Below are 46,784 nucleotides of genomic sequence, written 5' to 3' on the forward strand. Positions count from 1 at the left end.
ATCATAGCGCGTTAGTAAATATTTGTCAATGAATTTAATCGAATAAATCATTAATAAAAATCTAACAAGGAATTCCTCCCTTTTAAGCACAAGTAATAGCTTAGCTTCTCTGATGGCGCTTGTCAATAGCTTATCAAATTATTCATAAAAAAAAGCCCTTTCAAAACAAAGGGCTTACCAAAATCAATCTTCTGGTCGCATAGTTGGAAATAACAAAACATCACGAATAGAAGGAGCATCCGTTAGCAACATCACTAACCGATCAATCCCAATTCCAAGTCCGCCAGTAGGAGGCATCCCGTATTCGAGAGCCTTCACATAATCATCATCAATTCCTTGCGCTTCTTCGTTTCCGTCAACTCGTTCTTGCGCCTGAGCTTCAAACCGTTGTCGTTGATCAATTGGATCATTCAATTCAGAAAAGGCATTTGCATACTCATTTCCCAAAATATAAAGTTCAAATCGATCAGTGAATCTTGCATCATCAGCATTTTTCTTAGCTAACGGTGAAATCTCAATTGGATGACCATAAACAAACGTCGGATCTGTAATCGTTGGTTCTACAAATTTTTCAAAAAAGGCATTGATAATGTGCCCGGTTTGCCAGTAATTTTCATAAGAAACCTGATGTTGATCAGCAAGCTGGCGAGCCTGTTCTGTTGATAATTTGGGCCAAAAGTCGACTCCCGTCTTTTCTTTAATCGCATCAACCATGTGAATTCGCTTAAATGGTTGCCCCAAATCTACCGGTTGTCCCTGATATTCAATCTTCAAATCAGGACTAACCACTTTGGCAGCACTGCGAAAAATCCCCTCAGTCTCATCCATCACATCATAAAAATCATAATAGGCCGCATAACTTTCCAGTTCTGTGAACTCCGGATTGTGCTCTTTGTCCATGCCTTCATTACGAAAGACCCGCCCAATTTCATAGACACGCCCCATTCCCCCGACAATCAAACGCTTTAAATGTAACTCTAGCGCAATTCGCAGGTATAAATCAATGTCTAACGCATTATGATGGGTAATAAAGGGGCGAGCCGAGGCACCACCAGCAGAGGAATGTAAAACTGGTGTCTCAACTTCAGTAAAGTCCAAATCATTATCTAGATAACTACGCACCGCTTTAATGATCTGTGCCCGTTGTTGGAAGCGGTCGAAGCTAGTCCGATTAGAAATCAAATCTAGATATCGTTGCCGATACTTTTGCTCTTTATTTTGAAGCCCATGATATTTTTCGGGTAATGGTCGCAATGCTTTAGACAAAAAGGTGACCTTAGTAGGACGAATCGTCAACTGACCCATATCAGTCTTAATCACTTCTCCAGTAAAACCTAAGAAGTCACCAATGTCAGCTCGCTTAAAAATATGATAAGCTTGTTCGCCAACAACATCCTTTCGCACATAAATCTGAATCTTGCCAGAACGATCTAATAAGTCAGCGAAACCAACCTTTCCACTTCCCCGTTTAGCAATCATCCGACCTGCAACTGTTACCTCAATGTGTTTATTCTCTAGCTCGTCTTTGCTGAATTGATCGTATTTTTGATCCAATTCTGCTGCTAAGGCAGTTGGTTTAAATTCATGACCAAAAGGATCGATGCCCTCTGCTAACAAATCATTCATTTTTTCGCGACGAACCCGCATTTGATCATTCATCTGGCGAGCTTGCTTGCGTTGTTGTTTCGGATCTTGTGCCACCGTTTCTCCTCCAAACTAAATTAAGTAACATAATTTTATCATAGAAATTTCTAGTGCTGCGCCGTCAGCAGGTCTTTTTTCTGACGTTGTTCTGTTTTTGCAACAAAATCATCAATAATCTGATCCATTTGGGCTTCGCTATCAGCATTAAAAAGAGCCACTTTAGTTCGCGCCGAGTGTGAAACTCCTTTCAGATAATAGGCCGCATGCCCACGAAATTGATGCGCACCAACCCGATCACCCTTTAATTGTACTAAGCCATGCAAATGATCCTTGGCCATTTGCATGCGTTCGGCAACCGTTGGCACTGGTAATAATTCTCCCGTGGATAGGTAATGTTCAGTTTGCCGTAAAATCCATGGATTTCCTTCAACTGCCCGACCCATCATCACGGCCGTCGCACCAACTTCATCTAACATTTGAGCAGCCATTTGGGGGCTAGTCACATCACCATTTCCCATTAATGGGATCGTCAACGCGTCAGCAACCTCTTTTAAGATTTCCCAATTAGCGTGTCCCGAATACATCTGTTCTCTAGTCCGACCATGCATAGCAATCGCACTAGCTCCAGCTTTTTCAGCAGCCAATGCATTCTGAACGGCATATAAATGATCATCATCCCATCCCGTCCGCATCTTTACTGTTACCGGTTTAGAAACTGCATCTGTAACATAAGAAACCATCTCGTAAACTTTTTGCGGATCTAATAACCACCGAGCCCCTGCATCAGTCTTGACCACTTTATTAACCGGACAACCCATATTGATATCAATAATATCGGCCGCCGTTTTTTGATCAATGAACTTAGCAGCTTCAACTAAAGTTTCTTTGTTCCCGCCAAAAATCTGAATACTCATGGGATGTTCAGCAGCTTCAACATTCATCATTTGGAGGGTTTTTTTGTTATTGTACATCAACGCCCGATCAGAAATCATTTCGCAAACGACAAGTCCCGCACCAAAATTCTTACAAATCAACCGGAAGGCTGAGTTAGTTACTCCCGCCATTGGAGCAACGACAACCGGATTATCAATCTTTAGATCACCGATTTTCCAAGCTCTATTTGTTTTCATAATTTTCCTTTCTCAGCTAAAATCTGTTGTAATTCAGTTGCTGAAAATTGATATCGTGCCCCACAAAAATGACAAACAACCTCAGCACCATGATCTTCCGTGATCAATTGCCGTAATTCAGAACTGCTAAGTCCTGCTAAACTCTGTGCAAACTGAGCTTTTGAACAATCACATGCAAAAGCGACTTGCTCTTGACTCAACACTTTGACTGGTTCATCGGGTAATAACATCGCCGCTAACTTAACTGGATCCGTAGCAGTAGTTAGCATAGTTGCAATCGAAGGAAGCCTTGGCAATCGTTCTTCTAACGCAGCAATTGCTGTGTTATCAGCATCTGGTAATGTTTGAATCAAATAACCACCAGCCGTCTTAACTTGACCATGCTCATCTAACACGACTGAAACTCCAACTGCTGAGTTAATTTGTTCTGATTTGGCCAAATAATATGCAAAATCACTGCCAATCTGTCCAGTGACTAGCGGAACCGTACTTGTATATGGATCTAAATTTCCTTGGGTTTTTAAAACCTCTAAAAATCCATCGGTTCCAACTGCGCTAGCAACGTCAACGTCACCATTAGCCAGGAAGGGTAATTCGACCTGACCGTGTTGAAGATAACCTTTAACCGTCCCGTGCGCATCAGCATCAATCAACATACCACCAACCGGTCCTTGGCCGTTTAACCTGACCGTCAACCCTTCTGTTCCCTTTAAAACGGAACTTGCAAGCAACAGCGTTGCGAGCAATCCCCGTCCTAATACGGTGGTTGTTGTTTTCGTCAAATGATGACTAAGCCGAGCCGTTTCAACTACGGATTGACCATTCAGCAGCAACACGCGAAAATTATGGTCAGTAGTAACTGCCTTGACTAACTCTTGATCCATCACCATATCTAACTCCCTTCAATTCGAAAAGAGCGCAAGCACAATGCTTACGTTCTTTTGAGACTATTGAACTAATCGTCCGGTTGACCCTGATCATCTTTAATGTCATCAGTAATCTCGCGGTTTTCCTCGTTATCGTGAGTTTCAGCATGACGTTGAGCCTGTTTGAACGACTCAGAATCATCTTCATCATGCTGGTCAGTAGCAGGTAATTTTCCCGTCTTGTACAAGCTCAAAATCTGTTTCTCATCTAGAGTTTCATATTTCAATAATGCATCAGCGATTGCTTTATGTTGCTGGCGATGCTCCGAAATAATTTGCAAGGCTTGTTCATGACCTGCAGCCGTATAATCTTTGACTGCTTTATCGATTTCAGCAGCAGTTTTTTCAGAATATTTACGAGCAGCATACGGATCAGCATTAGGATCCTCTAAAGCGACCGTTCCTAACTCATCCGTCATTCCATACTGCGTAACCATTGCGCGGGCAATTTGCGTCGCCTGTTGAAAATCATTGGAAGCTCCCGATGATTGGGAATCAAACACAATTTCTTCAGCACTGCGACCACCCATCATTCCAGCAATTTGTTCCATGGCATCCTTTTTCGACAAGAGTTGCTGATCTTCTTTAGGAAGCATGATAGCGTAACCACCAGCACGACCACGAGGAACAATTGTCACCTTATGAACAACCCGTGCATCATTCAGGACTAATCCCACAATCGTATGCCCGGCTTCATGATTTGCAACTACTTCACGTTCGTGCTGGCTAATAATTCGATTCCGCTTGGCTGGTCCGGCAATTACCCGATCCTCGGCTTCATCTAAATCAGCAGCAGTAATTACCTTACTATCTCGACGTGCCGCCAGAAGCGCTGCTTCATTCAAGAGGTTCGCCAAATCTGCTCCTACAAAACCAGGAGTTTGCTTCGCAATTTCTTTCAAATCAACTGAGGAATCAATTGGCTTATCTTTTGAGTGAACTTTTAAAATTGCTTCTCGACCACGAACATCTGGTTGACCTACCAAAATTTTCCGATCAAATCGACCCGGACGCGTCAAGGCTGGATCAAGGACATCGGATCGGTTGGTTGCAGCAATTACGATTACTCCAGCATTGCCAGAAAAACCATCCATTTCAACCAACAGCTGATTCAAAGTCTGCTCACGTTCATCGTGACCGCCACCCATACCGCCGCCACGTCTTCTACCAACTGCGTCAATTTCGTCGATGAAGATTATGGCTGGAGCGTTTTTCTTTGCTTGAGCAAACAAATCACGAACCCGACTGGCACCAACTCCGACAAACATCTCCACAAAATCAGATCCTGATAAGGAGTAAAAAGGCACATCGGCCTCTCCAGCCACTGCTTTTGCCAATAAAGTTTTTCCAGTTCCTGGAGGTCCTTCTAACAAGACCCCCTTAGGAATCACTGCTCCGAGACTAGTGAATTTTTTAGGATCTTTCAAGAACTCAACCACTTCAACTAATTCTTGTTTTTCCTCATCTTCACCAGCAACATCGCTAAAGCGTACCTTACTTTTAACGGGTTTGGCCTGACTCTTCCCGACCTTCATGACTCCGCCCGGACCACCAGCTCCGCTACCAGCTTGTCGCATCATAATATAAAATAAGTAAATGAAAATAATCAATGGCAAAATTGAAACAATCAGATTTAACCAAAACCCATTTGACTGGGTAGGAGTTGCATTTACTTCAACTTGATGCTGCTTGGACAAACCGTTAATTTCACGAACCGTTGCATCACTTTTGACCAGGTTAGTCGAAAACTGCTTCGTTTTGGTCTGTTTAGTATTCTGTTTAACTAGACCTTTGTTTCCAAACTTAAACGGAAAACCGTTATTATTGTTATTCTTGACTTCTTGTGGCTTTCGATATTCACCGGTGATTTTATAAACACCATTAGCAGATTCAATCCCGTACTTTTTAACTTTGTTTTGCTTTAAGTCGTTAACAAATTGACTAGATTGAATCTTTTGGGTCTGCGCTGGTTTTGTTCCGCTCCCGCCAGTGGCGAAGAGAATGACACCCATCACTAATACAAACATGATGATATAAAACAGACTACTACGAAACAGCCCATTTCGATTGTTTTTCATTTAAGTCCTCCACGCTACATTATTATTTAATATTAAAATTCTATCACTTTTTTAAATGGTAAACGACTGATTACGCTTGATAAATATCTGGTTTTAGAATTCCAACATACGGCAAATTTCGATACTTACCTTGATAATCTAGACCATACCCAACTAAAAATTCATTGGGAACCTGAAAACCAACGTAATCAGCCTTGACTCCATCACTGGGACGAGCTTCAGGTTTATCCATCAGAGTACAAACCTTCATTGAAGCTGCTCCCCGATTTCTTAGGAGCCGTTGCAAATACACCAGTGTTTTCCCAGTATCGACAATGTCATCGACAAACAAAACATCCCGACCAGCAACTGATGTATCTAAATCTTTGAGCAGTTTTACCGTTCCAGAAGATTTAGTTCCCCCATGGTAGCTAGACACATCGATAAAATCAAGATCCATGTATACATCCATACGCTTAATTAAATCGGCAGTGAAAGGAACTGCCCCTTTCAGCACACAAACCACTAACGGACGTTTAGATCGATAAACGTTCGTTAGTTGTGAGCCTAACCGTTTACAGGTTTCCTGAATCTTTGCCTCGCTGTACAACACTCGTTGGATGTCATTATCCATTATTAATCCTTTCATTTCAACCTCAGTAAATAATGATCAGCCATTGTTTGGGGAATTAATACACTACTCTGAACTCCCAAAACTGCTAGCACTACGCCATCACTGGTGACCAGGGTCTGTGAAAGCTGCCGGTTCTCAGTTGCCAATTTATGGTCAATAAAGACCCGCCGAAGTTTTTTATGACCACCGTTAGCCAATCGAAGTTGATCAGTCGGACGGCTACGACGAACCCGTAAGGGCAACTGATCAGCTCGCAAAGCAAACCTAGTTCCCCCGTGTGGTGGGTTTGAACCTGGCTCCTTGGATACTTTAAACCAACGACCTGCTGCTAATGGATACCAGTGGTTTAATCTTACCACAAAAGTTGGGACTTTTTGGGGGCATTCCCCGTAATTATTTCCCTGCCAACTAATCGTTAACTGCTGATAAGTTTTTTGCAAAACATAACCTGATCCTAAGTCTATCTGACCCTGCGGCTTGGCTTGATTGGCAAGCAATTTTGCAATTTCTTGACATTGTCGATCACTGATTTGCACTTTGCTCGTCAATTGCCCTAATAACCAGCGAACCGCTCCTGCAACATTCGTAGTTACTAAGGGAAGTGGTAGCCCAATTGATTGCGAACCATTGGTAATTTTCAATGGAGATAGGGTTTGATCTAGAGACACCACTTCTCGATCATTTTGCTGCTGTAGGTTAGTGGCAAATGCTGCCAAATGTGCAACTGCTTGCTGATTTTCCTTCACAAGGGCTGGCAATACTTGGTGACGAATCCGATTTCGCAAAAAAGCATTGGTCGCATTACTTTCGTCTTTTGACCAGGTTAATGCCCTTCTTTCGGCATATGTTTCAATTTCAGTTCTTGAAACCGTTAATAGCGGTCTTAATAACCGTCCTGGTGGAAAACAGCGAACCTGACGCATGCCACTAACGGCTGCCAGATTGCCAGTTCTAATCAACTTCATTAGAACGGTTTCCGCCTGATCATTTTGCTGGTGGGCGGTTAGGAGCCAGTGCGCACCGGTTGTCCTCATGATTTCGGCAAAAAAACGGTAACGAAACTGTCGGGCTTGCTCCTCAATACCATGATCAAGCTCTCCATGCTTCCAGTTAGTCATAAAAAAGGGGAGCTTGCGAACCTCACAATATCTTTGTAATGCAGCTGCTTCATGGGTACTGTTTGCGCGTAAGCAGTGGTTAACGTGCGCTATGATTAAAGCTGGTCGGTCCGTTCCTAGTCTTTGTAACAAATCTAACAGTACCATTGAGTCGATGCCTCCAGATACTGCTACAACCACATTTTCTCCTGGCCGCCACCATTGGTGTTGCGCTACCAATTTATCTATTTTTTGTTGTAAATCCACGCACTGCTGCGCCCCCTTTAAACAAAAAACCAGGAAACCACCCTGGTTTTACTTGCGACGACCACCGCGACCACCGCGTTTTCCTTCGGTATTCTTTTTAATATCTGACAAGCGATGCTCACTTTCCTTTAAAAAATTAGAAAGTAGATCATCAAATTCGCCCGTCGTTTGGTGATTAGCACGAGTGCCACGTGGTTTTGGAGTAGTTGCTGGTTGCCCCATTGAATGACGTTTTGAATCAGCTTGACCTGATTTTCGTGCTGAATCTTGCGAGTTGGCCTTGCGAATTGAAAGCGCAATCTTGCCATCAGAACCAATTTTAGTGACCTTCACCGCGACCTCATCGCCCACCGCTAACACGTCATGAATATCTTTGACATACTCAGACGAAACTTCACTAATGTGAACTAGTCCAGTCTGGCGATTACCAAGGTCAACAAACGCTCCAAATCCAGTAATTCCAGTAACTTTTCCTGTAACAATCTCTCCAACTGCAAGCCCCAAAAACTTAATCCTCCTCTGTTCATAATTACTTAATCCGTATTATAGCATAGTAAAAAGACGTGAAAAAACTTGTTTAAGTTTTTTCACGTCCGGTAATAACCTGTGCTTATTTATGGTTCATTAGCCGAAAATTCGTTTCACCTGGTTTAGTATAACCATACTTCGTCTGCGCTTGACTTTTAATGTAATCGTTATTTTTCAACAATTTTTGTCGATGCTGTAACTGAGATTGGCGCTGGTGTTGACGTTCCAATCGAACCTGCTCTTTACTGATATTAGCATTGAGCTGGTGTAGTTGCACTCGGGCACCAAACCATTGCAACGTCAAAAATACTAGGATAACCGCAATTAGTGCGCTGATTATCAACGCTCGACGCGCTCGTCGTGGAGATAGTAACCGTGTTTGGTGTTTGGTTCCAATTGCTGCATGCAACTGAGCTACATTAGTTCGCTTTTCCACGATAATCCTCCTCCACAACTACCTAGCAACTTTACCAGTCATGTTACAACAACAAATTGTATTTTACAAGAGTTCCTCTGATTCTTTTTGATAGTCACGTTCGTAAGTTTCTGAAACTACCTCATACATTTGCTCAGCATCACTTTTTTTAGTGGTTTGCACTACGGCTGTAACCCTTACAACTAGCGTCTTATTCCCAAATTTGATGGTAAGCTGATCCCCCGTTTTAACTAAACTAGCAGATTTTGCTACTTTCCCATCAATAAGTACGCGCCCTTGATCTGTAATTTTTTTTGCAACCGGTCGTCGTTTAATAATTCTAGCCATCTTTAAAAATTTATCAATTCGCATGCAAATTCTCCTTTGCTGATTCCTGCTGGCGCTGCTTATCACGACTAACTTCTAGCGCCTGTAGGAAATGATCTAGCTCTAGGAGCCACTCGGCTGACGCCATCGTTGGCTGGATCACTAATTCAATTTGATATTTATCGTGGTTCTGCTTGATGATTGATCGAAACTTTGTCGCAGCAATTGCATGTAAAATTTCTTTACTACTATATTGCGTGGTTCCTGCCGGACTAAGCACCACTTCTAAGTGATCAGCGCGCTTTTTAATCTGCTCAACTTGGGCATAATCAGCGCGCATTTTGAGTTTGTCGACCATTAGTAGATTTGCCACCGGCTGAGGATATTCACCAAATCGATCAACCAAATCATCACGTAATTCGTTAAATTGGGAGTCATTTTCAATTTGGCGTAATCGCTTATACATTTCAATCTTTTGTTGCTGATCGCTAATGTAACTGCTGGGCAAGTAAGCTTCGATACCTAAATCTAGTTCCGCATCCGTCTTGGCCAATGGCGCAGGTTTCCCCTGCTTTGAAGCCACTGCGTCTGATAACATCTTAGTATACATATCATAGCCAACCGAAGCAATAAACCCATGCTGAGCTCGACCTAAAACATTCCCAGCTCCACGAATTGACAAATCACGCATGGCCACTTTAAAACCTGAACCTAATTCTGTAAAATCCTTGATCGCTTCTAATCGATTTTCTCCAGCCTCGGTCAACACCTTATCTGGCTGATACATAAAATACGCTTGCCCAATTCGATTGCTCCGACCAATCCGTCCTCGCAGTTGATATAGTTGTGATAGACCCATTCGATCAGCATTTTCAACAAATAACGTATTCACATTCGGCATATCAACCCCTGTTTCAATGATTGTCGTTGTCACTAAGATGTCATAAGCCCCGTTAATGAAATCAAACAAAATCTGTTCCAGTTGATTTTCCGTCAGCTTTCCATGGATTAAACCAATCCGAGCATCTGGTAATAACCGCTGTAACTTCATTACCGTTTGATCAATATCTTTGACTCGATTATGCAGATAAAAAATCTGTCCATTTCTTTGCATTTCTCGACGACTAGCATCCACAATTGTGGCATCATTTTGTTCCAAAACGAAGGTTTGAATTGGATACCGATTTGCCGGAGGCGTTTCAATGACCGATAGATCTCGAACTCCCATCATTGACATGTTGAGGGTTCGTGGAATCGGAGTAGCAGTTAAGGTCAAAACATCCACATTTTTTTTAAGTTCTTTAATTTTTTCCTTGTGCTTGACCCCAAATCGCTGTTCTTCATCAACAATTAAAAGTCCAAGGTCATGATAGTGAAGATCCTTTGAGAGTAATCGGTGCGTTCCAATAATAATGTCAATATGACCATCGTTCAATTTTTGGAGAATGGTCCGCGTTTCTTTGGCACTATTAAACCGAGACAAACCACCGATTGTGACCGGAAAATCAGAAAAACGATTTTGGAAGGTCTCATAATGTTGCTGCGCTAAGACGGTAGTTGGAACTAACATTGCAACCTGCTTCCCAGCACAGACTGCCTTGAAAGCTGCCCGCATGGCTACTTCCGTCTTACCATAGCCTACGTCTCCGACCAACAGTCGATCCATCGGATGAGGTTGCTCCATATCATGCTTGATTTCTTGTACACTTCGAACTTGGTCTGGGGTAGGTGAGTAGGCAAAGGCCGCCTCAAACTCCCTTTGATAATCATCATCAGCCGGAAAAGCAAAGCCAGCCGTTTGCTCACGTTTAGCGTATAAATCGACCAATTCATCGGCCATATCATCAACTTTTTGGGAAACCTGACTTTTAGTCTTAGCCCATTCATTTCCGCCCAGTTTGTTTAACCGAGGTGCTTTTTCTTCTGACCCAACGTACTTTTGAATCAAATTTAGCTGGGTTACTGGAATGTAAATATGGGCGTTGTTTTTAAATGAAAGCGCGAGATAATCTTGGTGTTTACCGTCGACTTCCATGGTCTGGAGTCCCTCATAACGTCCAATTCCGTGGTTTACGTGTACAACATAGTCGCCTGGTTTCAGATCCGTATAATTTTTTATCCGTTCGGCATTCGTAAAAGTCGGCTGTCTAGTTCGAATCGGTCGAGGCCGTTCACTAACTCTTTGAAACATTTCAGCTTCAGTTATGACCACTAAATTACCAGCGGCAAATTCAAACCCAGCTGTCAACTTGCCAGACGTTAATTGGACTACCCCTGGTTGAATGTTTGTGGCTGTCGTCGCTGCCACCTTAATTTTAAAGTCAGCTAATGTTTGCGCTACCTGACGCCGACGCTCTTCATTTGCGACCATGATAATCACGGTTCGCCCCTGATTACGATAATGTTCTAACTCCGTCTTAAGCCGGGGCAACTGACCAAAGAAACGCTGCATGGGTCGAATCTGCAAATCCGTTACCGCTGTCAGGGTCATTCGCCCTAATCCCCTTTGAAATAGTGATAACAAAAGTTGGGGGTGTTGATCAGTTTCTAATAGTTTTTGTAACGTCCCTACCTTTGATTGACCAGCAAGCATGTCTGACATTGCCTGATCCTGCTGTCCTTGTCGCTCTGTTTCGCGAATCCGAACATAATCGTCCAACGCTACGATTCCCTTTGGAGCCAGATAATTTAGAAGCGATGCGGGTCGTTTCCAAAAGAAGTTACGATAGTTCGACCATTGCTGATTATTAGTTTCTGCCACTGGCAGTTTCAGCAATTGCTGCAGTTCGCGTCGTTGTGGTGAATCCGTCATTTTTGGTACAGCTGCTCGCAAAGCTTGCTTACCAGCTTCAAGGTCCGTCGCTGTGAGTAAAAAGTCGGTGACCGGTAAAACCGTTCCCTGGGTTAAGTTTTGCTGGCTTCGCTGGGTTCCCGGTTCAAAACTTCGTAGCGAATCAAGCTCATCGTCAAAAAAGTCAAGCCGCACCGGTAGCTTGGCCGTCAGAGGATAGATATCGACAATTGAACCACGTACCGCAAATTGACCAGGAGTATCAACCAGTTTTGTTCGACGATATCCCATTTGAACAAGTTGTTGCTGTAATTTTCCCAGCTCAAATTGTTGCCCAGGTGCTAGCTGTAACTGCGACTTTTGAAAACGCGTCGGTTGTGCAAGGGCATGTTTCAAACCTGCCAGTGACGCTACTACCACCACCGGTTTACCAAGCTGCAGGGCATGCAATGCTTCTACGCGGGCAGCCTGATAAATTCCGGAATCAGTTGCCAGTTGTGCCCCTAACCCCTCGGCTGCTGGAAAAGAAAACAATTGGTCTTTCGGGAGCATTGTTTGAAATTCCTGACATGCCTGTTCAGCATGTTCTTCTGTATCAGTTAAAAAAACCAGCGGTTGTTGTTGCTTGGCAACTAGCGCTGTCAAAAACAACTTTTGCGCTACCCCGCTAGTGCCGGTAACTAGCTGACGCTGATGGGGCTGTAACATCTTCAGGACATTTTGTACCTGATTAGTTTGTAAAAAGGGTTTTGTTAATTTCACTAAAAACTCCTTCACGTGCTTAATTGAATTTATTTTCTAACTGGGCAAAATCTTTCCCCGCCACCCAATCATCAAGTGCTTGCGTGGCATGGGTTAACGACTCGGCTAGTGGTCCTTGTTGTTCTAAACTAAAGCTCCCCAACACATAAGAAACAACGCTTTGCCGCTGCGGATGGTCCGTTCCAATCTTAATCCGATTAAACTGATTCGTCCCTAAATGTGCAATTAAACTTTTAATCCCGTTATGTCCGCCCGAGGATCCATGATTTCTCAGCCGAATCCGACCAACATGCAAATCCATATCGTCATAAACCACCACTAAATCATCCAGACTCAACTTATAATAGTCTAATAGCGGACGCACCGCCTGTCCAGATTCGTTCATATAAGTTAACGGCTCGACCAATAATACCTTCTCACCTTCCAACAAACCACTTCCAAACTGAGCATTTTGGTTGTGTTGATTCAATTCAATTTGATGTGCTTTAGCAAAATCTTCAAGCGCCATAAAGCCTGTATTATGGCGGGTCGATTGGTATTTTTCTCCTGGATTTCCTAACCCAACAATCATTTTCATCGCACTCACTCCTTTGATTCCCTAAATCATCTCGATTGTAACACAGCCCATCCACTGCACTCCCAGCGCCAAACAAAAAGGAGCTACCCATGAGCTCCTTCACCATAAATTTAACTAACGGATGTCCGCACGGAGTCCCAAACTAAGCGTGAGGGCCGTATCAACATCTTCCATAATCTTATCGTGCAGGTGGGTTACCCGATCGCGCAACCGTTGCTTATCAATCGTTCGAACCTGCTCTAACAAAATCACCGAATCTTTTTCAATATTTGTATTTTTAGCAGCAACTGCAACATGGGTTGGCATCCGTGGCTTTGCTATCTTAGCAGTAATTGCAGCAACAATGACCGTCGGACTATAGTGGTTTCCAATGTTGTTTTGCACCACCAAAACCGGTCGTAATCCGCCTTGTTCTGAGCCTACCACTGGAGATAGATCAGCATAAAAGATGTCGCCTCGCTTAATTTGCAACTCTCTCATTGAGCCTGACCTTTCGTTTTTATACGTTTTAAACTTGGTTTTTAATTAAAGCCATTTATCGATTACACAATTTTAGCACATTAGCAATTCCTATACTCATTTGCAATTTCCTGATTAATGAGCGCCATTTTACAATAGCCATACGCTAGTTGATTGTTCAAAGGATTCTGATTGTAAAATAAGGGTACCATCACCACTGGTTGCAAATCACCATCCAAATGCCAGGATGGATTAGATAAGCCCGGCTGATATTTGATGATCGCTATCATAATGATCGCTTCCTAAAATAAAACTAACCGATTCACGCCTGATAAAATCTTGGGAGTCGTGCGGAATATCCGCAAGCAACTTCATAATTAATGGTATGACAATAATTAGCCACGTCGTCAAGGGTAATTGTTAAATTAGCTTCCGTTCCCACCAGCGTTACTGGGGTTCCAATCGGCATTTTTTGTGGCAGTCGAATCATCAACTGATCCATGCACACTCGACCAACAATCTGACAAAATTGACCCGCCACAATCACATGAAATCCCTGCAAACGCCGGTCAACCCCATCAGCATACCCAACCGGAAGTGTTCCAATCCACTCTGTTTTCGGAGTTGTATACGTTGCCCCATATCCAATTGAAGTGCCTGGCTGAACCTGCTTCACAAATACAAGCTCGCTGGTAAAACTAAGCGCCGGCTGTAACTGAAAGGGAGCTTTACGCAACGTTCCTGCCGGATTCAATCCATACCCAGCAATCCCGAACCGAACTAAATTTGCCTCCACTGTTTGGTGCCATAAACTAGTGGCAGAGTTAGCAACTGATACATAGCGCGGTCGCTTTGGCAGTGCGCTCATAAGCGTGGCAAAACGTTGCTGTTGTTGTTCAAAGTAGCCCGCGTCACTTTCATCTGCCGTGGCAAAGTGAGTATAAACCCCTTGAAAATCTAACTTGGTCTGCGCTGCTTGCCAACACATGGAAAACTGTTTGACGGTTTCTTTGGTTTGCAGGCCAATTCGTCCCATCCCGGTATCGAGTGCTAAAAAAAATCGGAGTTGGTTAGTTAGCTGTTTGTCTGACAGCTGTCGAATTGCTTGTTTTAGCCATTCTATGCTACTAACTGTCACAGTAATATTGTATTTCAGAATCAATGGTAAACACGAAATGCTAGTTATTCCCAAGACTAAAATCGGTTCTGTAACAAAACCCGCCCGACGTAGTTCGAGCGCCTCATCTAGGATAGCTACGCAGAAACCAGTTGCTCCGGCAGCACGCGCTACTTTAGCAACCTGAACGGCGCCGTGACCATAACCATTGGCCTTAACCACCATAAACATTTCTGTACCAGCAGATAATCGCTGCTGTTCCGTATGAATATTATGATATAGTGCCGTCTCATCAATGATGATCTCCGCCGGCCGATGCTCACCAATTACCATGCTCTCAGCTCCTTTTTAACGCATTAATTATAACATAGCATTTAATTGAGCTGGCTAGAAACAAAAAGGAGCTTTCGCCCCTTTTAGTGCTTATTCTTAATCACAAATTTATTATTACGGGTGTGCTGGTCACGATCATGACCACGACTATGTCCACCATGCTGACGATCGCGATTGCCACGATAGCCACCACTATGTGAACGACCGCTCTTACCACGGTAACCACCGCCACGACCACCACGGTTTTTCAAAGGTCGCTCAGGTGTAATGTGAACTTTGACCTGGTCACGTGACATTTCATTTAACAAAGCTGCTACTAAATCAAGGCTATCATACTTAGTTAACAACTCCTGTGCTACCTCACTAAAACGGGATGTTTCTGTCCGCTGAACTAATTTGGCAACATCGGTCTGAGCATCTTTTAATTGACCCGCTAGGGCTTCATCACTAGTTGGTGGCTTTAAAGGCAACATCCGTACCTTAGTTAATTTCTCAATCCCACGCAAGTAATTCATTTCCATTGGAGTCACGAAAGTTACTGATACCCCGTGACGCCCTGCCCGACCCGTTCGTCCAATTCGGTGAACATAACTTTCTGGATCTTGAGGAATATCAAAGTTATAGACATGCGTCACTCCAGAAACATCAATTCCCCGCGCAGCAACATCTGTAGCCACAAGATAGTTGATCCGTTCGCGTTTGAAGTCGTTCATAATCTGAGTTCGCCGATTTTGAGTCAAATCACCATGCAGCCCGGCAGCTTGGTAGCCGCGAGCTACCATTCCCTTAGCAACTTCATCCACTCGACGTTTCGTCCGACAAAAGATAATTGTGACGTCTGGTTGTTCAACATCAAATAGTCGCGTCATCGTATCAAATTTTTCGTTGTCGCGTACCTTAACGTAATACTGATCAACTAAATCCGTCGTTAATTCCTTGGCTTTCACTTTAACTTGTTTAGGATCAGTCATGAATTTTAAGCCAACCCGTCTAATTGGGGCAGGCATCGTGGCTGAAAATAACATCGTTTGCCGCTCAGTTGGAGTCTCTTTAATGATTTTTTCGATATCCTCTAAAAAGCCCATGTTCAGCATTTCGTCGGCTTCATCTAAAACCAAAAACTTCACGTGATCTAACTTGAGCGTCCGTCGCTGGATGTGATCCAATAGACGCCCAGGAGTCCCAACAATGACTTGTGGATGTTTTTTCAAGTCATAGATCTGGCGCCGTATATCGGAACCACCATAGACTACTTGAGCCCGAGCTCCTTCAGAACGACCTAGTTTTTGCAATTCATTTTGTGTTTGAATGGCTAATTCCCGGGTGGGAGAAATAATCAATGCTTGAACATTGGGGTCATCAACATCAATTCCTTGCAAAATCGGCAATGCAAAGGCCGCCGTTTTACCGGTTCCTGTTTGTGCCTGCCCAATCACATCTTCGCCTTGAAGCGTCAGTGGAATTGTCTGGGCTTGAATGGCGGTAGGTTCTTCATAACCATTTTTAGCAACCGCCGCTAACAGACTATCTGATAGTCCTAAATCTTGAAAATTCAAATGTGTTCCTCCTAAATGAAACATCCCGATCAGCGAAATCCTAACTAGAAAAAATCCGTTTTCTATTCATCCGTTAGGATCCGCGTTCGATTGTTATTCTATTGATAATACTGGCAAACATAACCATCTAACATTACACCAAAAACAAGAATTTATCAAATCATCTCGCCGATTTTTCTCCCAGTAGCCCTTGCAAAACAATTTCTAAATGCATCCCGTGACTTCCCTTTAACAATACTTCATCTTTACTAGTCAGATGCTGGCGGAGTTCTTGTAATAATTGTGGTTGCTGATTCCCATCATAATAAAACAAGTTATTTCCAAGTTGGTATTTGTCAGCAAGTGCCGTCTTCAAAGCCTGCATCTCAGTTCCTAACAAGAAGACCGAATTGAATTGGTTAGGGTCAAGCACCTCGGCTAATTTCGCATGCAACTGTGGAGCAGCATCACCAAGTTCCAACATGTCCCCTAACACCACAATCCGTTTCCCCTGTGGTTGGCTAGCCGCAAAGGCTTGTAATACCGCTCGAACAGCGGTTGGGTTAGAGTTATAAACATCACTGAGGATTTTTTCTCCTTGATCCCCAAGCAGCCATTCGGTACGATTTTTTGTAAAAATAGCCGCTTCCAGTCCTTGTTGCATGGCTGGGGCCGGAATTGCCAGTGCATCGCCAACAGCCAGCGCTGCCAACGCATTGTTAACGTTGTAGCGCCCTGGAAGTTGCACTGTAAAGGGTAGCTTGGGCCAAGCATTGGTCGTAAATACTGTTTTTTGATCATCAGTTTGGCTCTCGGTCACGTACAAATCGTTTACATCGCTTTCTCCAAAAGTTTTTTGTGGGAAAGGCAATGCGCTTGCCCGTTTTTGCAACAAGGGCTCATCCCCCTTGTAAATCAACCAACTATCCGGTCGTAACCCGCTAGTGATCTCCATTTTTGCATCGGCAATTCGTGCCCTAGTTTTAAAAAATTCGATGTGAGCTTCGCCGATCATCGTGATTACCGCAATATCAGGAGTAGTTAACTGGCTCAACATGGTCAGTTGCCCCGGTCGATCCATTCCCATTTCCACAACCAAAACCTCTGTGCTGGAATCCATCGATAAGACGGTAATTGGTACTCCAATTTCGTTATTGTAATTTCCCTGCGTTTTAGTGACATTAAAACGCGTTTTACAAATGCTGGCAATCAAATCCTTAGTAGTGGTTTTGCCATTACTACCAGTTACGGCAATTACCTTTGGATTTATTTTAGTTAAATAATATCGGGCCAACGTTTGTAAGGCTGCTAATGGATTTGGCACAATGATTACTGGAAAATCAGCGGGAGCGGTGTCGCGGTGATCCTCAGACCACAAAGCTGCTACGGCTCCTTTTTCGATCGCATTAGCTAAATACTGATGTCCATCATGGGTCCCAGTTAGCGGCACAAAAAGCGCTCCCGTCGTTAATTTACGGCTATCAAAGTCGACGCTAGTAACCAGTTCTGACGCTGCTACTGGAACGGTAAGCTCGCCACTAACCGCTTGAGCAACTTCTTCGATTTTCATTTTCATTTAGTTTGACTCCTCTTTTGACAAAACAAAGCCGGGTTATAACTTCCAACCCGGTTATTTATCAATTTTAAAATTGTTAAGATCGACTTCTTGTGAATGTTGTAACTGCAATGACCATTTATTAGTTAGGGTATTATACGTTAAGGTTCCCAGTTGATCAGTCTGTGACCGCAACTGCCCCTCCGTGTTCCAAAGCACCTTTTCCTGATTCGCTTTTGGCGCTAAAATAGGGATTTTAAACTGGCGTTGACTTTCCCGCGCTAGTTCAAAGGCCAAAATCAGCCCCGTAAAACTGGTCTCAATTAATTGCTGCAACAAGTCACTCTCAAGGTCTTTCACAAACAATGGTCGAGCAAAAATGCGCTTGCTGTTTCGCTGGTTTCGCAAATGACGCTTGATACTTAACTCTAAAACATGAGTAAAGGCGGTAAATCTTTGAAAATAAATTTTTTTAAAACCGTTCCGGCCGCCTAAATAAACAAACTGATTACCGAGTTTATGTGAAAAAGGGCTCCGCTGATGATTAGGCCAGCCAATATGAGCCAAATACAGTAAATCAGCAATTTCATCGTCTCGCAGTGAGTCTAGGTGGTCTTTGGTTTGATAATCAATCCACTTATTAGGGTTGCCGTTCGGACCAATCAAATATTCACGAATCTGGCTTTGACCGACAATTGTTGGAAACTGTGAATGCGGATTATAGCTATTGGAAGACGCAAAATCATCATTTATTAGAATGATATTCTGGGGAAGTTGCTGAATTCCATTTACAAAATCACCAGAGGAAATCCCCCACGAAATTGTAAAGTGATCCCAGACACTAACCTTTAAATAGATTAAATTAGTTAACATCTTGAGTACTCTTTTCGTCATCTATCGTTTTTTATTATACTACCGAATCACCATCTCAGCAGCAACATTTTAGCGTAGTAATTCTTAAAATAGCTAATTGATGCGAAAAAGCCGTAAACTTGCTATGATAATCATATTAACTTTTATGAAACGGACTGATTAAATTGAGAAAAATCAATGTAATCTTTATTTGTCTTGGAAATATTTGTCGTTCCCCCTTGGCAGCTGCGTTGTTTGAACAACTAACCATTAACCGCGGGGTACAACAATTTTATCAAATTAGCTCAGCTGCTACCAGTGCCACGGAAACCGGCAATCCCCCTCATCTCAAAGCACAAGCTTGTGCTCGAAAACACAACTTGAACATTGCAACTCACCGTGCTCACCGCGTAACTGATCAAGAACTGCAACAGGCCGACTACCTAATTACCATGGACCAACAAAATCTAGCCGACTTACAACTTCGACTGGGTTCTAAACACGTTCAAAAACTGCACCTTTGTTTAGAGGTTCTAAATCATGAACATCCAGCTAGCATTGCCGATCCTTGGTATACCAACAACTTTACTTTAACTTATCAACAATTACAGCAGTCGTTGCCCCGCTGGCTAACCAGCATGGAACAGCAACGAACCCAGGAGGCTAATAATGGAACAATCTAATGAACCAACCGATCCAAGCGAGACCGTCCCGAGTAAAATTTGGCATCGAAACCTCGTTGCCCTTTGGATTGGTCTCTTTTTAACCAGCATGGGGTTTAGCGGGATGATGCCATTTTTATCGCTCTACATCAATACCATGGGTGACTTTAGTCGTAGTCAAGTTAGCCTGTACAGTGGTCTCGCTTTTTCTGCTTCGTTTATTGTAGCAGCCGTTGTTTCTCCCCTGTGGGGTAGCCTGGCAGATCGTTACGGTCGGCGGGTCATGCTGTTGCGAGCTTCCTTAGGCATGTCAATTTGTGTCTTTTTAATGGGAACCGTTAACAATGTCTGGATGCTAATTGGGCTACGTTTCATTCAAGGGGCCTTTTCAGGCTACATGCCAAATTCTAACGCTCTCTTAGCCATCCAAGTTCCCAAAAGCCAGAGCGGTAAGGCTCTAGGCATCTTATCAACTGGCGGAGTTTCCGGTTCACTCTTCGGTCCCTTAGTCGGAGGAGTGCTCGCTTCAATTTTTAGTTACCGGATCACCTTTTTCATTACTGGTGCATTAATGCTAGGTGTATTTTTTGTAACCCTCTTTTTTGTGCAAGAAAAATTCAAACCAGTGACCAAAGAAGCTAATCTCAACACGGCCGCCGTCATTCAGGAACTCCCCCATCCTCAGTTGATTTTTGGAATGTTCATTACTACCATGATTATTCAAGCCTCAAACATGTCAATCTCGCCAATTCTCTCCCTCTACGTTAAAGAAATTATGCAAAATTCACCCACGGTCACTTTTTTTAGTGGGGTTGTCGCAGCCGTTCCAGGAATTGCAACATTAATTGCTGCGCCCAAGTTTGGATCATTGGGAGATCGCATTGGTAGCCAAAAAGTCATGATTTTTGGCTTTTTACTAGCCATAGTACTATTCATCCCCATGGCATTCGTTACCAATGTTTGGGAATTAATTGCCCTTAGATTTTTACTTGGAGTTTCAAATGCTTGTATGCTACCAGCAGTTCAGGCCATCTTAGCTAAAAGCACCCCTGCAGCCGTTACCGGTCGAATTTTCAGCTGGAACCAATCATTTCAGGCAATTGGAAACTTTACCGGACCACTAATTGGTTCCTTAGTCTCTTCAATCTTTGATTACTCCGGGGTCTTTCTTTCGACAGCGGGATTAGTCTTGATTAATCTTTGCCTCGTCGTCCATCAAGCACGCAAACAATTTTAAACCAAAATAAAAGGATTAGTCAGCAATCATGACTAATCCTTTTATTTTGATAGCAACTTAGTTGGTAAGCCCATAACGCTTGTTGAAGCGATCAACCGCTCCGTCAGCCTGAGCTGATTTTTGTTTCCCAGTATAGAAGGGGTGCGAATCCGAAGAGATTTCAACCCGAATCAAGGGATAAGTGTTACCATCTTCCATCGTAATCGTGTCTTTCGAAGTAGCTGTCGAACCTGTAATAAATTTAAAGCCCGTACTAGAATCCTGAAAGACTACCTGATGAAAATCTGGATGAATGCCTTTTTTCATGATATCGCTCCTTTGCCCTGAACCTCATCAGCCCAGAGATTGATTATAATTACTCAACTTTTGTAGTTTACCATTAAAGATTTCGTGATGCAACTTTCAGCATTAGTCTAAATCATTAATCATTTGCACTCGAGCATGTAAATTAGTCAGCTTTTGGGCAAGATTGTCATATCCACGTAGAATATTATCGGTGTTAGTAATGGTAGTCTCGCCATCGGCCATTAATCCGGCAATTACCAGCGAGGCGCCCGCCCGAATCTCACCAGCTGAGACGGTAGCCCCATGTAAAGCAGCGGTCGGATTAATTTTAATCTGATTTTCTGGAGTAATACTAATCTGAGCACCCATTTTTTGCAACTCTGAAACATGTTTTTTCCGTTGCGGATAGATGGTGTCTTCAATCAAACTAGGCTCCTGAGCTCGCAAAAGTAACGGTGTAATTGGTTGTTGCCAGTCCGTCGCAAAATTAGGAAAGGGCGCAGTTTTAATGTGAACGCCATGTAACTGACGGTGTGGATGAACCATGATACTGTCTGATCCAATCTCCAAAGCCACGTTCATTTCGTTCAGTTTATCAGTAAAAGCCTGCAAATGTTGCGGGATTACATTATTAATCTGAACCCCATCACCAATGGCCGCAGCTAATGCTAAGTAAGTCCCGGCTTCAATCCGATCCGGAATCACCATATGGGTTTGGTGGGCAGCCAACTGAGCGACTCCTTCAATCCGAATCTCATTCGTACCCGCTCCACTGATGCGAGCTCCCAATTCGTTTAGAAATGACACAATATCAACAATTTCGGGTTCTCGCGCAACGTTACGAATGATCGTCGTGCCTGTGGCTCTCGTGGCAGCTAAAATCGCATTGATAGTAGCCCCCACTGAAATTTTTTCAAACTCAATTTCCGTTCCAAGCAAGCCATGGTCAGTTGCATCAATTACAATCTGATCACCATGTTCTCGGACTGTCGCTCCAAGAGCCGTAAAGGCACGGATGTGCTGATCAATCGGTCTTGGACCAATGTTATCACCGCCGGGGAAATTAATCTCAACGCGGTGAAATCTACCTAACAAAGCCCCCATAAAGTAATAAGAAGCGCGTAATTTTTTAATGGCACGGCTGGGTAACCGACCGCTTTTAATTTTAGTTGGATCAAGCTTTAATACTCCATCAGCAAAAGCTGACGGTACATTCATGGCTTTGAGAATTAGCATCAAATTATGAACATCTAAAATATCAGGTACCATGTCGAATTTGACTGGCGTATCAGAAAGAATCGCGGCGGGAATCAGTGCTACGATGCTATTTTTGGCACCGCCAATGGTAACGTCGCCATGAAGTCGTCGACCTCCCTGTATTTTCATCGTACTCATGTATAATAATCCTCACTGTTTTCACTATAGGTCACGCTCTCAATCATAAGTAAAAAATGGCGGTATTACAATAGCATTCCTAAGATTTTCGAAAAAAGTTAAGGATATCACACACTTATTTTTTTTGTTCGTGATACTGAGTAGCGGCGGCCACAAATGCTTTAAATAATCCTTCTGGTCGATCCGGTCGGGAAAGAAATTCTGGATGATATTGTGCTGCTACAAAAAAGCGGTGTTGCGGAACTTCAACAATTTCAACTAAATGGTTGTCAGGTGAGGTCCCAGCAATAACCAAGCCTGCGGCCTCTAAATCCTGCCGAAATTGGTTATTAAATTCGTAGCGGTGTCGATGACGTTCAGAAATCTGAACTTGGTTGTCATAAGCAGCAGCGGCCTGCGTGTGCGGAGTTAATTTTGTGGGGTAAGCGCCCAAGCGTTGGGTGCCCCCTAAACCATCCACATCGTTTTGATCTGCCATCAGATCAATCACATTGTGCTGGGTCTCGCTATCAAACTCGGTTGAGTTCGCATCAGCAAATCCGGCAACATGTCGAGCATATTCAATCGTGGCAACTTGCATCCCTAAACAAACTCCTAAGAACGGCAGGTCATGTTCTCTGGCAAATTGAATTGCCGTTATCATTCCCTCGATCCCGCGATTTCCAAAGCCACCAGGCACAATCACCCCATCAAAGCCTGCCAACTGATCAGCTACGTTCGCTGCCGTGATGGTTTCCGCATCGAGATTCACAATTTTTACATCGGCATCAGCCGCATAGCCAGCGTGCCGGAGCGACTCATCAACCGAAATATAAGCATCTTTCAGTTTGACATATTTTCCTACCAACGCAATTCGCACGGTTTTGTGCAAATTGCGAATGTGTTGTTCCATTTTTTTCCAAGCAACCATATCGGCCTCAGGAGCCTTAACGTTAAAATGTTCCAAAATCTGATCATCCATATCTTGCGCCTGAAAACTGAGTGGTAACTGATACAAATTTGGAGCATCAATTGATTCAATAATGCTTTTTTCTGGGACATCACAAAACATGGCAATTTTTTGTTTCATCGTTTCCGTAATTGGTTTCTCTGCTCTTAAAACCAGCATGTCCGGCTGAATCCCCACACTCCGAAGTTCATTGACACTATGCTGGGTCGGCTTGCTCTTCATTTCATCTGCTGCCCGCAAATATGGTACCAACGTCGTGTGTACGTAATAAGTGTTCTTAAAACCAGCTTCTTTACGCATCTCGCGAATTGCTTCTAGAAATGGAAGAGATTCAATATCTCCTACTGTACCGCCAATTTCTGTAATGACAATGTCTGCCTGAGTCGTTTTAGCTGCACGCATAATCTTTTCTTTGATCATACCGGTAATGTGTGGAATCACTTGGACAGTGGCTCCTAAATAGTCCCCATGGCGTTCTCTTTCTAAAACTTCTTGATAGATTTTTCCCGTCGTCACGTTGGAATACTTGTTGAGATCATTGTCAATGAACCGTTCATAGTGGCCTAAATCTAAGTCAGTTTCGGTCCCATCATCAGTTACAAATACCTCACCGTGTTGATAGGGATTCATTGTTCCCGGATCGACATTAATATAGGGATCAAATTTTTGAACCGTCACAGACAACCCCCGGTTTTTAAGTAACCGTCCGAGCGAAGCCGATACAATCCCCTTTCCCAACGAAGAAACCACCCCGCCAGTGACAAAAATATACTTGGTCATAATCAATTCCCCCCTGTGATCTAACAACAACAATTAAAAAGGCTCCCCTAATGGTAGGGGAGCCTTGTTTCGAATGCCTTTATGATCCCATAAAGTGCCCAAGAAGGATTTTAATCGAAAAGCAGAATGGCGTCAAGTCTAAAGATCATCGTCGTCATCATCGGCTTCATCATGATCTTCTGCTGCCGCATGCTCATCCAAATCATCATGAAAATCATCATCTTCTGAATCGTCATGGTGATAATCAATCCCTGCATGATCCTCGGGAGCATCGTCCTGATCATCGTAATCAATCACATCGTCATCTTCTGGGTCGTCATTGTCATAATCAATTACATCGTCGTCATCAGCGGCATCTGCCAGAAATGCATTGATTTTGTGACGTTTTTTAACTTTTGGTTCGTCGTCGCCTTCACTAGCCGTAGCTTCATCAACTGAATCATAAGGATACCAAGTCCGCAAACCCCAGACATTGTTTCCAAGCGAAATAAAGCTTCCATCAACGTTTAGGTCTGAATAAAACTGAACTAAGCGATCCTTGATTTCGGCATCACTAAAACCAGTGTACTTTTGGATGGCATTAACTAAGTCAGGGAATTGCATGGTCTTCCCCTGGTCCGCAAGGATTGCATGCGCTACCTCAATCATGGATAATTCGTCTTTTTTTGCTTGATCCAAGTTTTCTAGTTCCAAATCACACACGCCTTTCTTAATCACGGTTACATCTCATCATACTAATTTATGAATTAAATTGCAATTTAATCTGGTAGTCACCGACCGGGTCGCCTCCTTGCCGAAGCTGATAGCAAACCTCGAATGCCCCCACGGCCGCCTCTACATCAAAATCCAAGTGTAGTGCTTGCGTTTTCAATTGTAGTTTCACTAGTCCAAACGGGGTCCGGTACTGGTTTTCGGTTTCTGCTTGATCACGAAACAAAAAATTAAGCCGGTTTTCGCCGTTCCGAAGCAAACGAACTTGCTTTTGATTATCAAAGCGAAAGGAAACCGGAACCGTCTGGTGACCCGTCGTCTCTTGAAAGCGCAGATACCAAGTTCCTTGAATCTGACCTAACTGACCTGTTTCAACAAAATGATGGGTCGTGGTATCTCCTTGCTGCGTCACCGTAGTGGTTAATTTTACTTGAACTGGAATTGTTGCGTTTTTTTCTATCACGACAAACACCTCTTCTATCTGGACTAGTGGTAATGACGAATCTAGCTGGTTCAGCTATAATTGAAACAGACTGAATAAAGGAGCTCAGCAGATGGCTTACAGTGCGGAAAAATTAAATCAGGAAAAAGTGATTCGTGATCCAGTTCATAGTCACATCTACATTCAAGATCAGATTATTATGGATCTCATTAACACTAAAGAATTTCAACGACTACGAAGAATTCACCAACTAGGAACTACGTCCTACACTTTCCCTGGAGCCGAGCACACCCGGTTTACCCACTCACTGGGTGTTTATGAAATTGTACGCCGAATCTGCGATCACTTTCAACGAAACTATCCGAGCCAAACTCCGACTGATGGTCTGTGGGATGACAACGAGCGACTGGTGGCCGAGTGTGCTGGTTTACTCCATGATATCGGACACGGAGCTTATTCGCACACATTTGAACACATTTTTCATACTGATCATGAGTTAATTACCCAAAAAATTATTACTTCACCAGAAACTGAGGTTAATCAAAAGCTCCGCCAACTGGGACCAGATTTCCCAGCTAAAGTTGCTAACGTCATCAATAAAACTTATCCCAATCAGCAAGTTATTCAGATGATTTCTAGTCAATGTGATGCCGATCGGATGGATTATCTCCTACGTGACTCTTACTTTACTGGTGCTCAATATGGAAATTTTGATCTAGATCGAATTTTACAAGTCATGCGTCCCTACCGACACGGAATTTGTTTTAAAATGAGTGGGTTGCATGCCGTTGAATACTACATTGTCAGTCGTTACCAAATGTATCTACAAGTATATTTTCACCGGACATCGCGGTCAATGGAAATAATTTTAGCAAACTTATTAAAGCGGGCTTACGAACTAGTTCAAAATCCCCCTGCTGGATTCAAGTTTGAACCGACCCTTCTGTTACCCTTTTTAACTGAGCAATTCGATCCAAACCAGGATCTGAATCCATATTTGCAGCTTGATGACGGCGTGCTAAACACTTATTTTTCAACCTGGCAGGAGCTCCCTGACAAAATTCTAGCCGATCTCGCCAGTCGCTTTCTCAACCGACGTCCGTTTAAATCGGTTCAATTTAAACAAGCAACTAAACCCTTAATTCCAAAACTAGTTAGTTTAATTAATCAAGCCGGGTTTAACCCAAACTATTATGCAGCAACTGACAATAGCTATAACCAACCTTATGATGTGTATCAACCACAAAACCAACAACAAAATGCGCCGATTGAACTCATGCAAAAGGACGGTAGCTTATTAGAACTCTCCCAGACTAGCTTATTAGTTCGAACAATGACCGGGCGTGACTTAGGCGACAGTCGTTTTTTCTTTCCCAAAGAAATGCTACGAACACATTCAGACCTTGAATTGTTTCAACCAGTATATGATAATTTTCAGCAGTACCTTAAAAATGATCAAATCATTCGCCCAAAGGAGTCGAACAATGAACCAAATTAAACTAGTCGCCATTGATGTCGATGGTACCCTACTCAATGAAAATAATGAACTTGCCCCAGAAACCATCGCTGCTGTCAAACAAGCGCGCGCAGCTGGTGCCAAGATCGTCATTTGTTCTGGACGCCCTCTTTCTGGCATCCATCCCTACCTAGATCCGTTAGAGATTAGCGGAGATCAAGAATATGCCATTGCTTTTAATGGCGCCGTGGCAGAGACGGTTTCTGGAAAAATTCTGTTCCAAGACAATGTTAACTATGAAGATTATCTCGAAGTTGAGATGATGGCACGCGAGATGGGAGTTCATTTTCAGATCGAAGCTGTTAATGGAATTTATGTTCTCAATCGAGATATCAGTTTATACAGTAGCTATGAAAGTCAGTTAGTTAGTCTCGCTATGAATTACCGCGCTCCAGAAGAAATTACTAGAGAATATCAAATTTGTAAGTTAATGTTTGTTGATGAACCAGCCAAAATTGATGCTGCCAACCATAATTTACCACTATCCATCAAGGAACGGATGAACGTGGTTAAGAGTACACCCGTTTTCCTAGAGTTTATGAACAAACGAGCTGGTAAGGGTAATGCGTTGGAGCAACTGACCAAGTCACTTGGACTAACTCCCGAAAATGTAATGGCCATCGGTGACCAAGAAAATGATCTTAGCATGATTAAATACGCGGGATTAGGGGTCGCCATGGGAAATGGCATTGATGATGTTAAACAAAATGCCCAGTTCATTACCAAAACCAATCGTGAGAACGGCGTTGCCTTTGCCCTTGATAAGTTTGTCACAAACAGGGATCAGTAACTACCCTTTTTTACACCAACTAAAAACATCCTGATCTGAGTTAAAGCTTTCCTCACATCAGGATGTTTTTTTAGTTATTCTACTTGATTTGATCCGTCTCGTAGTTGAAGCGCGAATTGAACAGCGGACTAACTGGTCGGTTTTGATCAATCCGCATGATCGCATCCCCAATTAACGGAGCAACTGAAATTTGCTTAATTTTAGCAATTTTCTTTTCCGCCGGTAACTGAATCGAATCAGTGACAACCACTTGTTTTAGCGGTGATGCATCAAGCCGATCAATTGCCGGTCCTGATAGCACTGGGTGGGTACAACAAGCGTAGACTTCTGTTGCACCATTTTCGATTAAGGCAGCTGCCCCCTTAGTAATCGTTCCCGCCGTATCAATCATATCATCAATCATGATCGCTCGTTTCTGAGAAACATCGCCAATGATATTCATAATCTTGGCAACGTTTGCTTTGGGACGACGCTTATCAATGATGGCAATTGGTGCTCCCAAAAACTCGGCTAATGCTCGAGCTCTCGTAACCCCACCATGATCAGGAGAAACTACCACGGCATCCTTTGCTAACCCATTTTGAATAAAGTAATCAGCTAGGAGTGGCGCCCCCATCAAATGATCCACTGGTACATCAAAAAATCCTTGGATTTGTGAAGCATGTAAATCTAGTGCTACCACTCGTGTGATTCCATCGGTTTGCAACATGTCAGCAACCAGTTTGGCCGTAATTGGTTCTCTGGAACGTGCTTTTCGGTCTTGGCGAGCATAGCCATAGTAGGGGATCACCACATTAATCGTGGCCGCACTAGCCCGGCGCAGTGCATCCACCATAATCAAAAGCTCCATCAAATTATCATTTACCGGAGCTGAAGTTGATTGAATAATGTAGACATTGTCTCCACGAACACTTTCTTCGATATTAATCTTAATCTCACCGTCACTAAAGTGATCTACAGAAGCTTGCCCCAGTTGAATTCCAATGTGCTTGGCAACCTTGGCGGCTAGCGGCTGGTTAGAATCTAATGAAAAAATCTTTATGTTAGAATTTTGTAACCCAATTCCCATAATATCCCTCGCTGCTAGTAACTAGTTTTTTACTAATTATATGATTAGTTTTTTAATTCAGCAATAGTTTAATCTGTTCCATTAAAAGGTAATTTTTGATAATAGTTCGGTTTATTTTCCTGTCGTTGCCTAGCAATTGCCATTTCATAACGATCAATGTCATCCGTAATCGTGGATCCCGCCGCAATGAAACTGTGATCAGCAATTGTTAATGGCGCAATCAGATTGGCATTGCTCCCAATAAAGCAGTCGTCCCCAACGATGGTTTCATGCTTATGCTTGCCATCGTAATTGGCAAAGATCACTCCACAGCCAATGTTGATCCCGCGCCCTAACTTAGCATTGCCAACATAGCTCAGATGACCCATCTTCGTATCGGCTCCCAATTCAGCTTGTTTAACTTCACAGAAGTTTCCGATGTGCACCCGCGGACCAATTTTAGCTCCTGGTCGCAAATGACTATGCGGACCAATGTCTGAGTGATCACCCATTTCTGCATGATCCAACGTTGATGACGTAACGGTAACCCCATCATGCAAAGTACTAGCGACCAGCTTAGAATGAGCCCCAATCAAACATTCATTTCCAATCTTAGTACCGGCTTGCAACTGAACTCCTGGTTCAATAATGGTATCAGTTCCAATTTTAATTCCTGCATCAATATATGTACTAGCAGGATCAATAATTGTTACTCCATTCTCCATGTGCTGATTATTAATCCGGGTCTGCATTACCTTCGTAGCATCAGCCTGTGCTTTTCTGGTATTTACTCCCATTGATTCAGAAAAATCATCCATTTGATAGGCAGCAACCGCTGCTCCAGATTTTTTCAAAATTTCAATCACATCAGTTAAATAATATTCTCCCTGCGCATTATCATTAGTAACCTGATGCAGGGCGGTAAATAACTGTTGATTATCAAAAACATAAACCCCAGTGTTAATTTCGTGAAGACTCTGTTCGCTTCTAGTTGCATCCTTTTGCTCAACAATTTTATTTAAATTCCCGCTAGAATCGCGAACAATCCGACCATATCCCGTCGGATCGGGCGCTTGCGATGTCAAAACGGTAGCAGCAGCGTGCTGGGCTTCATGAAAGTCAAACAACTTTGCCAGCGTACGGGCACGAAATAATGGTGTATCACCACTCATAACCAAGGTCGTCCCTTGAGCTGTTTGCAATAATGGTTCCGCCCGAAGGACCGCATCCCCCGTTCCCAGTTGCTCAGTTTGAACTACATATTCAGTACGCTGCCCAAGCTCTGCTTCAACTGCGGTGGCCCCATAGCCTACGACGGTCACAATCTGCTGCATATCTAACTGGCTTACTTGCGTCAAAACATGATCCACCATGGTTTTCCCACAGATTTGATGCAAAACCTTGTAGCTTTTCGACTTCATCCGGGTTCCCTTCCCCGCTGCTAAAATAATCGTGTTTCTTTCACCCATCATTTTCTCCTAGTCATTCCTACTAAAAATTTGTTCGTCATAATTACCCTTCATAATCAACATTTCTCCGGCTGCATTAGTTTCCATCTTAACCAGCGAAGTATAATTACCAAAATCTTGATTATTACTATAGGCTCCTTCAGCGAAAAAAGTACTCCCGACTAAATTACAGTTAAATTCGGTGATTAATGAGGTCAAGCCATTAATTGTACCGCCACCATGAATAAAGTCATCGACAATCAAAACATTTCCGTCTTGTTGCAAGCTGCGTTTGGAAATCGTCATGCGCTTGATTTTTTTACTAGACCCAGAAACATAATTAACACTGACAGTCGAACCTTCGGTAATGTTCGTATCATGCCGTGCAATTACTAATGGCGCATTTAAATATGACGAAGCGGCCTGCGCAATCGGAATTCCCCGAGTTGCGACGGTCAAGATGGCATCGACCCGCTGGTTTAAATACTGAGTTGCAATCATTCTACCTAAGTAACGGAGCTTTTCTGGATCCCCTAGAATATCAGACATGTATACATATCCACCAGGAAGAGTTCGTTCACTATTGTTTAAGATTGTCACGATTTCATCCATAAACTGGTCGGCGTCTTCTTTTAAAATATAAGGGATATACTTTGCCCCACCAGCAGCCCCTGGAACCGTTTCTACTAAACCAATCCCCCGCCTTTGAAATGTTCGTTTTAGGATGGTTAAGTCTTCACTGATTGATGATTTTGCCGAGTCATAGCGTTTTGAAAAAAACGTCAGCGGAATCAAGCAGTGCGGTCGGTTCAACAAATAATCTGTCATGTCGACAAGTCGTTCACTACGCTTTACCTTCATCTTTTCACCTCATCATTTTCAATATATTCTGAGTTTAGCATAAATGTTCGGTTTTTGGGTTTTGTTTTAATTAATTTTAGTTAATTTCGTACTTTATTCCAAAAAAAAGGATTCGTTTCAACTTAACGAATCCTAAGCACTACCCGTCATCCGCTAATGTGCTCGATAACGACTATACCCTAATGCTCCAAAATAAATGATTGCCTCGATTGTTGCAATAAAAAAACTAACCGGGAGATTGGTCAGGTAGCCTAAGTAAAGCCCCACCCAAACTCCTAATAATCCAAATCCAATTGCTAAGAAGGCCATCCCACTAACTGAATGCACAAAATACTTGGCACTGGCAGCCGGCAGGGTTAACAAAATAAAAATCAATAACGAGCCAACGACCTGGGCAGCTACTGACACGCTCAAAGCCAACATCACTAAAAATGCAACTGATAACCAGCCTGTCGCTAACTGTTGTCCTTGTGCTCCAAGTGCGTCAAAAGAATCGAATTTTAGGTTCCGATAAATTAATAACATCCCAATCAAGACGATTCCGGCCATAATGATCATCTGATAAACATCGGTAATACTAATCCCAACGACACTTCCAAACAGAATATTAGTAGCATAGCTGGCGGACTTATTTGAAAGTGCTAAAAACAAGACCCCCAGGCCAATAAATAAACCTGAAACAGCACTAATGGAATCTTCACGGCGCGCTGCTTTAGTACTCATTCGTCCGACTAATACCGAACTAATGATGGTAAACAACAGCATTCCGTTTAGCGGGCTAATCCCAACAAACATGCCAAAAGCTGCCCCTGCAAAGCCAATTTCTGACAGCGTATGCGTTAAAAACGGCATGTTACGGGCAACGACAAATACGCCGACAAAGCCACAAACAATCGCAATCATGGTACTGGCAAGATACGCATTTCGCATGAACTCAAAACTAAACATGATGTTCGCCCCCCACGTAATCATTAACCTGTAACTGCTGAATTTCTCCGTATTCATATCCTTGCGGTTGCAATAACAAGTAATGATCCGAGTAAGCCCGAGCTAGTGGCAAATCATGGGTCACAAAAATCACTGTAACCTGCGTAGTTTGGTTTAATTTTCGAACCAATTTAAGGAGGGTTTCCTTGGCTATGGGATCTAAGCTAGCCGTTGATTCATCTAAAATCAGCAGATCTGGTTGCTTTGTCAAAGCTTGCGCTAGATACGCCCGCTGTTTTTCTCCTCCAGAAGCGCGCCCCATCGGCTCATTTTGGAGCTGTTCCAGGTCGGTTTCCTGTAACACTCGCTGTAACTGCTGATGTTCTTGATGACTAAGCCAAGGCCAATGAAACCCACTAAAGTTTAAGGCAACAAAATTTCTGACCGACAATGGGTATTCGTCATCAAGGTTACGAAATTGTGGAACATATCCAATACTAAGATCTTTTCTACTGGGGAAAAACTGAACTTGTCCGTGGGTTGGTTGGAGCTGACCTAAAATAATTCGAATCAAGGTCGTTTTTCCAACCCCGTTCTCGCCAACAATACTTAAAAACTCACCACGATGCAGTTCAAAATCTAGATTATTAAGAACTTCCTTCTCACTAAAATCTTGGCGTAGTTGGTGACAAGCTAACATAATCTCGCTCATAACCGAGTTCCCCCTTTAACTTGCTTTTTCAAAAAAAAAAGGACCATCGTCCTTGCTTCATGGTCGTTTTTCAAATGTAACTTGAATGTCTTCTGTCAAAATCTTGGTATACGTAAATGAGGCGTGTGCCGGTTGTTCACTAGCACTTAAATCCACAATAAAAACAGCTGGGAACGCTTCAACCAGGACACCGACATACTCATTTGTACGTTTTCGCCCTGCTTGTTCGACAACTTTAATGTTGCTGCCCAAGTGACCCTTGATCCAGCTCTTAATGTCTACCAAACCCATTTCCATTTTTATCACCTCACGATTCGCAGTATATCACGAAACGCCTGGTTTGTAAATTATATCGGTCTAGACAGATTTTAAATCAGCTGCCTGCACGGCGTTAGCTAGTTGTACAAACTGGTTTACCGTCAACGCTTGTGGACGAAGCTTCGGATCAATTTTCAACTCAGTTAGGATTACTTGTAATCGTGCTTTAGTAGCTGCTTGTTTACCAAATAACCCGACCAAATTATTCCAGAGCGTTTTTCTTCGATGCGCAAAACAGCTTCGCACAAACCCCGTCAAACGATCCGGTTGGCTGGCCGTTACCTCAATTCCATCTCGAGGAATTAACTTTACAATTGCTGAATCAACCTTTGGTGCGGGTACAAATGATTTATGCGAAACGTGTAACGCCAACTCCGCCTCATATTGGTACTGGATGATTACGCTCAATGCCCCATAATCAGTTGTTTGAGGCTGAGCACAAACCCGCTCAGCGACCTCTAACTGCATCATAAAAACCATTGCCGCAAATGACACCGGACTCTGCATAACACTGGTAAGAATCGGTTTAGTAATGTAATACGGCAAGTTAGCAACGATTTTGATGGGATGATCACCATCGAAATGTTTTGCCAATAGCTCCGGTAGATTCGCTTGTAAAAAATCTTGATGCAAAATGGTGACATTCGAATAAGGCGCCAACGTTTCTGCTAGCACCGGCAAAAGCTCCTCATCCAATTCAAATGCCACCACTTGGTGGGCTCGTTGCGCCAACTGTTCTGTCAGCGCCCCGATGCCAGGACCAATTTCAACCACATCGTCCGTCTTGCTAACCGCCGCAATTTCTGGAATCGCATGCAAAACTGCTAGATCATTTAGAAAATTTTGTCCCAAGCCCTTTTTAGCACTTAAGTGATAGCGATTTAGAATTGCTCGTGTTCTAGTTTGACTACCAATTTCTGGATTATTAGTCATTCTGTTCTTCCTTATCAATTTCTGCCACCGCTGACCAAAAATCAGCCCGTTGAATTCCAAACATCCGTAATCGTCGTTCCAACTGCTTTCCGTTAACATACCCCAACTGCAAAAGTTCGCCCAAACGCAACCGTCGTTGCCGGGCCTGCTGAGTTCCGACCAGCCGAGCCTGAATTAGATCATGCCGACTAATCACCGTTTGATTTTGCTTGCTTTCTGTATAAACGGACGCCAATGCTGATCTAATAGCATCCAAACTCGCATGTTCAACGCCAACCGAACCGTGGCGCTGCGTTGGCAAGGCATCCTGTTTTTGGATAAAAGCCTGCTTCGCTTCTGGAACTTCACGTGCAATGATTCGGCGAATTTTTTCTCCTGAAAAATCAGGATCAGTAAATACAATCACTCCGCGGGTTTGCGCAAGCTGATCAATTAAAGCTAGGGTTTCATCCGAAATCGCCGATCCCCGGGTCTCAATAGTATCAGCATCCACTGCCCGTTGGATTTGCTTGGTATCTGACTTACCCTCCACTACAATAACTTCTTTAATTCGTTTCATGATCGCCTTCCAATCCAAAAACACGGCGGGCATTCGCATAAGTAGCCTGCGCAATCACATCTGGATCAACATCACGAAACCGAGCCACCGCTTCGAGGGTATACAAGGTATTGGCCGGCTCATTTTGTTGCCCACGTAGTGGTTCTGGTGCAAGATAAGGAGCATCCGTTTCGACCAGCAAGCGATTCAACGGCGTCTGCCGGGCTGCTTCGTGGATTTCCTTTGTTTTTTTAAAGCTAACTACGCCACTATAAGAAAGGTACAAACCTAAATCCAAAAATTTTTGCATCCAACCAACATCGCCGTTAAAACTATGCATAATGCCACAAAGGTTCTCTACGTGAGCTTCCCGTAAAATACGATAGGTTGTCTCCACCGCATCACGATTGTGAATTGAGATCGGCAAATGATAGGCCTGTGCCAATTCAATTTGTTCCCGAAAAACTCGTTCTTGTAATTTTTTGCCCGTTGCTTGTTGGTGAAAATCCATGCCAATTTCTCCCAACGCCACCACTTGAGGCATTTGTAATTGTTGCTCTAACTCCGCTACCGTCGCTGAGGAGTACAAAGCGGCATCTTCTGGATGAAATCCTACAATGGCAACTAGTGCTGGGTATTGTTGCGCCAGTTCAATTGCTTGCCGATTCATTACCGGATTAGAGCCTACGATCGCCATGTTAACGACTCCAAGTTGGCGAGCATGCTCAATGGCAGCTGGTACTTGATCAGAAAAAGCTGGATCATTTAAATGCGTATGCGAATCAAACAGCTGCATGGGAATCCCTTCTAACAAAATATCATTATGCTAACTGACTTCCGTTTGGTAAATCACCGTTTAAAGTTACTAGTTCTACTTCACCATTATCTTTTTCAATTGACAATAACATGCCCTGGCTAACTTCTCCACGTAACTTAATTGGTTTTAAATTAGCAACAATTAGGACTTTTTTTCCTACTAGTTTTTCGAAGTCTGGATACCACTTAGCAATTCCAGAAACAATCTGACGCGGAGCTTGATCGCCGGCATCCAAACTAAATTTTAATAATTTATCCGCCTTGGCTACCCGACTAACCTTCTGAATTTCTGCCACCCGCAATTCTAATTTATCGAATTGCTTGATCTCAACTAGTGATTTAGCATCAACGCTCTGTTCAATTCGTTGTTTCATCGCGCTTCGTCCCTTACTTTTTTCAGCGGTAGTCATTTTACCTTTAATCTTATCAATTTCTACCTGCCGCTCTAACCGAGGAAAAATTGGCTTTCCTTTAGTAACAACTGTCGAATTTTCGGGTAAATCAGCTAAGGTTGCCTTTGCCAGTGAAAAATGATCATCGTTTGCTAATCCAAGTTGGGTATAGATTGCAGCGGCGGCCGTTGGCATAGCGGGACTAATTAGGATTGCAATCAGTCGTAAACTAGCAGCCAAATGTGCCATCACCGCTGCCAGTTTTTCTTGATCTGCTGCAGTCTTTGCCAACTTCCAAGGCTCCGTCTGATCAATGTATTTATTGGTCTGTCCCACCAATTTCCACACTTCACCAAGTGCTTCTGATAAATGAGCTTGGTCCATCAAAGTCCGATATTGCTTGGTAACTGCGACGGCGGTTGCCTGTAATTCCTGCTCAGGAGCGGAATCCAAATCGTGATAGCTTGGGACAATTCCATTTTCATATTTATTAATCATTGCGACCGTTCGATTCAACAAATTCCCTAAATCATTCGCCAAATCATAGTTCAACCGATCAACAAAATCTTCGGGGGTAAAGAGTCCATCACTCCCAAAAGGAACAACCTTCAATAAAAAGTAGCGGGTCGCATCTAATCCGTAATTTTCAATTAAATCCTCTGGATAAACAGCATTCCCCTTAGATTTAGACATTTTACCGTCTTTCATGGTAATCCAACCGTGCGCATAGATTTCATGGGGTAAGGGAAGTCCCAAGGCATGCAAAATAATGGGCCAGTAAATACAGTGGAAACGAACAATTTCCTTCCCAATCAATTGTAAATTAGCCGGCCAATATTTCTTCATTAAATGGTCATCATCGCTGTCATAACCTAATGCTGTAATGTAGTTACTAAGGGCATCGATCCAGACATAAATCACGTGTTTAGGATCAGATGTGACAGGAATCCCCCAAGCAAAAGTGGTTCGTGAAACTGCTAAATCCTCTAATCCCGGTTTCAAAAAATTATTAATCATTTCTTTCATCCGCGATTCGGGTTGAATGAAATCCGGGTGTGCTTGGTAGTAATCGAGCAACCATTCCGCATACTTACTCATTTTGAAGAAATAAGAAGACTCATTAACTAACTGTACTTCGTTTCCTGTTGGTGCAAGCCCGCCAACGACTTGCCCTTTCTCATCACGGTAAACCTCACTTAATTGTGATTCGGTGAAGTATTCTTCATCAGAAACCGAATACCAGCCCGTATATTGACCTAGATAAATATCTCCCTGATCAAGTAGCTGTTGAAAAATCTTTTGAACGGCCTTGGTATGCCGTGGTTCAGTCGTTCGAATGAAATCATCATTCGTGATATCAAGCGCTTGCCAGAGATCTTTAATCTGTGTCGCCATTTGATCAACATATTGCTGCGGTTGAATGCCAAGTTTGTCAGCTTTTTGCTCAATTTTTAAGCCGTGTTCATCCGTTCCCGTTAAGTAATAAACATCATAACCAGCTTGGCGCCGGTATCGAGCAATGGCGTCAGCAGCCACCGTCGTATAAGAATTTCCAATGTGAAGCCGTCCTGAAGGGTAATAGATTGGCGTTGTGATGTAGTAGGTTGGTTTTCCCTGTGCCATGCCGCTGCTCCTTTTCAATTTGTTTTGAGTAGTTTGATAAAATCAGTTTTTGCATCCATTTTTCATGGATATGTTACTTATTTTACCAAATTTACAGCTAATAATTTGATTATTCATGAGCTATTTTCGTCGAATGATTAGCACTTCGATTTCAAAACCAGTTAGGTGCTGAAAACTTTACTAGTCAATCAGTAGATTTTTTTATCGATGAATCTAAATTTTGTAACCACTCCACGGTATCTTCAATTCCTAACCTTAGCCCCCACGAACGACGCAACTAAAATAAGTTTAGTTGCTCTAACGAACCACCATTTGGCTCTTGATGAAGCTTTCGTTTTAATTCCAATGCATTCGGCGCCGCATCCTTGCCAGCATTATTATTAAAAATCACTACCACTTGACTTGCCTGCTGTTCCAAGCGTTGCACTATCGTGGTTAATTGAGCAAGTTCGGCCGGCTGATACCGATATCGATACCGTTCCCTGGTCCCCTCAGCCCAAGCCACTTCGTTGCGCCCGTGGAGCCTGACAAAGGCTAATTTCGGATTAGTGACAATCGGCACCAACGGCACCCCATTATTGTGAGCATGGGGTTCATCCACCACCACGTTGCTGTAGTTCAACCCTGCCAAAAATGAAAGCGTATCGTGAGTTAGTTCCGAGTTTGCAAACCAGGAAGCGTGTCGAAATTCCACGGCAATTGGCCACTGTGGCAATCGTTTTCTGATGGCTTGCAAATATTGAACATTCGTTACGTTGCAGGTAAATGAAGGCGGAAATTGAAACAATAAGCTTTGTAGCTGATTAGCTGCTACTAGTGGAGAAACTGCTTGTTCCAATTCCGTAAACAATTTCGCTAGTGCCGCCCCTTCCAGTTGCGGAGCATGTGGCAAGGGCGTTTTTGTCATAGCGTAGTTCGCCTTTACAATAAATTGAAAATCTGCTGACACCTGTGTTTGCCACTTGGTGACCCATGATTGCGGCGGGATGCGGTAAAAAGAACTATCGATTTCTACCAAGGAAAAATCACGTGCGTATTCAGAAAGCGTAATTTTTTGCTTCTTCCCACTGCTTAAAAATGGATGGTCAGTCCAGGTGGTCAATCCCACTTTAATCATGGTCATCAACCGCTAATTCAGCAAAGAACTGCTCGGCTGCCATGGTGATCATGGTAACTGGAAAATCAAACTGGAGGGGCTCCTGATTGATTGCGACAACCGGGGCAGTTGGATTACGGTAGTCTAATAACCCGGAGAAAGGATAAACCCGCATCGAAGTCCCCACAATCACAATTAGATCGGCTTGGCGAACGGCGGTCAAACTGGTTTGTAGGGTGGTCGGTGCAATGCCTTCACCATATAAAACAATATCTGGACGTAAAATCCCACCGCATTGCTGGTGATACATCGAATGCGCATAAGCAGCATAGCTCACTGTTTGTTGACATTTTTGACAATAAATGTGGTACAAATTACCGTGAAACTCCGCTAAATTGGTCGCTGCAGCTTGTTGGTACAAACCATCTACGTTTTGGGTCACAATTGCTGCTCGCCCCGTTCGCGTCAGGGCCGCTTGTTTTTCATGAATCACATTTGGTCGTGCCTTTGGAAAATACATGTTCTTCATGACAAAATCATAAAAAACGGCGGGCTCTGTTTGCAAGCAGGTCTGACTCAAATAGTATTCGGCGGGGTGCTGTGCTGCTCCTCGATCATACAAACCACCCTTCGAGCGATAATCTGGGATCCCCGAAGGTGTCGAAATTCCCGCACCAGTTAAAAAAACCAGGTGGTTGGCTTGTTCAAATTTACTTTGTAATTCACTAGGTATCATATTTTTCTCCTATGATCGGAGCAGGTACGGAAGTTTGAGTTCGTTAAACAACTCGCTAACCGTCTTTTCATAGTTTTCTTGAATAAACTGCCGTCCAGCAGACGGTGTGCTTGGTCCTGCCAACACCAGTGAATTTTGATCATCTGCCAGAGCAAACCCAACAACCGCCCGAGTGCCGCTCTCCTTGTCTTTCAATTCGGAATGATATAGCTTAAAAACTTGTTTAACTTGCAGTTGTAGCTGCCGTTTTGAAAAAACGGAAGTAATCATTGCAAAATCGGTTAAGTGAAGCTCCGCCAGCTTCCAGGTACGCATTTGGTCGTCAAAAGCTTTAAATAATTTAACTGCATTGCGACGGACTTGAAATGGTTCATCAGTTGGTTTCGCTGTGATTTTTTGATAAAGATGCTGAGCTGCCGCCGTTGCCATCGGAAAATTTTGCTCAAAAACCGACCGATAGTCTCCTAACGTTGGCCCCAACAAGACTAATGCATCAATAATTACCACCAATCGTTTTATCATTTCGTTATCCAGCTTGCCAATTTCTGGGGTGATTAATTGACGAACTCCACGGACATAGGCAGCTTCAATCTCAGGAGTGATCAACCCGTGCCGCCGTTGTTCTGGATAAACTACCAAGTGTAAAATGATATCAAACAATTCCGTCCCAAAATACTGTAGTTGATTGTCTAACTGGTGGTCATCTGTGGTTAGCGGAAAATAGATTTTGGGAAACCCACGTAAGGTCATTAAAAGATGTAATAGTTCATGGGTAACCACAAAATCAGGTGCGGTTAGATCACTAACTTGCACCAAGAGTTGTTGTCCATTTTGAATTACCTGAGCTTGGTCGTGTCGCACCGTCCCAGACTTAAATGTCCCAATAAATTGAACCTGTACATCGCCTTGAAAATAATGAGCCACCTGGTTTAAGAGACTTTGGCTGGTCGAGTTCAATTGTAATTCATCTGCCAAATTTACTGTGCTCCTTTCTGACGTACTTGATTAAGAAGCGCCTGAGCCGTTGCAAGGTTTTGTTCCGCCGCAGGATACCGTTGTAATTGTTGAAGCACCGGTTGGATTTCTTCAGGAGTTGCTCCCGCAGTCAAAACCAATGACTTCAATTGCAGTTGCATATGCCCCTTTTGGATTCCATCTGTGACTAAGGCCTTTAAGGCAGCTAAGTTCTGCGCTAAGCCGATTCCAGCTAATAAATTCATCATTTCTAGGGCGGAATCAAGCTGTAAAATATGATAATTAACTTTACTAATTGGTAATACGTGGGTTGCTCCACCAACGATTCCGGTTGGAATTGGTAACTTGATCATCCCAGAAAGTCCAGTTGGGGTTACCTCCCATTTGCTAAGTCCTTGGTAACTACCTTTGCGGGCTGCATAGGAATGCGCACTACTTTCGACGGCTCGCCAATCATTACCGGTCGCGACCACCACCGCATCAATCCCGTTCATAATTCCTTTATTGTGAGTAGCAGCTCGTTTAGGATAGATTTTAGCAATGTGGGCAGCCTCTTCAATCCGAGCAGCTACCTCTTCTCCAGAAAGAGCGCCCCGTTGGAGGGCGGAAAAAGGTACCATGCCAGTTGCCATCACAATGTTGTGGTCCCCAAAGTTAGATAAAATACTCATGATGACCCGGTGATCCAATTCCGTTTCTACCAAAGTAGCAATTGCTTCTAACATCGAATTAACCAAGTTAGCTCCCATGGCATTGCCGACGTCAACAAATAACTCGAACGAAGCATGCGTTTCGTCGATGGGGTTGAACTTCAAATCACGAACGCCCCCATATTTTTTGATCGAAGGATGTGCGTCCACTGCCGTCTGTAACAATAATTGACGGTGTTCGTCAAACCAATTTTGTAACACCAATAAATTATCGGCCTTAATCAATACCTCTCCGGTCAAGACGTGACTTTCGGCAGTTGCGGTAATTCCACCACCACGCCGTAACATTCCAGCCCCATTACTAGCAGCTGCGATCACGGACGGCTCTTCTGTCACCATCGGAACCAAATAGTGCTTTTGATTAACAACCACATTTGGAACGATTCCTTCTGGTAGCCCATAACTAGTCAAATAATTTTCGATCAGGTGTGCTTCCGTCGGTTGATAATTTGCTTGCAACACCTGCTGTTCGTTCGCACTCAGGTCTGTTGCTGCCACGAGCATTCGGAACCGTTCTTCGTACGATTTACGATGAAATCCGTGTAATTCAGTCATGGCTCACTCCCCTTTGTAACCGCTGGCGGAGGTGTTCATTAATCACACCCTCTCGCACACCTCCATCTGAGAAAATCACTCGTTTTGAATCAATAAAATCCATGATAGCCGTCAGATTAACTAATCCGCCAACAATCACATCTGCGCGATCGTTTTCCAAACCCGGAATCTTTTTACGCTCCTTATAGTTAGCACTGAGCAGCATTAACATGGTTTTACCAACCTGTTTTCTCGTCAACTGATAATCCTGAATGAGATCTATCGGAGTCAAAGCTTGTTGGCGTCGATTAATACGAGCGAGCGTCCGGGCAGCACCACCAATTAACACAATGGGGTAATGAACTGGACGTCCCAACCAGCCAATTTTACTAAAAATTTCGATAATGTGTTGCTGTGCAGCCAGCCAATCAGCCCCAGAAACCTGATCTTTTAAATGAAATTGTTCGGTGATTTTAACTGCTCCAGTAGGAATACTGGTATAGTTAATGGCTTCCCGCTTGCGCACATGCACAATTTCGACACTAGCACCGCCAATGTCCATCAGAACAAAGTCATGTACTTTAACTCGGTCAGCTACCCCTTCATAGTCAAAATAAGCTTCTTCTGCCCCCGTCAGCACTCGAATCTTTATCCCGGTTTGGTCGCGAACTAATTTGAGAAAATCATCCTGATTTTGCGCCTGACGAACCGCTGCCGTTGCAATCGCCGTAACCGTTAAATTTGGCAGCTTACTATAAAAGGCTTGAAATTGATGTAGTGCCTTAATGGTGCGCTGGATGGCACCCGATTGGAGCCGGTTTTTCCGTCCCATTCCCTGCGATAGACGAGCCGGGCTCTTCATCCGTTTCACTTCCTGATAATTGCCCTCTTGATCAATTTCGTAAATCGCCATTCGCACCGAATTAGAGCCAATGTCGATAATGACAAAGTTCTCCATCACATCCTCCTAGCGCCGACCTGCGGATTGAAAATAATTAATTCCCATTGCATCCCGAACTTGCTGGAGCGTGGCTTCGGCTGTCTCATTGGCGGCGGCACTCCCGGTCTCTAGAATCTTGCTAACCTGTTCCAGGTCAGCAGCAAAGACCGCCCTACGTTCTCGAATGGGAGCCAGTTTTGCTTGTAAAACCTCGTTAAGATACCGTTTGATTTTCACATCACCTAATCCACCATGCTGATACTGGGCTTTTAATTCCGCAACATACGAAGAATCATCAGCAAAAATATCCAGGTAAGTAAAAACCGTGTTACCAGCCACTTGCCCTGGATCCTGTACGTGGATATGGTTTGGATCCGTGTACATCGACATAACCTTTTTTTGAATCGTATCCTCATCATCGGCTAAATAAATGGCATTATTTAAGGACTTACTCATCTTGGCATTGCCGTCGAGTCCAGGAATGCGTCCCTGCCCCTGTGGAGGGAAATATCCGGTAGGCTCCACCAACACCTTACTATCATAGATATGATTAAAACTACGAACGAGCTCGCGGGTTTGTTCTATCATCGGCTCTTGATCATCACCAACTGGAATCACTGCGGCTTTGAAAGCAGTGATATCGGCAGCTTGACTCACAGGATAAGTCAAAAATCCGGCAGGTACACTTTCATTAAAGCGCTTTTGCTGAATTTCATGCTTTACCGTGGGATTTCTTTCCAACCGAGCTACCGTTACTAAATTCATATAAATCATTGTTAGCTCATTTAAAGCAGGAATTTGCGACTGCACAAAGATGGTTGACTTTGCTGGATCAATCCCAACTGCCAGATAATCCAAGGCCACTTGAAATAAGCTATTGCGGATTTTTTCCGGATCCCGCGCATTGTCCGTTAGGGCTTGCATGTCAGCAATCATAACGTACGGTTGATATTTACCTTCATTTTGTAACCTCACTCGATTGGCAAGTGAACCAACATAGTGCCCAATATGCATTCTACCTGTTGGGCGATCGCCTGATAACATCACTGGTTTCTTTTCCATTTTAAAAATTTCTCCTTTGCTAACAAAACAGGCGCCCATGATTAAATAATCAATAGGACGCCTGCACGTGGTACCACCTAAATTGCACTTTAATGCCACTCTAACGGTAAGGTCGTTAGCCATTCCAATTCACTTCGTCGCATCGATTTCACCAAATTCGATTTCTCTGTTTGTTGACGTCGCTACTATTATGTTTTAATTTTAGTTGGTTTCAATTCATTTGTCAAAACTAGCCTCCCTTGTTTGCGCCGTTCAAGTTGTTTTTCGGTATAATAAATACAAGGATTTTCTTAGCTTTCTACCATTTTTAATTCCACTGTTTAGAAAGGGTGTTTCCATCCCTATGCTTAGTAACGCCAAAAAAGAAGAACAGCAAGAACAACACCGCATTACTACCATTTCAAAATTATTAAAAGCTAAAATTAAAACCGTCAAATTACAGGTCAAAGCGGCCGCCACGGAGTTACAACGAGTTCAAAAAAACTATGGGATCAATACCTCTGTCAACTATCTAGAAGCAGATGATCGAATTGAGACCAAGGCTGATTTACAGCAACAACGCAGTTTAGTTAACAAGGTCGTTGAAGATGAAAAAATTGTAAAAAATCAACTTCAAACCTATCAGCTTCTAGAAAAATCACCCTACTTTGGACGTATTGATATCAAAAATAGTCCCACTAGCCTCCCCGAAGCCCTTTATATCGGAACGGCTTCGTTGATTGATGATCAAGGTCAGTTTTTGATTCATGACTGGCGCGCTCCCATCGCTAGCGTTTACTACAACGGAACCTTAGGCACCGTTACTTATCAAACGCCTGCCGGAGACCAAACCGTCGAATTAATTAAAAAACGCCAATTTAAGATACGAAATGGGCGTTTACTCAATATGTTTGATACCAACGAAACTGTTGGTGATGAACTATTACAAACCGAATTAGGTGCTCAGAGCTCCGAGAATTTACGCAATATCGTAGCTACGATTCAAAGGGAACAAAACGCAATTATCCGCGATACTAAAAGCGATCTTCTCGTTGTCCAGGGCGTCGCCGGATCCGGTAAAACATCAGCCTTATTACAAAGAATCGCTTTTTTACTGTATCATAGTCGCACGACCCTTGCGGCCAACCAAATCCTATTATTTTCCCCTAACCGGCTCTTTTCAAACTACATCAGCGAAGTACTACCCAGTCTTGGTGAAAAAAACATGCGTCAGGTAACCATTGCAGAATTCTTTCAGCGAAGATTAAATGGCTTTAAAGTTCAAACCATCTTCAATCGTTTTGAAACCGCCGAACATCCAACTGCAATTACTACTTTCAAGGGAAGTCGCGAATTCATTACAGCGATTGAAACTTATCTGCAGCGCTGTTCGTCTCAAAACCTGGTGTTTTTAGACATTTATTTTCATGGGGAAGTTTACTTTACTCGTAGCACTATTACGAAAATCTATGCTGCGCTTCCAATCAACCTTCCTTTTCGTGAAAAAATCGTAGCCACGAAGAATCATCTTATCAAAAAGCTACAACGACGCAGTCGCCAAGATGCCCATAGTAGTTGGGCTGAAGAAATCTTAAATACGCTTTCTGATGAAGATTATCATGAACTTTTAGCCGAAACGGAGCATGAGGAATTTGACTCATTTGCAGCCGAACAAGAATACCTTCTTTTAAGAATTGCTAGAAGAGAACTTCGAATCGTCTACGATGCGATTTACAACAACCGTTTTTGGGACGCAGCTTCGCAATATATCGATTTTCTTCATCACGTCACCATTCCAAATAATGTGACCCGGCTTGATTGGGATAAAACCATTCATGACTTTCAGGAACGACTTGAATTTCATCAAATCCATCTTGAAGACGCTGCTCCCTTGCTATACTTGCGGGATCGTTTTTTAGGGAGCCATCGCAATCAAAGCATTAAATACTTATTTATTGATGAAGTACAGGACTACGCAATAGCTGAACTAATGTATCTCAAAATGATTTTTCAACATGCGAAGTTTAACTTGATTGGAGACAGCGAGCAGGCTTTGTTTAGAGACGTTGAACCAGCAAAGCAATTATTACAAGAATTAAAGCAAGCATTGCCGGTTAAACATGAGCGGCTCATTGAGTTGCGAAGAGCGTACCGTTCTACTTCCCCCATTACTAAATTTGCTAGTTCGCTTTTGCCGGATGGAGACCAGATTAAACCATTCAACCGCTCAGGAACGTTACCAGAAATATACATTGAACCCAGTTATAATGATCTAGAAAAGCGGCTAATAAAAGTTGTAAGCGCTGATTTAAATCAATCCGATTCGGTAGCTGTTATTACCAAGAATCAAGAACAAGCTGCCACCGTTTGGCAAACATTACGTAGCCACTTTGATGCCCACTTGATTTCTGATGACCAACGCTCATTGGCTCACGATGTCATCGTGCTTCCGATTTATCTTGCTAAGGGCTTGGAATTTGATGCTGTTATTGGTTGGGATCTTTCCAAGAAAAATTATCCAGACCACCACTCATTAGGGATAGTGTACACCATGGCAACCCGAGCCATGCATACACTCACTTTGCTGACCCGTGCTCCGATTACCCCGGTCATTAATTTACAAACTAGCACTGGTTCATTTGTCAAAATTTTTAACAAACACAAAAAGAACTGATTAAGCAGTTCTTTTTGTGTTAATGTCTTTGTCGCAATAATTCAACAATTTCTTGTAAGTATTTATCCGTGGTACTAGGAGCAGGCGTTTTCTTTGCCGGCTCAAGTCGCAATTTAGTTAACAACTTAACTAATAGAAAGACCACAAAAGCAATAATAAAGAAATTTAGTAAAGAATTGAGAAAAGCTCCATATCTAAACGTCGTATCGCCTACATGGAAAACTAATGTTGATAGATCAACTTTCCCTAAGAAAATTCCGATGAACGGGTTTAACAAGTTTTTCACCAATGAAGTTACAATATTGGTAAACGCCGCTCCAACAATGACCCCAACTGCCATATCAATTACATTGCCTCTTGAAATGAATGCTTTAAATTCTTTAAACATTGATTAGCCTCGTCTCCTGTTAATGTGTTTTTTAGCTACTACAATAACTCCATTATAACGAACTACACCCCTTCGAAAACATAGATTTACCAATAGCTCCAAATTATTATTTTTCAATTTATATGTACTTGTCCACTTGCTTTTTTACCTAAATCACATTCAATCGACGTGATTACTTAACGAAACGTGGTATTCAATTGCAGTTTGAGCCGCTTCTGGGGATTCTTAATATTGATATAACAGCATTCGTAGGGCAATGGTACACAATTATTTATTTAAAAACTCCTTTCGACTATTAAGT

At 43.0% G+C, this 46,784-nt stretch carries 44 protein-coding genes; 5 read left to right on the plus strand and 39 right to left on the minus strand.

The window, feature by feature from the left end:
- Positions 1-183 precede the first annotated feature (183 nt).
- The 17 genes from lysS to B808_RS03340 form a co-directional block, all read right to left on the minus strand.
- Positions 184-1,659, minus strand: a complete 1,476-nt coding sequence (gene lysS, locus B808_RS03260) for a lysine--tRNA ligase (protein WP_035421945.1) — start codon at positions 1,657-1,659, stop codon at positions 184-186.
- 92 nt (positions 1,660-1,751) lie between these two features.
- Positions 1,752-2,774, minus strand: coding sequence for a tRNA dihydrouridine synthase DusB (gene dusB, locus B808_RS03265; RefSeq protein ID WP_035421913.1), 1,023 nt, complete (start codon positions 2,772-2,774; stop codon positions 1,752-1,754).
- Positions 2,771-3,664, minus strand: a complete 894-nt coding sequence (gene hslO / locus B808_RS03270) for an Hsp33 family molecular chaperone HslO (protein ID WP_051393804.1) — start codon at positions 3,662-3,664, stop codon at positions 2,771-2,773. Before hslO ends, dusB begins: the two co-directional genes overlap by 4 nt.
- A gap of 65 nt (positions 3,665-3,729) precedes the next feature.
- Positions 3,730-5,778, minus strand: a complete 2,049-nt coding sequence (gene ftsH / locus B808_RS03275) for an ATP-dependent zinc metalloprotease FtsH (RefSeq protein ID WP_035421916.1) — start codon at positions 5,776-5,778, stop codon at positions 3,730-3,732.
- Positions 5,779-5,848: 70 nt separating this feature from the next.
- Positions 5,849-6,391 (minus strand): hypoxanthine phosphoribosyltransferase, encoded by a 543-nt coding sequence (hpt, locus tag B808_RS03280; RefSeq protein ID WP_035421949.1) that lies wholly within the window; start codon positions 6,389-6,391, stop codon positions 5,849-5,851.
- Between the two features lie 11 nt (positions 6,392-6,402).
- Positions 6,403-7,755: a tRNA lysidine(34) synthetase TilS gene (gene tilS / locus B808_RS03285; protein ID WP_035421918.1), complete on the minus strand. Its 1,353-nt coding sequence runs from the start codon at positions 7,753-7,755 to the stop codon at positions 6,403-6,405.
- A 48-nt stretch (positions 7,756-7,803) separates the two neighbouring features.
- On the minus strand, positions 7,804-8,259 hold the full coding sequence (locus B808_RS03290; RefSeq protein ID WP_035421919.1) for a S1 domain-containing RNA-binding protein: 456 nt from the start codon (positions 8,257-8,259) through the stop codon (positions 7,804-7,806).
- A 106-nt stretch (positions 8,260-8,365) separates the two neighbouring features.
- Positions 8,366-8,719 carry an FtsB family cell division protein gene (locus B808_RS03295; RefSeq protein ID WP_009167317.1) on the minus strand — a complete coding sequence of 118 codons (354 nt, stop codon included), beginning with the start codon at positions 8,717-8,719 and terminating at the stop codon, positions 8,366-8,368.
- A gap of 63 nt (positions 8,720-8,782) precedes the next feature.
- Positions 8,783-9,070 carry an RNA-binding S4 domain-containing protein gene (locus B808_RS03300; RefSeq protein ID WP_009167318.1) on the minus strand — a complete coding sequence of 96 codons (288 nt, stop codon included), beginning with the start codon at positions 9,068-9,070 and terminating at the stop codon, positions 8,783-8,785.
- A complete protein-coding gene (mfd, locus tag B808_RS03305; RefSeq protein WP_051393805.1) occupies positions 9,060-12,524 on the minus strand; it encodes a transcription-repair coupling factor in 3,465 nt (1,154 codons plus the stop codon). The genes B808_RS03300 and mfd overlap by 11 nt, the downstream gene beginning before the upstream one ends.
- Before the next feature lie 73 nt (positions 12,525-12,597).
- Positions 12,598-13,155, minus strand: a complete 558-nt coding sequence (pth, locus tag B808_RS03310; protein WP_009167320.1) for an aminoacyl-tRNA hydrolase — start codon at positions 13,153-13,155, stop codon at positions 12,598-12,600.
- A 114-nt stretch (positions 13,156-13,269) separates the two neighbouring features.
- Positions 13,270-13,635, minus strand: a complete 366-nt coding sequence (locus tag B808_RS03315) for a type II toxin-antitoxin system PemK/MazF family toxin (protein ID WP_035421923.1) — start codon at positions 13,633-13,635, stop codon at positions 13,270-13,272.
- 80 nt (positions 13,636-13,715) lie between these two features.
- Positions 13,716-13,904: a hypothetical protein gene (locus B808_RS03320; protein WP_035421925.1), complete on the minus strand. Its 189-nt coding sequence runs from the start codon at positions 13,902-13,904 to the stop codon at positions 13,716-13,718.
- A 32-nt stretch (positions 13,905-13,936) separates the two neighbouring features.
- Entirely contained in the window at positions 13,937-15,064 is a 1,128-nt protein-coding gene (gene alr, locus B808_RS03325; protein WP_009167323.1) for an alanine racemase, read from the minus strand.
- An 83-nt stretch (positions 15,065-15,147) separates the two neighbouring features.
- Positions 15,148-16,620 carry a DEAD/DEAH box helicase gene (locus B808_RS03330; protein ID WP_009167324.1) on the minus strand — a complete coding sequence of 491 codons (1,473 nt, stop codon included), beginning with the start codon at positions 16,618-16,620 and terminating at the stop codon, positions 15,148-15,150.
- Between the two features lie 160 nt (positions 16,621-16,780).
- Positions 16,781-18,175, minus strand: a complete 1,395-nt coding sequence (locus B808_RS03335) for a UDP-N-acetylmuramoyl-tripeptide--D-alanyl-D-alanine ligase (RefSeq protein WP_035421927.1) — start codon at positions 18,173-18,175, stop codon at positions 16,781-16,783.
- 54 nt (positions 18,176-18,229) lie between these two features.
- Positions 18,230-19,027: a hypothetical protein gene (locus B808_RS03340; RefSeq protein WP_035421929.1), complete on the minus strand. Its 798-nt coding sequence runs from the start codon at positions 19,025-19,027 to the stop codon at positions 18,230-18,232.
- A 164-nt stretch (positions 19,028-19,191) separates the two neighbouring features.
- Here B808_RS03340 and B808_RS03345 point away from each other — a divergent pair, with 164 nt between their 5' ends.
- On the plus strand, positions 19,192-19,689 hold the full coding sequence (locus B808_RS03345) for a low molecular weight protein-tyrosine-phosphatase (RefSeq protein WP_035421931.1): 498 nt from the start codon (positions 19,192-19,194) through the stop codon (positions 19,687-19,689).
- Positions 19,676-20,905, plus strand: coding sequence for a multidrug efflux MFS transporter (locus B808_RS03350; protein WP_009167328.1), 1,230 nt, complete (start codon positions 19,676-19,678; stop codon positions 20,903-20,905). The genes B808_RS03345 and B808_RS03350 overlap by 14 nt, the downstream gene beginning before the upstream one ends.
- A 57-nt stretch (positions 20,906-20,962) precedes the next feature.
- On the opposite strand, the gene B808_RS03355 is transcribed toward B808_RS03350, so the two are convergent.
- The 5 genes from B808_RS03355 to B808_RS03375 all read right to left on the minus strand — a co-directional run bounded on the left by B808_RS03355 (position 20,963) and on the right by B808_RS03375 (position 25,488).
- Positions 20,963-21,211: a type B 50S ribosomal protein L31 gene (locus tag B808_RS03355; protein ID WP_035421932.1), complete on the minus strand. Its 249-nt coding sequence runs from the start codon at positions 21,209-21,211 to the stop codon at positions 20,963-20,965.
- Positions 21,212-21,313: 102 nt separating this feature from the next.
- Positions 21,314-22,585 (minus strand): UDP-N-acetylglucosamine 1-carboxyvinyltransferase, encoded by a 1,272-nt coding sequence (locus tag B808_RS03360; RefSeq protein WP_009167330.1) that lies wholly within the window; start codon positions 22,583-22,585, stop codon positions 21,314-21,316.
- Between the two features lie 115 nt (positions 22,586-22,700).
- Positions 22,701-24,314: a CTP synthase gene (locus B808_RS03365; protein WP_035421934.1), complete on the minus strand. Its 1,614-nt coding sequence runs from the start codon at positions 24,312-24,314 to the stop codon at positions 22,701-22,703.
- A gap of 138 nt (positions 24,315-24,452) precedes the next feature.
- Positions 24,453-25,007, minus strand: a complete 555-nt coding sequence (rpoE, locus tag B808_RS03370; RefSeq protein ID WP_009167332.1) for a DNA-directed RNA polymerase subunit delta — start codon at positions 25,005-25,007, stop codon at positions 24,453-24,455.
- 46 nt (positions 25,008-25,053) lie between these two features.
- Entirely contained in the window at positions 25,054-25,488 is a 435-nt protein-coding gene (locus tag B808_RS03375) for a DUF1934 domain-containing protein (protein ID WP_035421936.1), read from the minus strand.
- Positions 25,489-25,579: 91 nt separating this feature from the next.
- Here B808_RS03375 and B808_RS03380 point away from each other — a divergent pair, with 91 nt between their 5' ends.
- Together B808_RS03380 and yidA are read left to right on the plus strand one after the other, a co-directional pair.
- The gene (locus B808_RS03380; RefSeq protein ID WP_009167334.1) at positions 25,580-26,965 is read left to right on the plus strand and encodes an HD domain-containing protein; all 1,386 of its coding nucleotides are present in this window, start codon (positions 25,580-25,582) and stop codon (positions 26,963-26,965) included.
- Entirely contained in the window at positions 26,952-27,773 is an 822-nt protein-coding gene (gene yidA, locus B808_RS03385) for a sugar-phosphatase (RefSeq protein WP_009167335.1), read from the plus strand. The genes B808_RS03380 and yidA overlap by 14 nt, the downstream gene beginning before the upstream one ends.
- Positions 27,774-27,852: 79 nt before the next feature.
- Here the strand turns inward: yidA and B808_RS03390 are convergent, their stop codons facing one another.
- The 16 genes from B808_RS03390 to trpS form a co-directional block, all read right to left on the minus strand.
- Complete coding sequence (locus B808_RS03390) at positions 27,853-28,842, minus strand: ribose-phosphate diphosphokinase (RefSeq protein WP_009167336.1); 990 nt, start codon at positions 28,840-28,842, stop codon at positions 27,853-27,855.
- A 68-nt stretch (positions 28,843-28,910) separates the two neighbouring features.
- The gene (glmU, locus tag B808_RS03395; RefSeq protein WP_009167337.1) at positions 28,911-30,290 is read right to left on the minus strand and encodes a bifunctional UDP-N-acetylglucosamine diphosphorylase/glucosamine-1-phosphate N-acetyltransferase GlmU; all 1,380 of its coding nucleotides are present in this window, start codon (positions 30,288-30,290) and stop codon (positions 28,911-28,913) included.
- A gap of 9 nt (positions 30,291-30,299) precedes the next feature.
- Positions 30,300-31,130 carry a pur operon repressor gene (purR, locus tag B808_RS03400; RefSeq protein ID WP_009167338.1) on the minus strand — a complete coding sequence of 277 codons (831 nt, stop codon included), beginning with the start codon at positions 31,128-31,130 and terminating at the stop codon, positions 30,300-30,302.
- Positions 31,131-31,283: 153 nt separating this feature from the next.
- Positions 31,284-32,078 carry a metal ABC transporter permease gene (locus tag B808_RS03405; RefSeq protein WP_009167339.1) on the minus strand — a complete coding sequence of 265 codons (795 nt, stop codon included), beginning with the start codon at positions 32,076-32,078 and terminating at the stop codon, positions 31,284-31,286.
- Positions 32,071-32,769, minus strand: a complete 699-nt coding sequence (locus B808_RS03410; RefSeq protein ID WP_009167340.1) for a metal ABC transporter ATP-binding protein — start codon at positions 32,767-32,769, stop codon at positions 32,071-32,073. Before B808_RS03410 ends, B808_RS03405 begins: the two co-directional genes overlap by 8 nt.
- Before the next feature lie 57 nt (positions 32,770-32,826).
- The gene (locus B808_RS03415) at positions 32,827-33,066 is read right to left on the minus strand and encodes a Veg family protein (protein WP_009167341.1); all 240 of its coding nucleotides are present in this window, start codon (positions 33,064-33,066) and stop codon (positions 32,827-32,829) included.
- A gap of 60 nt (positions 33,067-33,126) precedes the next feature.
- Positions 33,127-34,020: a 16S rRNA (adenine(1518)-N(6)/adenine(1519)-N(6))-dimethyltransferase RsmA gene (gene rsmA / locus B808_RS03420; protein ID WP_009167342.1), complete on the minus strand. Its 894-nt coding sequence runs from the start codon at positions 34,018-34,020 to the stop codon at positions 33,127-33,129.
- Complete coding sequence (rnmV, locus tag B808_RS03425; RefSeq protein ID WP_009167343.1) at positions 34,013-34,579, minus strand: ribonuclease M5; 567 nt, start codon at positions 34,577-34,579, stop codon at positions 34,013-34,015. The genes rsmA and rnmV overlap by 8 nt, the downstream gene beginning before the upstream one ends.
- The gene (locus tag B808_RS03430; protein ID WP_009167344.1) at positions 34,566-35,354 is read right to left on the minus strand and encodes a TatD family hydrolase; all 789 of its coding nucleotides are present in this window, start codon (positions 35,352-35,354) and stop codon (positions 34,566-34,568) included. Before B808_RS03430 ends, rnmV begins: the two co-directional genes overlap by 14 nt.
- 25 nt (positions 35,355-35,379) lie before the next feature.
- A complete protein-coding gene (gene metG, locus B808_RS03435; RefSeq protein ID WP_009167345.1) occupies positions 35,380-37,389 on the minus strand; it encodes a methionine--tRNA ligase in 2,010 nt (669 codons plus the stop codon).
- Positions 37,390-37,666: 277 nt separating this feature from the next.
- Positions 37,667-38,512: a DUF72 domain-containing protein gene (locus B808_RS03440; RefSeq protein WP_225349220.1), complete on the minus strand. Its 846-nt coding sequence runs from the start codon at positions 38,510-38,512 to the stop codon at positions 37,667-37,669.
- Entirely contained in the window at positions 38,499-39,221 is a 723-nt protein-coding gene (locus B808_RS03445; RefSeq protein WP_009167347.1) for an NAD-dependent protein deacylase, read from the minus strand. Before B808_RS03445 ends, B808_RS03440 begins: the two co-directional genes overlap by 14 nt.
- A 9-nt stretch (positions 39,222-39,230) precedes the next feature.
- Complete coding sequence (locus tag B808_RS03450; protein WP_009167348.1) at positions 39,231-40,196, minus strand: hypothetical protein; 966 nt, start codon at positions 40,194-40,196, stop codon at positions 39,231-39,233.
- A 2-nt stretch (positions 40,197-40,198) separates the two neighbouring features.
- Positions 40,199-41,461 (minus strand): hydroxymethylglutaryl-CoA reductase, degradative, encoded by a 1,263-nt coding sequence (locus tag B808_RS03455; RefSeq protein ID WP_035421939.1) that lies wholly within the window; start codon positions 41,459-41,461, stop codon positions 40,199-40,201.
- Positions 41,454-42,398: a Ppx/GppA family phosphatase gene (locus B808_RS03460; protein WP_009167350.1), complete on the minus strand. Its 945-nt coding sequence runs from the start codon at positions 42,396-42,398 to the stop codon at positions 41,454-41,456. The genes B808_RS03455 and B808_RS03460 overlap by 8 nt, the downstream gene beginning before the upstream one ends.
- A gap of 9 nt (positions 42,399-42,407) precedes the next feature.
- Positions 42,408-43,442 (minus strand): tryptophan--tRNA ligase, encoded by a 1,035-nt coding sequence (gene trpS / locus B808_RS03465; RefSeq protein WP_009167351.1) that lies wholly within the window; start codon positions 43,440-43,442, stop codon positions 42,408-42,410.
- A 343-nt stretch (positions 43,443-43,785) separates the two neighbouring features.
- Here trpS and helD point away from each other — a divergent pair, with 343 nt between their 5' ends.
- Positions 43,786-46,095: an RNA polymerase recycling motor HelD gene (gene helD, locus B808_RS03470; RefSeq protein ID WP_035421941.1), complete on the plus strand. Its 2,310-nt coding sequence runs from the start codon at positions 43,786-43,788 to the stop codon at positions 46,093-46,095.
- 19 nt (positions 46,096-46,114) lie between these two features.
- Here helD and mscL read toward each other — a convergent pair whose 3' ends face one another.
- Positions 46,115-46,483 (minus strand): large-conductance mechanosensitive channel protein MscL, encoded by a 369-nt coding sequence (mscL, locus tag B808_RS03475; RefSeq protein WP_035421943.1) that lies wholly within the window; start codon positions 46,481-46,483, stop codon positions 46,115-46,117.
- Between the last annotated feature and the right edge of the window lie 301 nt (positions 46,484-46,784).

The sequence above is a fragment of the Fructilactobacillus florum 8D genome, assembly GCF_000512295.1.
Taxonomy (GTDB): domain Bacteria; phylum Bacillota; class Bacilli; order Lactobacillales; family Lactobacillaceae; genus Fructilactobacillus; species Fructilactobacillus florum.

Bases quoted from the DNA above. Each gene is read 5' to 3' on its own strand.
- B808_RS03415 (WP_009167341.1), bottom strand. From the start codon at position 33,066: ATGGAAATGGGTTTGGTAGACATTAAGAGCTGGATCAAGGGTCACTTG.
- mfd (WP_051393805.1), bottom strand. From the start codon at position 12,524: ATGTTACAGCCCCATCAGCGTCAGCTAGTTACCGGCACTAGCGGGGTA.
- purR (WP_009167338.1), bottom strand. From the start codon at position 31,130: ATGAAGGTAAAGCGTAGTGAACGACTTGTCGACATGACAGATTATTTG.
- B808_RS03315 (WP_035421923.1), bottom strand. From the start codon at position 13,635: ATGAGAGAGTTGCAAATTAAGCGAGGCGACATCTTTTATGCTGATCTA.
- B808_RS03335 (WP_035421927.1), bottom strand. From the start codon at position 18,175: ATGAAAATGAAAATCGAAGAAGTTGCTCAAGCGGTTAGTGGCGAGCTT.
- B808_RS03300 (WP_009167318.1), bottom strand. From the start codon at position 9,070: ATGCGAATTGATAAATTTTTAAAGATGGCTAGAATTATTAAACGACGA.
- B808_RS03410 (WP_009167340.1), bottom strand. From the start codon at position 32,769: ATGAGCGAGATTATGTTAGCTTGTCACCAACTACGCCAAGATTTTAGT.
- B808_RS03360 (WP_009167330.1), bottom strand. From the start codon at position 22,585: ATGAGTACGATGAAAATACAGGGAGGTCGACGACTTCATGGCGACGTT.
- B808_RS03440 (WP_225349220.1), bottom strand. From the start codon at position 38,512: ATGACCATGATTAAAGTGGGATTGACCACCTGGACTGACCATCCATTT.
- rsmA (WP_009167342.1), bottom strand. From the start codon at position 34,020: ATGACTAATAATCCAGAAATTGGTAGTCAAACTAGAACACGAGCAATT.
- ftsH (WP_035421916.1), bottom strand. From the start codon at position 5,778: ATGAAAAACAATCGAAATGGGCTGTTTCGTAGTAGTCTGTTTTATATC.
- glmU (WP_009167337.1), bottom strand. From the start codon at position 30,290: ATGGGTGAAAGAAACACGATTATTTTAGCAGCGGGGAAGGGAACCCGG.
- mscL (WP_035421943.1), bottom strand. From the start codon at position 46,483: ATGTTTAAAGAATTTAAAGCATTCATTTCAAGAGGCAATGTAATTGAT.
- trpS (WP_009167351.1), bottom strand. From the start codon at position 43,442: ATGGAAAAGAAACCAGTGATGTTATCAGGCGATCGCCCAACAGGTAGA.
- B808_RS03355 (WP_035421932.1), bottom strand. From the start codon at position 21,211: ATGAAAAAAGGCATTCATCCAGATTTTCATCAGGTAGTCTTTCAGGAT.
- B808_RS03380 (WP_009167334.1), top strand. From the start codon at position 25,580: ATGGCTTACAGTGCGGAAAAATTAAATCAGGAAAAAGTGATTCGTGAT.
- B808_RS03460 (WP_009167350.1), bottom strand. From the start codon at position 42,398: ATGGAGAACTTTGTCATTATCGACATTGGCTCTAATTCGGTGCGAATG.
- B808_RS03405 (WP_009167339.1), bottom strand. From the start codon at position 32,078: ATGTTTAGTTTTGAGTTCATGCGAAATGCGTATCTTGCCAGTACCATG.
- yidA (WP_009167335.1), top strand. From the start codon at position 26,952: ATGAACCAAATTAAACTAGTCGCCATTGATGTCGATGGTACCCTACTC.
- metG (WP_009167345.1), bottom strand. From the start codon at position 37,389: ATGGCACAGGGAAAACCAACCTACTACATCACAACGCCAATCTATTAC.
- hslO (WP_051393804.1), bottom strand. From the start codon at position 3,664: ATGGTGATGGATCAAGAGTTAGTCAAGGCAGTTACTACTGACCATAAT.
- B808_RS03350 (WP_009167328.1), top strand. From the start codon at position 19,676: ATGGAACAATCTAATGAACCAACCGATCCAAGCGAGACCGTCCCGAGT.
- B808_RS03430 (WP_009167344.1), bottom strand. From the start codon at position 35,354: ATGCAGCTGTTTGATTCGCATACGCATTTAAATGATCCAGCTTTTTCT.
- B808_RS03320 (WP_035421925.1), bottom strand. From the start codon at position 13,904: ATGATAGCGATCATCAAATATCAGCCGGGCTTATCTAATCCATCCTGG.
- hpt (WP_035421949.1), bottom strand. From the start codon at position 6,391: ATGGATAATGACATCCAACGAGTGTTGTACAGCGAGGCAAAGATTCAG.
- B808_RS03390 (WP_009167336.1), bottom strand. From the start codon at position 28,842: ATGGGAATTGGGTTACAAAATTCTAACATAAAGATTTTTTCATTAGAT.
- B808_RS03365 (WP_035421934.1), bottom strand. From the start codon at position 24,314: ATGACCAAGTATATTTTTGTCACTGGCGGGGTGGTTTCTTCGTTGGGA.
- dusB (WP_035421913.1), bottom strand. From the start codon at position 2,774: ATGAAAACAAATAGAGCTTGGAAAATCGGTGATCTAAAGATTGATAAT.
- B808_RS03445 (WP_009167347.1), bottom strand. From the start codon at position 39,221: ATGATACCTAGTGAATTACAAAGTAAATTTGAACAAGCCAACCACCTG.
- rnmV (WP_009167343.1), bottom strand. From the start codon at position 34,579: ATGAAACGAATTAAAGAAGTTATTGTAGTGGAGGGTAAGTCAGATACC.
- lysS (WP_035421945.1), bottom strand. From the start codon at position 1,659: ATGAATGATCAAATGCGGGTTCGTCGCGAAAAAATGAATGATTTGTTA.
- B808_RS03340 (WP_035421929.1), bottom strand. From the start codon at position 19,027: ATGTTAACTAATTTAATCTATTTAAAGGTTAGTGTCTGGGATCACTTT.
- helD (WP_035421941.1), top strand. From the start codon at position 43,786: ATGCTTAGTAACGCCAAAAAAGAAGAACAGCAAGAACAACACCGCATT.
- B808_RS03455 (WP_035421939.1), bottom strand. From the start codon at position 41,461: ATGACTGAATTACACGGATTTCATCGTAAATCGTACGAAGAACGGTTC.
- pth (WP_009167320.1), bottom strand. From the start codon at position 13,155: ATGAAAATGATTGTTGGGTTAGGAAATCCAGGAGAAAAATACCAATCG.
- alr (WP_009167323.1), bottom strand. From the start codon at position 15,064: ATGGTAATTGGTGAGCATCGGCCGGCGGAGATCATCATTGATGAGACG.